This is a genomic window from Streptomyces sp. NBC_00986, from assembly GCF_045162565.1.
GTDB lineage: Bacteria > Actinomycetota > Actinomycetes > Streptomycetales > Streptomycetaceae > Streptomyces.
Genome location: NZ_CP108733.1, coordinates 2,754,789 through 2,812,033, shown reverse-complemented (window position 1 = coordinate 2,812,033; position 57,245 = coordinate 2,754,789). Strand labels below are relative to the sequence as shown.

General features: G+C 70.8%; 50 protein-coding genes (2 of these 50 cut by a window edge). 28 read left to right on the top strand and 22 right to left on the bottom strand.

Annotated elements, in window-relative coordinates; translation table 11 throughout:
* Positions 1-1,107, bottom strand: partial view of a CocE/NonD family hydrolase gene (locus tag OG504_RS12255; RefSeq protein WP_405989844.1) — the 5' portion only. It extends 462 nt beyond the left edge of the window; the window shows 1,107 of its 1,569 coding nt (coding positions 1-1,107); its start codon is at positions 1,105-1,107; its stop codon lies beyond the left edge, outside the window.
* Between the two features lie 116 nt (positions 1,108-1,223).
* Positions 1,224-1,979, bottom strand: a complete 756-nt coding sequence (locus OG504_RS12250) for a hypothetical protein (RefSeq protein ID WP_199810893.1) — start codon at positions 1,977-1,979, stop codon at positions 1,224-1,226.
* A 142-nt stretch (positions 1,980-2,121) separates the two neighbouring features.
* Here OG504_RS12250 and ggt point away from each other — a divergent pair, with 142 nt between their 5' ends.
* Positions 2,122-3,921, top strand: coding sequence for a gamma-glutamyltransferase (ggt, locus tag OG504_RS12245; protein WP_405989843.1), 1,800 nt, complete (start codon positions 2,122-2,124; stop codon positions 3,919-3,921).
* On the opposite strand, the gene OG504_RS12240 is transcribed toward ggt, so the two are convergent.
* On the bottom strand, positions 3,905-6,472 hold the full coding sequence (locus tag OG504_RS12240) for an ATP-dependent Clp protease ATP-binding subunit (RefSeq protein WP_405989842.1): 2,568 nt from the start codon (positions 6,470-6,472) through the stop codon (positions 3,905-3,907). The genes ggt and OG504_RS12240 overlap by 17 nt on opposite strands.
* 151 nt (positions 6,473-6,623) lie before the next feature.
* Complete coding sequence (gene map / locus OG504_RS12235; RefSeq protein WP_405989841.1) at positions 6,624-7,394, bottom strand: type I methionyl aminopeptidase; 771 nt, start codon at positions 7,392-7,394, stop codon at positions 6,624-6,626.
* Positions 7,395-7,426: 32 nt separating this feature from the next.
* Here map and OG504_RS12230 point away from each other — a divergent pair, with 32 nt between their 5' ends.
* The 9 genes from OG504_RS12230 to OG504_RS12190 all read left to right on the top strand — a co-directional run bounded on the left by OG504_RS12230 (position 7,427) and on the right by OG504_RS12190 (position 18,917).
* Positions 7,427-7,678, top strand: a complete 252-nt coding sequence (locus OG504_RS12230) for a helix-turn-helix domain-containing protein (RefSeq protein ID WP_393758158.1) — start codon at positions 7,427-7,429, stop codon at positions 7,676-7,678.
* 338 nt (positions 7,679-8,016) lie between these two features.
* A complete protein-coding gene (locus tag OG504_RS12225; RefSeq protein ID WP_405989840.1) occupies positions 8,017-9,633 on the top strand; it encodes a hypothetical protein in 1,617 nt (538 codons plus the stop codon).
* 303 nt (positions 9,634-9,936) lie between these two features.
* Positions 9,937-10,779 (top strand): nitrilase-related carbon-nitrogen hydrolase, encoded by an 843-nt coding sequence (locus OG504_RS12220; protein WP_405989839.1) that lies wholly within the window; start codon positions 9,937-9,939, stop codon positions 10,777-10,779.
* A complete protein-coding gene (locus tag OG504_RS12215; RefSeq protein WP_366493781.1) occupies positions 10,776-12,062 on the top strand; it encodes an aspartate aminotransferase family protein in 1,287 nt (428 codons plus the stop codon). The genes OG504_RS12220 and OG504_RS12215 overlap by 4 nt, the downstream gene beginning before the upstream one ends.
* Before the next feature lie 28 nt (positions 12,063-12,090).
* On the top strand, positions 12,091-13,671 hold the full coding sequence (locus OG504_RS12210; RefSeq protein ID WP_405989838.1) for a PucR family transcriptional regulator: 1,581 nt from the start codon (positions 12,091-12,093) through the stop codon (positions 13,669-13,671).
* A 155-nt stretch (positions 13,672-13,826) separates the two neighbouring features.
* Complete coding sequence (locus OG504_RS12205; RefSeq protein WP_019071248.1) at positions 13,827-14,669, top strand: nitrilase-related carbon-nitrogen hydrolase; 843 nt, start codon at positions 13,827-13,829, stop codon at positions 14,667-14,669.
* A gap of 125 nt (positions 14,670-14,794) precedes the next feature.
* Positions 14,795-16,198: a dihydropyrimidinase gene (gene hydA, locus OG504_RS12200; RefSeq protein ID WP_405989837.1), complete on the top strand. Its 1,404-nt coding sequence runs from the start codon at positions 14,795-14,797 to the stop codon at positions 16,196-16,198.
* A gap of 11 nt (positions 16,199-16,209) precedes the next feature.
* Positions 16,210-17,229, top strand: a complete 1,020-nt coding sequence (locus tag OG504_RS12195; RefSeq protein WP_405989836.1) for a TIGR03842 family LLM class F420-dependent oxidoreductase — start codon at positions 16,210-16,212, stop codon at positions 17,227-17,229.
* A gap of 131 nt (positions 17,230-17,360) precedes the next feature.
* Positions 17,361-18,917: an NCS1 family nucleobase:cation symporter-1 gene (locus tag OG504_RS12190; protein ID WP_405989835.1), complete on the top strand. Its 1,557-nt coding sequence runs from the start codon at positions 17,361-17,363 to the stop codon at positions 18,915-18,917.
* A gap of 27 nt (positions 18,918-18,944) precedes the next feature.
* Here the strand turns inward: OG504_RS12190 and OG504_RS12185 are convergent, their stop codons facing one another.
* A complete protein-coding gene (locus OG504_RS12185; protein ID WP_405989834.1) occupies positions 18,945-19,616 on the bottom strand; it encodes a hypothetical protein in 672 nt (223 codons plus the stop codon).
* 165 nt (positions 19,617-19,781) lie between these two features.
* A complete protein-coding gene (locus tag OG504_RS12180; RefSeq protein WP_405989833.1) occupies positions 19,782-20,777 on the bottom strand; it encodes a carboxymuconolactone decarboxylase family protein in 996 nt (331 codons plus the stop codon).
* Positions 20,778-20,942: 165 nt separating this feature from the next.
* Here OG504_RS12180 and OG504_RS12175 point away from each other — a divergent pair, with 165 nt between their 5' ends.
* The 8 genes from OG504_RS12175 (at position 20,943) to OG504_RS12140 (ending at position 30,519) form a co-directional block, all read left to right on the top strand.
* Positions 20,943-22,058: a sensor histidine kinase gene (locus OG504_RS12175; RefSeq protein WP_405989832.1), complete on the top strand. Its 1,116-nt coding sequence runs from the start codon at positions 20,943-20,945 to the stop codon at positions 22,056-22,058.
* Positions 22,055-22,762 carry a response regulator gene (locus OG504_RS12170; protein WP_405989831.1) on the top strand — a complete coding sequence of 236 codons (708 nt, stop codon included), beginning with the start codon at positions 22,055-22,057 and terminating at the stop codon, positions 22,760-22,762. Before OG504_RS12175 ends, OG504_RS12170 begins: the two co-directional genes overlap by 4 nt.
* A complete protein-coding gene (locus OG504_RS12165) occupies positions 22,759-23,586 on the top strand; it encodes a class I SAM-dependent methyltransferase (protein ID WP_405989830.1) in 828 nt (275 codons plus the stop codon). Before OG504_RS12170 ends, OG504_RS12165 begins: the two co-directional genes overlap by 4 nt.
* Before the next feature lie 113 nt (positions 23,587-23,699).
* Positions 23,700-25,697: a LamG-like jellyroll fold domain-containing protein gene (locus OG504_RS12160; RefSeq protein ID WP_405989829.1), complete on the top strand. Its 1,998-nt coding sequence runs from the start codon at positions 23,700-23,702 to the stop codon at positions 25,695-25,697.
* Between the two features lie 35 nt (positions 25,698-25,732).
* Positions 25,733-27,532, top strand: a complete 1,800-nt coding sequence (locus OG504_RS12155; protein WP_405989828.1) for a gamma-glutamyltransferase family protein — start codon at positions 25,733-25,735, stop codon at positions 27,530-27,532.
* Between the two features lie 116 nt (positions 27,533-27,648).
* The gene (locus OG504_RS12150) at positions 27,649-28,491 is read left to right on the top strand and encodes an inositol monophosphatase family protein (protein WP_405989827.1); all 843 of its coding nucleotides are present in this window, start codon (positions 27,649-27,651) and stop codon (positions 28,489-28,491) included.
* Positions 28,492-28,600: 109 nt separating this feature from the next.
* Positions 28,601-30,010 (top strand): phytoene desaturase family protein, encoded by a 1,410-nt coding sequence (locus OG504_RS12145; RefSeq protein ID WP_405989826.1) that lies wholly within the window; start codon positions 28,601-28,603, stop codon positions 30,008-30,010.
* The gene (locus OG504_RS12140) at positions 30,007-30,519 is read left to right on the top strand and encodes an O-acetyl-ADP-ribose deacetylase (protein ID WP_405989825.1); all 513 of its coding nucleotides are present in this window, start codon (positions 30,007-30,009) and stop codon (positions 30,517-30,519) included. The genes OG504_RS12145 and OG504_RS12140 overlap by 4 nt, the downstream gene beginning before the upstream one ends.
* A gap of 60 nt (positions 30,520-30,579) precedes the next feature.
* Here OG504_RS12140 and OG504_RS12135 read toward each other — a convergent pair whose 3' ends face one another.
* The 5 genes from OG504_RS12135 to OG504_RS12115 form a co-directional block, all read right to left on the bottom strand.
* Entirely contained in the window at positions 30,580-31,614 is a 1,035-nt protein-coding gene (locus OG504_RS12135) for an FAD-binding oxidoreductase (RefSeq protein ID WP_405989824.1), read from the bottom strand.
* Positions 31,611-32,864, bottom strand: a complete 1,254-nt coding sequence (locus OG504_RS12130; RefSeq protein ID WP_405989823.1) for an aromatic ring-hydroxylating dioxygenase subunit alpha — start codon at positions 32,862-32,864, stop codon at positions 31,611-31,613. Before OG504_RS12130 ends, OG504_RS12135 begins: the two co-directional genes overlap by 4 nt.
* Before the next feature lie 49 nt (positions 32,865-32,913).
* The gene (locus OG504_RS12125) at positions 32,914-34,986 is read right to left on the bottom strand and encodes an FAD-dependent oxidoreductase (RefSeq protein WP_405989822.1); all 2,073 of its coding nucleotides are present in this window, start codon (positions 34,984-34,986) and stop codon (positions 32,914-32,916) included.
* A 133-nt stretch (positions 34,987-35,119) separates the two neighbouring features.
* A complete protein-coding gene (locus tag OG504_RS12120) occupies positions 35,120-35,905 on the bottom strand; it encodes an IclR family transcriptional regulator (RefSeq protein WP_405989821.1) in 786 nt (261 codons plus the stop codon).
* A gap of 66 nt (positions 35,906-35,971) precedes the next feature.
* Positions 35,972-37,765 (bottom strand): protein kinase domain-containing protein, encoded by a 1,794-nt coding sequence (locus tag OG504_RS12115; protein WP_405996311.1) that lies wholly within the window; start codon positions 37,763-37,765, stop codon positions 35,972-35,974.
* Positions 37,766-38,011: 246 nt separating this feature from the next.
* On the opposite strand from OG504_RS12115, the gene OG504_RS12110 reads away from it, so the two are divergent.
* Positions 38,012-39,157 (top strand): FHA domain-containing protein, encoded by a 1,146-nt coding sequence (locus OG504_RS12110; protein WP_405989820.1) that lies wholly within the window; start codon positions 38,012-38,014, stop codon positions 39,155-39,157.
* A 54-nt stretch (positions 39,158-39,211) separates the two neighbouring features.
* Here OG504_RS12110 and OG504_RS12105 read toward each other — a convergent pair whose 3' ends face one another.
* Positions 39,212-41,071 (bottom strand): M1 family aminopeptidase, encoded by a 1,860-nt coding sequence (locus tag OG504_RS12105; RefSeq protein ID WP_405989819.1) that lies wholly within the window; start codon positions 41,069-41,071, stop codon positions 39,212-39,214.
* A gap of 292 nt (positions 41,072-41,363) precedes the next feature.
* Between OG504_RS12105 and OG504_RS12100 the strand changes: the two genes are divergently transcribed.
* From OG504_RS12100 to ppk2, 3 genes are read left to right on the top strand one after another with little or no spacing between them, the layout of a single operon-like run.
* On the top strand, positions 41,364-42,518 hold the full coding sequence (locus tag OG504_RS12100) for an anion permease (RefSeq protein WP_405989818.1): 1,155 nt from the start codon (positions 41,364-41,366) through the stop codon (positions 42,516-42,518).
* 17 nt (positions 42,519-42,535) lie between these two features.
* A complete protein-coding gene (locus OG504_RS12095) occupies positions 42,536-42,769 on the top strand; it encodes a hypothetical protein (protein ID WP_405989817.1) in 234 nt (77 codons plus the stop codon).
* 60 nt (positions 42,770-42,829) lie between these two features.
* Complete coding sequence (gene ppk2, locus OG504_RS12090) at positions 42,830-43,720, top strand: polyphosphate kinase 2 (protein ID WP_405989816.1); 891 nt, start codon at positions 42,830-42,832, stop codon at positions 43,718-43,720.
* 45 nt (positions 43,721-43,765) lie between these two features.
* Here the strand turns inward: ppk2 and OG504_RS12085 are convergent, their stop codons facing one another.
* Positions 43,766-44,152: a luciferase family protein gene (locus OG504_RS12085; RefSeq protein ID WP_043678676.1), complete on the bottom strand. Its 387-nt coding sequence runs from the start codon at positions 44,150-44,152 to the stop codon at positions 43,766-43,768.
* Positions 44,153-44,264: 112 nt separating this feature from the next.
* Positions 44,265-45,566, bottom strand: a complete 1,302-nt coding sequence (locus OG504_RS12080) for an aminotransferase class I/II-fold pyridoxal phosphate-dependent enzyme (protein ID WP_405989815.1) — start codon at positions 45,564-45,566, stop codon at positions 44,265-44,267.
* A 164-nt stretch (positions 45,567-45,730) separates the two neighbouring features.
* Between OG504_RS12080 and OG504_RS12075 the strand changes: the two genes are divergently transcribed.
* Both OG504_RS12075 and OG504_RS12070 read left to right on the top strand, forming a co-directional pair.
* Positions 45,731-47,209, top strand: a complete 1,479-nt coding sequence (locus OG504_RS12075; RefSeq protein WP_405989814.1) for an AlkA N-terminal domain-containing protein — start codon at positions 45,731-45,733, stop codon at positions 47,207-47,209.
* Between the two features lie 17 nt (positions 47,210-47,226).
* The gene (locus OG504_RS12070; RefSeq protein WP_405989813.1) at positions 47,227-47,712 is read left to right on the top strand and encodes a methylated-DNA--[protein]-cysteine S-methyltransferase; all 486 of its coding nucleotides are present in this window, start codon (positions 47,227-47,229) and stop codon (positions 47,710-47,712) included.
* Between the two features lie 31 nt (positions 47,713-47,743).
* On the opposite strand, the gene OG504_RS12065 is transcribed toward OG504_RS12070, so the two are convergent.
* Together OG504_RS12065 and OG504_RS12060 are read right to left on the bottom strand one after the other, a co-directional pair.
* Complete coding sequence (locus OG504_RS12065; RefSeq protein WP_405989812.1) at positions 47,744-48,376, bottom strand: response regulator; 633 nt, start codon at positions 48,374-48,376, stop codon at positions 47,744-47,746.
* Complete coding sequence (locus OG504_RS12060; RefSeq protein ID WP_405996310.1) at positions 48,373-49,542, bottom strand: sensor histidine kinase; 1,170 nt, start codon at positions 49,540-49,542, stop codon at positions 48,373-48,375. Before OG504_RS12060 ends, OG504_RS12065 begins: the two co-directional genes overlap by 4 nt.
* A gap of 258 nt (positions 49,543-49,800) precedes the next feature.
* Here OG504_RS12060 and OG504_RS12055 point away from each other — a divergent pair, with 258 nt between their 5' ends.
* On the top strand, positions 49,801-50,571 hold the full coding sequence (locus tag OG504_RS12055; protein ID WP_405989811.1) for a class I SAM-dependent DNA methyltransferase: 771 nt from the start codon (positions 49,801-49,803) through the stop codon (positions 50,569-50,571).
* On the opposite strand, the gene OG504_RS12050 is transcribed toward OG504_RS12055, so the two are convergent.
* A complete protein-coding gene (locus tag OG504_RS12050) occupies positions 50,561-51,286 on the bottom strand; it encodes an SIR2 family NAD-dependent protein deacylase (RefSeq protein WP_405989810.1) in 726 nt (241 codons plus the stop codon). The genes OG504_RS12055 and OG504_RS12050 overlap by 11 nt on opposite strands.
* 52 nt (positions 51,287-51,338) lie before the next feature.
* On the bottom strand, positions 51,339-51,650 hold the full coding sequence (locus tag OG504_RS12045) for a hypothetical protein (protein WP_405989809.1): 312 nt from the start codon (positions 51,648-51,650) through the stop codon (positions 51,339-51,341).
* Between the two features lie 66 nt (positions 51,651-51,716).
* Between OG504_RS12045 and OG504_RS12040 the strand changes: the two genes are divergently transcribed.
* Positions 51,717-51,917 carry a DUF2191 domain-containing protein gene (locus tag OG504_RS12040; protein ID WP_405989808.1) on the top strand — a complete coding sequence of 67 codons (201 nt, stop codon included), beginning with the start codon at positions 51,717-51,719 and terminating at the stop codon, positions 51,915-51,917.
* 643 nt (positions 51,918-52,560) lie between these two features.
* On the opposite strand, the gene OG504_RS12035 is transcribed toward OG504_RS12040, so the two are convergent.
* From OG504_RS12035 to OG504_RS12025, 3 genes are read right to left on the bottom strand one after another with little or no spacing between them, the layout of a single operon-like run.
* Complete coding sequence (locus OG504_RS12035) at positions 52,561-53,058, bottom strand: NUDIX domain-containing protein (protein ID WP_405989807.1); 498 nt, start codon at positions 53,056-53,058, stop codon at positions 52,561-52,563.
* Positions 53,059-53,394 (bottom strand): hypothetical protein, encoded by a 336-nt coding sequence (locus OG504_RS12030; protein ID WP_405989806.1) that lies wholly within the window; start codon positions 53,392-53,394, stop codon positions 53,059-53,061.
* Positions 53,330-53,884, bottom strand: coding sequence for a TetR/AcrR family transcriptional regulator (locus tag OG504_RS12025; protein WP_390161040.1), 555 nt, complete (start codon positions 53,882-53,884; stop codon positions 53,330-53,332). The genes OG504_RS12030 and OG504_RS12025 overlap by 65 nt, the downstream gene beginning before the upstream one ends.
* A gap of 134 nt (positions 53,885-54,018) precedes the next feature.
* Between OG504_RS12025 and OG504_RS12020 the strand changes: the two genes are divergently transcribed.
* Complete coding sequence (locus tag OG504_RS12020; RefSeq protein WP_405989805.1) at positions 54,019-55,038, top strand: NAD-dependent epimerase/dehydratase family protein; 1,020 nt, start codon at positions 54,019-54,021, stop codon at positions 55,036-55,038.
* Here OG504_RS12020 and OG504_RS12015 read toward each other — a convergent pair.
* Positions 55,035-56,111, bottom strand: a complete 1,077-nt coding sequence (locus OG504_RS12015) for an ADP-ribosylglycohydrolase family protein (RefSeq protein ID WP_405989804.1) — start codon at positions 56,109-56,111, stop codon at positions 55,035-55,037. The two genes, OG504_RS12020 and OG504_RS12015, sit on opposite strands and share 4 nt — an antisense overlap.
* A gap of 198 nt (positions 56,112-56,309) precedes the next feature.
* Here OG504_RS12015 and OG504_RS12010 point away from each other — a divergent pair, with 198 nt between their 5' ends.
* On the top strand, positions 56,310-57,245 hold the 5' portion of the coding sequence (locus OG504_RS12010) for a glycerate kinase (RefSeq protein ID WP_405996309.1). It continues 183 nt past the right edge of the window; only the first 936 of its 1,119 coding nucleotides appear in the window; it begins with the start codon at positions 56,310-56,312; its stop codon lies off the right edge, out of view.

The following is a 57,245-nucleotide window of genomic DNA, read 5'->3' as shown; positions in this document are numbered from 1 at the left end:
GCCGTCCGCGCCCGAGTCGACGTTCGCGCGGATGGTGGTCGTGCCCGCGAGGTCGATCTTCTTCCGGGTCGCGCCGACGGACTTCCAGTCCGGATAGCCCTCGTAGCCGCCTGACGTACGGGACTTGAGCTCCACCGGCTGCTCGTGGTTGATGCCGTTGTCCATGCCCTTGAGGTAGTGGTCGAACCAGCGCTCGGTGTCCGTCCACACGTCGTCGGGCAGCCCGAACAGGCCGGTCAGCTCGGCGGTGGCGTGGTCGCCGGGGCGGAGTTCGAGCCGCTTGGGGCCGCTCAACTTCCCGTAGAAGTCGGCGATTTGGTTGGGCGGGAAGATCGTGTCGCCCCAGGCGTTGGCGAGCATGATCGCCGCGCCGTTCTTGTTGATCTGATCGACATAGGTCGAAGCCGAACGCACCTTCCCCCAGTCGATCAACTCCTGTTCCTTGGACAGGTCGGAGGCGAAGAAGTCCTTGAAGACCTGGCTCGTCTCCGCGCTCGGGCGGCCGGTGACGAGCCCGACGCCGTCCAGCAGGGCGGTCGCCTGGGAGTGTTCGGTACGGCCCGAGTAGATCGAGTCGATCAGGTCCGCCCAGCCGCTCAGCGAGGCAACTGCCTTGATCCGCTTGTCGTGTGCGGCCGCGAGGAGACTGATTCCGGCGCCGTACGACACGCCCGCCATGCCGATGTGCCCCGCGTCGGACGGGGTGTTGGCGAGCGCCCAGTCGATCACCTTGGACGCGTCGGCCACGTCCTTCGGGCCCGCCACCTCTATCCCGCCGCCGGACTGCCAGAAGCCGCGGACGTTGTAACTCACCACGACATAACCGGAGTTCGCGAGCCTCTCGGCCTGGGCCAGGTACTGGACCTGGGGGAACCCCCAGCTCGTGGGCAGCACGAGGAGCGGGTAGTCGTGCGAGCCGTCGGCGCCTGCGGGCGTGACGATGTTCGCCGCGAGCTTCGTACCGCCGTCGCCGGTGATGTCGACGAACCGGACGCCGTTCGTGGCGGCCTGCGCGGTGGGGGCGAGCCCGAAGGCGCCTCCGGCGATCAGGGTCGCGGAGACGGCGCCCACCGCGGTCGTACGCAGGGCCTGGCGATGGGTTCGCACGGGTCACTCCTCACACGTGTCACTGCAAAGTGACCCGACGGTAACCGCGCCTCCCTACCTTGGGTAACCCGTCAGTAAGTTACGTACCAGTAAAGATTGTCGACGTGTGTGCGATCTCAGGAGGCGCGGTGTGTGCTGCGTGGGGCCGGTGCAGGCAGCGGGGTCTCTGCGGCCCGCGTGACGTCCGCGACCAGCTCCACCACATCGGGGCCGTACGCCTGCGAGTTGACCACCTTCAGCAGCAGGACGAACGTGTTGCCGCCGTGTTTGCGGGCCAACTTCTCATGGTTGCGGGCGAGATAGCGGGACGCCGCCTGGTTGGTGATCGCGCGCTGGCCGCAGAAGAGGAACACCGGCCGCGCGCCGCCCAGTTGACCGGCGGTGAGGCGGGCGAGGAGAACGTACTCGCCCTTGCCGGGCTCAAGTCGGTAGCGTTCGCTGCCTATTTGGAACGCGCCCCGGTCCGGCCCCGGTTCGGGGTCGACGTTGACGCGGATGCCCGGGAGCAGGGACGCCAGATGCGCGGCCATGCGGCGGTTGGAGGACGGGCCGCCCACACAGAACTCGGTGCGTTCGCCGAAGCCCTGCTGGGCGGCGTCGTGTGCGACGACCTGGGCGTGCGCGTTGCAGTCCTTGATCAGGGCGGCGAGTTCGAGCAACGCGAACACGTCGTGCCGCATCACCGAGAGTTCGGCGCCGCCCGCCTCGCGGTTCACCACGAGCAGCGACTCGGAGTTGTCGGGCAGCCCGAAGAACGCCTGCTTGCGCCGGAGTTTGCGCTTCCACAGATAGGTGCGGGCGAGCCAGCCGAGCGCGGCGCTGATGCCCGCGGCGGCCAGGCCCAGAACGATGTTGCGCACGTCGTCATTCATGGGCGCGCATGTTAGCGGCCCAGCACGGCTGGTACGTACCGGTGTTCGACGTGTGGCACTCGTGTGACAGTGGCGCGAGGTGGTCTGTTGGGGTCATGGCAATGTGGCTACGCTGCGCGGACGGTCCTGACTGGAGGTACGGATGCGTCGCCCTGTGGCACGGAAACTGTCGGTCCTGGCGGTCTCGGCCGCCGTCGTGTCGGTCGGGGCCGCGGCCCCACCGGCCGCAACGAGCAGCACACCGACAAAGGTTCCGGTGGCCGTCGGCTACGGCGGCGCGGTCGCGAGCGTCGACGCGGACGCCACCGCCGCCGGCATCGAGGTCCTGAAGAAGGGCGGCAACGCGGTCGACGCGGCCGTCGCCACCGCCGCCGCGCTCGGCGTCACCGAGCCCTACTCCTCCGGCATCGGCGGAGGCGGCTACTTCGTCTACTACGACGCCAAGTCCCGTACCGTGCACACCATCGACGGCCGCGAGACCGCGCCGCTGACCGCCGACTCCAACCTGTTCGTGGAGAACGGCAAGGCCCTCTCCTTCGCCGACGCCGTCACCAGCGGCCTCAGCGTCGGCACCCCGGGCTCGCCCGCCACCTGGCAGACGGCGCTCGACCAGTGGGGCAGCGAGAAGCTCGGTACGGTGCTGAAGCCCGCCGAGCGGATCGCGAGTAACGGCTTCACGGTCGACGACACCTTCCGCAGCCAGACGGCGTCCAACGAGACCCGCTTCCGCTACTTCCCCGACACCGCGAAGCTGTTCCTGCCGGCCGGACAGCTCCCGGTCGTCGGCTCCACCTTCAAGAACCCCGAACTCGCCAAGACCTACAAGGAGTTGGGCAAGAAGGGGGTCGGCGCGATCTACCACGGCGACCTCGGCAAGGACATCCTCGCCACGGTCAACAAGCCGAAGGTGGACCCGAGTTCGGGCTACAACGCCCGCCCGGGCAGGCTGACCGCCAAGGACCTCGCCGTGTACCGCGCGAAGCTCCAGGCGCCCACGAAGACCTCGTACCGCGGACTCGGTGTCTACTCGATCGCGCCGTCCTCCTCCGGCGGCACGACCGTCGGCGAGGCCCTCAACATCCTTGAGAAGACGGACCTTTCAAAGGCCAGCGAGGTCCAGTACCTGCACCACTACATCGAGGCCAGCCGGATCGCGTTCGCGGACCGGGGGCGCTGGGTCGGCGACCCCGCCTTCGAGGACGTACCGACGAGGGAACTCCTCTCGCAGAAGTTCGCCGACTCGCGCGCCTGCCTCATCAAGGACGACGCGGTGCTCACCAGCCCGCTGGCACCGGCCGACCCGCGCAACCCGACGGCCTGCACCGCCACCGGGACGGCAGCCCCGACGACGTACGAGGGCGAGAACACCACGCACCTCACGGTCGCCGACAAGTGGGGCAACGTCGTCTCCTACACGCTCACCATCGAGCAGACCGGCGGCAGCGCGATGACCGTGCCCGGCCGGGGTTTCCTGCTGAACAACGAGCTGACCGACTTCTCCTTCACCCCGGCCAACCCTGCCGTCCACGACCCGAACCTGCCCGGCCCGGGCAAGCGGCCGCGCTCGTCGATCTCGCCGACGATCGTCCTCGACCAGCACAACAAGCCTGTGGTGGCGCTCGGTTCACCCGGTGGCGCGACCATCATCACGACCGTGCTCCAGACCCTCACCGAGTTCCTCGACCGGGGGCTCCCGCTTGTCGACGCGATCGCCGCGCCCCGCGCCAGCCAGCGCAACGCGGCCACCACGGAGCTCGAACCCGCGCTCTACAACAGCGACTTGAAGACCCAGCTCCAAGCCATCGGCCATTCGTTCACTCTCAACCCGGAGATCGGCGCGGCGACCGGTGTGCAACGGCTGCCGAACGGCGAGTGGTTGGCCGCCGCCGAGAAGGTACGGCGAGGTGGCGGTTCGGCGGCGGTGGTCAATCCGGCGCCGTAGACGGTGAGTCGGAGGCGGGCGGCGGCGAATCGGTCCTGAACGCGAGCCGTCCGTCCTCCACGTCCACCGTCACCTGGCCGCCCTCCGCGATGCGGCCGTCGAGGAGCAGCCGCGAGAGCTGGTTGTCGACCTCGCGTTGGATGGTGCGGCGCAACGGGCGGGCGCCGTACTCGGGTTGATAGCCCTGGCGGGAGAGCCGGTCGACGGCCTCGTCCGTGAACTCGACCGTGATGCCCTGCGCGTGCAGGAGACGGCGGGTGTGTTCCAGCAACAGCCCGGTGATCAGCCTGAGTTGCTCGGCGGTGAGCTGGCGGAAGACGACGATCTCGTCGATGCGGTTGAGGAACTCGGGGCGGAAGTGCTCGCGCAGCGGGCGCAGGATCTGCTCGCGCCGGGCCTCCTCGTCCGCGTCGGCGCCGCCCGGGCCGAAGCCGATACCGGCACCGCGCCGGGTGATCGCCTCGGAGCCGAGGTTGCTCGTCATCACGATCACCGTGTTGGTGAAGTCGACCGTGCGGCCCTGCGCATCGGTCAGCCGGCCGTCGTCCAGGACCTGAAGCAGGATGTTGAACACGTCCGGGTGCGCCTTCTCGACCTCGTCGAGGAGCAGCAGCGAGTACGGGTGGCGGCGTACCGCCTCGGTGAGTTGGCCCGCCTCCTCGTGGCCGACGTAGCCGGGCGGGGCGCCGACCAGCCGGCTGACCGTGTGCCGTTCCTGGTACTCGCTCATGTCCAGGCGGACCATCCGGTCCTCGCTGCCGAACAGGGCCTCGGCGAGCGCGCGGGCAAGTTCCGTCTTGCCGACGCCGGTTGGGCCCAGGAACAGGAAGCTGCCGATCGGCCGGTCCGGGCTCGCCAGCCCGGCACGGGATCGCAGCACCGCGTCCGAAACGACCCGCACGGCCTCCTCCTGGCCGACGACCCGCCGGTGCAGATGCTCCTCCAGGCCGAGCAGCCGGTCCTTCTCCTCCGCCGTGAGACTGCTCACCGGGATACCGGTCTGCCGCGACACCACCTCGGCGATCGCCTCGCCGGTGACCTCCAGGTTCTGTCCTTCGTCACCCTGGTCCTCACCACCGGCCTCGGCCAGCCGCACCTTCAACTCGGCGACACGGTCCCGCAGTTGCGTCGCCTTCTCGTAGTCCTCGTCGGCCGCCGCCTGGTCCTTGTCCCGGGCGAGCTGTTCCATCTCGCGCTCCAGCGCCCGTACGTCCGTGCCCTTCGTGCGCGCCCGCAGCCGTACCCGCGCGCCGGCCTGGTCGATCAGGTCGATCGCCTTGTCGGGGAGCCTGCGGTCGGTGAGATAGCGGTCGGAGAGTTCTACGGCGGCCACCAACGCCTCGTCGGTGTACCGGACTTGGTGGTGGGCCTCGTAGCGGTCGCGCAGCCCGCGCAGGATCTCGATCGCGTCCGTGACGGTCGGCTCGGGCACCAGGATCGGCTGGAACCTGCGGGCCAGCGCCGCGTCCTTCTCGATCCGGCGGTACTCCTCCAGCGTCGTAGCGCCCACGATGTGCAACTCGCCGCGCGCCAGGGCCGGTTTGAGGATGTTGCCGGCGTCCATCGAACCGCCCTCGCCGCCACCGCCCGCGCCGACCACGGTGTGCAACTCGTCGATGAACACGATCAGTTCGTCCGAGTGGGCGCGGATCTCGCCGACGATGTTCGTCAGCCGCTCCTCGAAGTCGCCCCGGAAACGGGTGCCCGCGACGACGCCGGTGAGATCGAGGGCGACCACGCGGCGCCCGACCAGTACGTCCGGTACATCGCCGTCGGTGATGCGCTGCGCGAGGCCCTCCACGATCGCGGTCTTGCCGACGCCCGCGTCGCCGATCAGCACCGGGTTGTTCTTGCCGCGCCGGGACAGCACCTCGATGGTCTGCTCGATCTCCTCGTCGCGGCCGATCACCGGGTCGATACGGCCGTGGCGGGCCAGGTCCGTGAGGTCGCGGCTGTACTTGTCGAGGGTGGGGGTGCCGGTGGGGCGGGGCTGGTCGGTGCGGGTCTGGGGGCCGTCGGGTGCGTCGGGCGGGAGGCCCGTGGGGGCGTAGCGGGCCGCGTTCAGGATGTGGCCGGCGGCGGAGTCCGGGTTCGCGGCGAGCGCGCCCAGGACGTGTTCGGGGCCGATGTATCCGGTACCGCCCGCTCTTGCCAGGTCGTGGGCGTCGAGGAGAGCGCGTTTTACGGCGGGGGTGAGGGAGAGGGCGGTGCCCTCCGGGGGCTGGGCGGGGCCCGAGCGCTCGTCGATCTCCGCGGCGAGGGAATCCGGGTCTGCGCCGGCGCGGGTGAGGAGGCCGCGGGTGGGCTCCGCGGAGAGGGCGGCGCGGAGCAGGTGCTGGGTGTCGAGGTCGCGGCTGCCGTGTTCTGCGGCGTACTGGGCGGCGCCTCGGACGAGGTCCCTGGCCGGTTGGCTGAGTAGGCGGCCGATGTCTATGTGCCGTGGATCTGGTGTGGCTGCTCCCCGGGCGGCCCCGCCTGTGGCTCCGCCGAAGAACCGGGCCAGGAACTCGCCGAGGGGGTCGTCTTCCGGGTCTGTGTAGCCGCTGGTCATCAATCCACCATGGCACGGGCCACTGCGTGGGGCATGTGCAGGTTTGGGGGGATTACGGCTAGTTTTCGCGTGTCGGCTCGTCGTGACTGGTCGCGCCCACGCGGCGGAGCCGCACATCGACACAGCCCCGCGCCCCTTAAGGGCGCTCCTCCTACCGGCGCTCGGTAAGCACCCTGGGTCCCGCCTCCGTGATCGCCACCGTGTGTTCCACGTGGGCCGCTCTTGAGCCGTCGTTCGTCTTGAGGGTCCAGCCGTCCTTTGCCGCGTGGTAGTCGTCGCGGCCGCTTGCGATCAGCATGGGCTCGATCGCGATGACCATGCCGTGGCGGAGCGGGAGGCCGCGGCCGGGGCGGCCCTCGTTCGGGACGCCCGGGTCCTCGTGCATCTGGCGGCCGATGCCGTGGCCGCCGAAGTCCTCCATGATGCCGTAGCCCGCCGTGCGGCACACCGTGCCGATCGCGTGCGCGATGTCGCCGATGCGGTTGCCCACGACGGCCGCGTCGATGCCCGCCGCCAGGGCGCGCTCGGCGGTGTCGATCAGGCGGACGTCGGCGGGGCGCGGCTCGCCGACGATGAAGCTGATCGCCGAGTCGCCGGCCCAGCCGCCCAGCTTGGCGCCGAAGTCGATCGACACCAGGTCGGCGTCGCGCAGGCGGTAGCCGTCCGGGATGCCGTGCACGATCGCGTCGTTCACGGAGGCGCAGATGACCGCGGGGAATGCGGTGGGCGCGAAGGCGGGGCGGTAGCCGAGGAAGGGTGAACTCGCACCGGCCGCGCGCAGCACGTCATGCGCCAGCTCGTCCAGTTCCAGCAGGGATACGCCCACGTCGGCGGCCTCCCGCACGGCCGTGAGGGCGCGGGCCACGACCTGGCCCGCCTCGTACATCGCATCGATAGACGTGTCCGTCTTCAGTTCCACCATGCCAATTACTATACCGGTATTAGAATGACGGCATGGTACGCACCCCTCTCACCCCCGAAGAGCGCGAACGCGGCGAACGGCTCGGTCGGCTGCTCCGCGAGGCCCGCGGTGGCCGCAGCATGACGGACGTGGCGGCGAACGCGGGCATCTCGGCGGAGACCCTCCGCAAGATCGAGACGGGCCGGGCTCCCACGCCGGCCTTCTTCACCGTGTCCGCCCTCGCCGAGGCGCTCGGGCTGTCGATGGACGAACTCGTGGTCAGGTGCGCGCCGTTGGCGGCCTGAAGCGGAGAGTGTGACCGCGCCTCGGCGGGGGACGCGTGCCGGAATGGCCGGCGCGTGCCGCCCTGTGGCGCTCGCGCCCGGACCCGTCGGTGCCTGTCGGGTGGCCCGCCGCCGGATCGGCCGTGGTGGGGCTGCTCGTCGCCCTGCCCCGGAGCTCGCCCGTCCTCCCCTTTCCCGCCCGGGAGTTGCCAGATCACCCATCAACCAGGCGGGCGCACGGTCGGGAGGCGTAGGCTCCGAGACCTCTGCGCCCGGCTCGAAAAGCTTCCGTAGCCGCGTCGTAACACAAATGGTGTTTTCTACGGATCGGAGCATTCCGGTCTGGCGGGAGTTGGGGCATGGCTGTGGATCAACTCCCCGGACAGGTGCGGGAGTTCGCGAACTATCTCGACGGACTGCTGGCGCGCCTGGATCAGGGCGGCGGCTGGTGCGGAGTGTTCTGGCAGCGTGATCCCGACGGCATGCAGGCTTGTCTGAGCGGGCGTGAAGTACCGCCCTGGGACGTCGTGGAGGCGCTTCTTCAGGACCTCGCGGCGGAGTACGGCCACGGTGTCGCGAGCCAGGAGACGAACCGGGCCCGCACGCTGCACGCCGCCGCGCTCGCCGCGTTCGACGCCCGGCCCGGCAGCCGGGACGCGCTCAGCGACCGGCTCGACGTGATGCTCCGTGAGCAGAAGTACGCGGCCGAAACGCAGGCGAAGCTGGGGCGGTTGCTCAACACCGCCACCACTCAGGACGCGGCCGACGCCCTCCGCCTCGACCTCGCCTGGGCCCGTGACGACCACGACCGCGCCACCGCCCGCTGCGCCGAACTCCGCGCCCGCATCGAGCAGTTGGACAACCGCGTCCACTTCCAGGGTGGTCAGCAGACCGTCCACCGCGACCGGCACGGCAACGTGTTCCGCGTCGACGAGACGTTCCAGGACCAGAACAGCGCCACGTACGACCGGGACCAGGCCCCGCACCGACTGCCCCGCCAGCGTGACGCCGAGCAGGTGCCGGTCACCGGTCCGCAGGGCGGATACGGCAGCTCCCACGGTGCCGACGGCCGGACCCCGGACGCCCGCCGCGGCTACGAGGAGTTCGAGCGCGCGAACCCCGGCTACGGCGATCCGGACCCCACGTGGGACGACCTCGCGACCCCCGACGCGACCACCCCCGCGACCGAGACCCCCGATCAGGCCGACGCCGAGGCTGAAGCCGCCGCCCCCGCCCCCAAGCAGCGCAAGCGCCGCCGTGGCAGCGCCCGCTTCGCAGGCCTGGCCGAGGACGACGCCACCACCACCCCGGCGCCGGGCCCCGCAGCCGTCGTACCGGAACTTCCCGTCCCCGCGCCCGCCGCGCGCCGGACCCCGCGCGGAGCCCGTTTCGCCGGGGCCGCCCGGCCGGTCGAGCGGGCGCAGCCGAAGCGGGAGCCGTTGGACGCGGAGGCGCGGCAGGCGACCGTGGAGGCCGTGCAGCGGCTCGTGGGGCTGCGGCGCGAGGGCCGTAGCGGCGAGGCGCACGCGCTGCTCGTGGAGGCCGCGTACTGGCCCGCCGCGCGCTTCCCGCTGCTCGCGGCCGAACTGCAGCGCGCCGGGCTCGGCGCGGACTGGGCGACGCTGCTGTGGGAGGCCGCCTCGCTGCCCGCAGATCGGCTGGTCGGCGCGGCGGACGCGCTGGTCGCGGCGGGTCGTACGGCGGACGGTGAGCAGATCCTGCGGCAGGGCGTGGCCCGTCCCGCCGGGGAGATAGGCGAGGCCGTGCTCGCGCTGGTCGCGGAGGGGCGCCGCCGTGAGATCCACGCGCTTCTCGACGCCTACGTCAGGGTCCGCACCCCCGAGGAGGCGGCCCGCAGTGTCGCCGCCGACCCGCAGCAGCTCGTACCGCTCCTGGTGGATGCCGCGAAGGGGGTCTCGGACGAGTGCCACTGGGATCTGGTGCATGCCTTGCGGGTGGCGGGCTTCAGCGCGTGAGCGCTCCGCTGGGTCAGCGGTTGGGTACGTGGTTTTTCGGCCGCGCGTCGGTGGGGGCTGGGCGCGCCCACGCGGCGGAGCCGCATATCGATACAGCCCCGCGCCCCCTACGGGGCGCTCCCTTACGGGGCGCCGGACCCGGCTACCCGGCGCAGCGGCTCACCCACCGGAGGGTGAAACAGGATCGACTCCGCGGGTTAACGACGATGGTCTTGGCAAGGCTCCTCCGGAGGCTTACGTTCATCCCTCTACGGCCTTGTCTACGGGCGTAGAGGCTCTGGCGTCCCGTCGAAGGAGCAGCTCATGGCCAACGTCGTACGCGCCGCTCTGGTCCAGGCCACCTGGACCGGCGACACCGAGTCCATGGTGGCGAAACACGAGGAACACGCCCGCGAGGCGGCCCGCCAGGGCGCCAAGATCATCGGGTTCCAGGAGGTGTTCAACGCCCCCTATTTCTGTCAGGTCCAGGAACCCGAGCACTACAGCTGGGCCGAGCCGGTGCCCGACGGGCCGACCGTGCGTCGTATGCAACAGCTCGCGCGCGAGACCGGCATGGTGATCGTCGTCCCGGTCTTCGAGATCGAGCAGGACGGCTTCTACTACAACACCGCGGCCGTGATCGACGCCGACGGCACGTTCCTCGGCAAGTACCGCAAGCACCACATCCCGCAGGTCAAGGGCTTCTGGGAGAAGTACTACTTCAGGCCGGGCAACGCGGGCTGGCCGGTCTTCGACACCGCCGTCGGCAAGGTCGGTGTCTACATCTGCTACGACCGCCACTTCCCCGAGGGCTGGCGTCAACTCGGGCTCAACGGCGCCCAGTTGGTCTACAACCCGTCGGCCACCTCGCGCGGCCTCTCCGCCTACCTCTGGCAGCTGGAGCAGCCGGCCGCCGCTGTCGCCAACGAATACTTCATCGCCGCGATCAACCGTGTGGGACAGGAGGAGTACGGGGACAACGACTTTTACGGGACGTCGTACTTCGTCAACCCGCGGGGCCAGTTCGTCGGCGACGTCGCCGGCGACAAGGACGAGGAACTCCTCGTGCGCGACCTGGACTTCGGGTTGATCGAGGAAGTTCGCCAGCAGTGGGCGTTCTACCGCGACCGGCGTCCCGACGCCTACGAAGGGTTGGTGCAGCCGTGACCAAGGACCTGCTGGGACGCCACCGGGACGTACTCCCCGACTGGCTCGCCCTGTACTACCAGGACCCGTTGGAGATCACGCACGGAGAGGGCCGGCACGTCTGGGACGCCGAGGGCAACAAGTACCTCGACTTCTTCGGCGGCATCCTCACCACGATGACCGCGCACGCGCTCCCCGAGGTCACCAAGGCGGTGAGCGAGCAGGCCGGGCGGATCATCCACTCGTCCACGCTCTACCTCAACCGGCCGATGGTCGAACTCGCCGAGCGTGTCGCCCAGTTGTCCGGCATCCCGGACGCCCGCGTCTTCTTCACCACCTCGGGCACCGAGGCCAACGACACCGCCCTGATGCTGGCGACGTCGTACCGGAAGAGCAATCAGATCCTGGCCATGCGCAACAGCTACCACGGCCGTTCCTTCAGCTCGGTCGGCATCACCGGCAACCGCGGCTGGTCCCCGACCTCGCTGTCCCCGCTCCAGACGCTGTACGTCCACGGCGGTGTTCGCACCCGCGGTCCCTACGCCGACCTGAACGACGCCGAGTTCATCGCGGCCTGCGTCGAGGACCTGAAGGACCTGCTCGGTCATGTCCGGCCGCCCGCCGCGCTGATCGCCGAACCGGTGCAGGGCGTCGGCGGGTTCACCTCTCCGCCAGACGGTCTGTACGCCGCCTTCCGCGAAGTCCTTGCCGAGCGGGGCGTGTTGTGGATCGCCGACGAGGTGCAGACCGGCTGGGGGCGCACCGGCGACCACTTCTGGGGCTGGCAGGCGCACGCGGAGAACGGTCCGCCGGACATCCTCACCTTCGCCAAGGGCATCGGCAACGGCATGTCCATCGGCGGTGTCGTCGCCCGCGCCGACATCATGAACTGCCTTGACTCCAACAGCATTTCGACCTTCGGTGGCACCCAGATCACCATGGCGGCCGGCCTCGCCAACCTCACCTATCTGCTGGAGCACGACCTCCAGGGCAACGCCCGCCGCGTCGGCGGCCTCCTCATCGAGCGGCTGCGGGCCGTCGTCGCACAGCATCCCGGCGTACGTGAAGTACGCGGGCGCGGGCTGATGATCGGCATCGAGCTGGTCAGGCCCGGCACGGACGAGGCCGACCCGGACGCGGCGTCCGCCGTGCTCGAAGCGGCCCGTGAGGGCGGCCTGTTGATCGGCAAGGGCGGCGGACACAACACCAGCGCCCTGCGCATCGCCCCGCCGCTGTCCCTGACCGTCGCGGAGGCCGAGGAGGGCGCCGCGATCCTCGAACAGGCTCTGAGGAGCACGCAGTAGGGCACACGCTGAACAAGGGAAGACCGTCATGAGCACCACCTTGGGAACCCTCGGAACCCTGGACCCCCTGGAGCCCGCCCTGTCGGTGCGCCAGGTCCTCGGCCTGGAACGGGTCCTCGCCGGGGAACCCGAGGTGGTGGCCGGCGCGAGCCAACTCGACCGGCCCGTGCGGTGGGTGCACGTCGCCGAGGCCGCCGACGTCGGCGTGATGCTGACCGGCGGCGAGATGGTCCTCACCACCGGCGTGCTCCTCGCCGGTGACGAGGCGGCGCAGGCCGAGTACATCCAGTCCCTGCACCGCGCGGAGGCCTCGGCCGTCGTACTCGGCCTGGGACGCGCCTTTCCCGCCCCGCCGGACGTGATGCGCCGCGCGGCCGAGCGGTGCGGGCTGCCCATGGTGGTGCTCCACCGGCCCTTCCCCTTCGCGGAGTTGACGGAAGAGGTCCAATCCCGGCTCGTACGGCGGAAGTTCGCCGCCGTGAGTCTCTCCGAGGCCGTACGGACCGCGCTCACCGGACTCATCACCGGCGGCGCCCCGCTGCAGAGCCTGCTCGACGAGGTCGCCGCGCACAGCGCCTGTCCCGTCGTCGTCACCAACCTCGCCCACCGCGTCCTCGCCACGGCGGGGGAGCGGTCGGCCGTGGACGACGTGCTGCGGGACTGGGAGCGGATCTCCCGGCAGGCCGGCGGCAGCGAGGGCGACGGCTGGATCCGCGCCGAGCTGGGCGGGCGAGGGGAACGCTGGGGCCAGATCATGCTGTGCGGCTACCGCGGCGACACCGCCACCGGCCGCCTCCTCGCCGACCGTGCCGCCGAGGCCCTCGTCCTGCACCGCATGCTCGGCGGCTCCGCCCACACCTGGGAGGAGCAGTCCGCGCAGAGCCTGCTGACCGACCTGGCGAGCGGTGTCGTACCGGCCCGCCAACTCCTGCCCCGCGCCCGCGCGGCCGGACTCCCGGTCAACCGGCGCACCTTCGTCCCGATGGTCGTACGCGACGGCGACACGGCCCAACTCGACCGGGTGCTACGGCTGTTGGGGCTTCCCGGACTGGTCGCGGAACTCGCCGACGGTGTCACCGCCGTGCTGCTCAGCCTCCCCCGCGACCAGGACGCGGACGCCCTCGCCGCGCACTTCGCGAGCCGACTGCGCACCGAGTCGAAGGCGTTGAAGGCGGTGGTGGCAGCCGCCGGGCAGCGCACCGTCTGGGACGACGTGCCCGCCGGTCTGCGCGAGGCACAGCACGTCGCCGACGCCGTGGCCGACTCCAGCGACGCCCTCGAACTCCCCGCCGTCGTACGCCTCAAGGACGTTCATCTGCGGGGCCTGATCCGGCTGTTGAGGGACGACCCGCAGGTGCAGTCGTTCGCAGAGCGGGAGTTGGACGGGCTGTTGTGCGCGGCCGACGAGGACCTCCTCGCCGTACTGCGCACGTATCTGGCCACCGGCCGCAACAAGTCGCGCACCGCGCAGCTCCACCATGTGTCGCGGCCCGCGCTGTACCGCCGGCTGGAGGCGATAGAGGGGCGGCTCGGGGTCGACCTCGACGACTTCGAGCAGGCCGCATCGGTGCACATCGCGCTCCTCGCGCACGACGCGCAACAGGGGTGAAACATGGGACTACCTGGGAAAACGGCGGTGAAACATGCGCCCACGCGAGGGTGACACCGTGGAACGCCGCGCGCCCGCAGACGTGACACCGTGCACCTCAAACCCGACTTCAGGGCTTCCTAAGCTCCTCGCACACCTAGCGACCGGAGGTCCCGATGAGCACAGTGATTCGTGCCGCTCTCTTCCAGACAGCCTGGACGGGCGACAAGGAGTCCATGATCCAGGTACACGAGCAGGCGGTCCGCGACGCGGCCGCGCAGGGTGCTCAAGTCCTGTGCTTCCAGGAGCTGTTCTACGGACCGTACTTCTGCCAGGTCCAGGACAAGGCGTTCTACGAGTACGCCGAGGCGATCCCGGACGGCCCGATCGTCAAGCGCTTCCAGGCGCTCGCCAAGGAGCACGGCATCGTCCTGGTCCTGCCGATGTACGAGGAGGAGCAGCCCGGCGTCCTCTACAACACGGCCGCCGTGATCGACGCGGACGGCTCCTACCTGGGCAAGTACCGCAAGCACCACATCCCCCAAGTCCCCGGATTCTGGGAGAAGTTCTACTTCCGCCCGGGCAACAGCGGCTGGCCCATCTTCGACACCAAGGTCGGCAAGATCGGCGTCTACATCTGCTACGACCGGCACTTCCCGGAGGGCTGGCGTGCGCTGGGCCTCGCGGGTGCGGAGATCGTCTTCAACCCGTCGGCGACCTCGCGCGGCCTGTCCGCCTACCTCTGGCAGCTGGAGCAGCCCGCTGCGGCCGCCGCCAACGAGTACTTCGTCGGCGCCATCAACCGTGTGGGCGTAGAGGAGCTGGGCGACAACGACTTCTACGGCACGACCTACTTCGTCGACCCGGAAGCCCAGTTCGTCGGCGAGGTGGCCAGCGACAAGGAGCCCGAACTGGTCGTCCGCGACCTCGACTTGGCGAAGTTGCGAGAGGTCCGAGACCGCTGGCAGTTCTACCGCGACCGCCGCCCGGACGCGTACGGCCCCCTGACCGCCCCGTAAAACACGCATGGCACCCGCGCCCCTGTCTTTTAGGGGCGCGGGGCAGCGTCCATTAGCGGCTTCGCCGCGGGGCGCGCCCAGCCCCCACCGACCCGCACCCGACCACAACCCAGCGGAGTCAATCGATGAGCACCCGTACCGTAATCCGCGGCGGCCTAGTCATCACCGCGTCCGACGAACTCCACGCCGACGTCCTGATCGAGGACGGCCGCATCGCCGCCCTCGCCACCTCCGGCACCGCCGTCGCCGAGGGCTGGACCGCCGAGAGGGCCATCGACGCCACCGGGAAGTACGTCATCCCCGGCGGAGTCGACGCCCACACCCACATGGAGATGCCGTTCGGCGGCACCAAGGCGGCCGACACCTTCGAGACCGGCACCCGGGCCGCCGCCTGGGGCGGTACGACGACCATCGTCGACTTCGCGATCCAGAGCGTCGGCGGAGCCCTCCGCGAGGGCCTCGACGCCTGGCACGCCAAGGCCGAGGGCAACTGCGCCGTCGACTACGGCTTCCACATGATCGTCTCCGACGTCAACGAGGACACCCTCAAGGAGATGGACCTGCTGGTGCAGGAGGGCGTCACCTCCTTCAAGCAGTTCATGGCCTACCCGGGCGTCTTCTACAGCGACGACGGCCAGATCCTCCGCGCCATGCAACGCGCCGCCGACAACGGCGGGTTGATCATGATGCACGCCGAGAACGGCATCGCGATCGACGTCCTCGTCGAGCAGGCGCTGGCCCGCGGCGAGCGGGACCCCCGCTACCACGGCGAGGTCCGCAAGGCCCTCCTCGAAGCCGAGGCCACCCACCGCGCGATCAAGCTCGCGCAGGTCGCCGGCGCGCCCCTCTACGTCGTGCACGTCTCCGCGATGGAGGCCGTCGCCGAGCTGGCCAAGGCACGCGACGAGGGTCTCCCCGTCTTCGGCGAGACCTGTCCGCAGTACCTGTTCCTGTCGACGGACAACCTCGCCGAGCCCGACTTCGAGGGCGCGAAGTACGTGTGCAGCACGCCCCTTCGGCCGAAGGAACACCAGGCCAAGCTCTGGCAGGGCCTGCGCACCAACGACCTCCAGGTCGTCTCCACCGACCACTGCCCCTTCTGCTTCGTGGGCCAGAAGGAGCTGGGACGCGGGGACTTCTCGAAGATCCCCAACGGCATGCCCGGCGTGGAGAACCGCATGGACCTGCTTCACCAGGGCGTCGTCGACGGCCACATCAGCCGCCGCCGCTGGATCGAGATCGCCTGCGCCTCCCCGGCGCGGATGTTCGGCCTCTACCCGAAGAAGGGCACCATCGCCCCGGGCGCCGACGCCGACGTCGTCATCTACGACCCGCACGCCGAGCAGACAGTCTCCGCCGAGACCCACCACATGAACGTCGACTACTCGGCGTACGAGGGCAAGCGCCTCACCGGCCGCGTCGAGACCGTCCTCTCGCGCGGCGAACTCGTCATCACCGAGCGGGAGTACACCGGGCACGCGGGCCACGGCGTCTACACCCCGCGCTCCACCAGTCAGTACCTCAACTAGGAGTGGCGCACATGGACTTCGGACTCGTCCTGCAGACCGACCCGCCGGCCTCGCGGGTCATCAGCCTGATGAAGCGCGCCGAGCGCAACGGCTTCACCTACGGCTGGACCTTCGACTCCGCCGTGCTCTGGCAGGAGCCGTTCGTGATCTACAGTCAGATCCTGGCCAACACCACGAAGTTGACGGTCGGCCCGATGGTCACCAACCCGGGCACCCGCACCTGGGAGGTCACCGCCTCCACCTTCGCCACCCTGAACGACATGTTCGGCAACCGCACGGTCTGCGGTATCGGCCGCGGTGACTCCGCGATGCGGGTGGCGGGCCGAACTCCCAACACCCTGGCCCGGATCAGCGAGGCCATGAAGGTCATCAGGGCGCTCGGCTCCGGCCAGGAGGCGGACCTCGGCGGCACGGTCATCAAGTTCCCCTGGGCCAAGGAGGACGCCCAACTCCCGGTCTGGATGGCCGCGTACGGCCCCAAGGCGCTGAAGATGACCGGCGAGGAGGCCGACGGCTTCATCCTCCAGCTCTCGGACCTCTACCTCACCGAGTACATGGTCAAGGCCGTGAAGGACGCGGCCGTAGCGGCCGGGCGTGACCCGTCCGAGGTCAAGATCTGTGTCGCCGCCCCGGCCTACGTCACCGAGGACGACTCGCCCGAGGCGCTCGCCCACGCGCGCGACCAGTGCCGCTGGTTCGGCGGCATGGTCGGCAACCACGTCGCGGACCTCGTCTCCAAGTACGGCGCGCACTCCGCCGCCGTACCCGAGGAGCTCACGGATTACATCAAGGCCCGTGAGGGGTACGACTATTCGCACCACGGTCGCTCCGACAACCCCGACACGGCCTTCGTGCCCGACGAGATCGTCGACCGGTTCTGCATCATCGGATCCGCCGAGAAGCAGATCGAAAAGCTCAACGCCTTGAAGGAGTTGGGCGTCGACCAGTTCGCCGTCTACGACATGCACGACGCGCAGGAAGCGACGATCGACGCGTACGGGTCGAAGATCATTCCGGCCGTCAACGCCTGACGCACACCCGTACCACCGCTCAACTCCCCGTCCCCCCACTCCAGTTCTCCCCCTCCCCACCGTCCTGGGGAGGGGGGCCGGAGCCCCCGCACGGCCTTTCCGGATCCGCCCCTCGTTTGATTGGCCTGCCCATGACCGACACCGCTCCCACGGCCATACCGCCGACCGCTCAAGTCACCCTCGCCGACGGGCGGGTGGAGCTCGCCCCGGGGTCTCCGCTGCCCAGCGGGCCGTACGCCAACGACGATCTGCTGCCGGTTCCCGTCGAGAAGCGCACCTGGACCACGTACAACTTCTCCGCGCTCTGGGTCGGCATGGCCCACAACACGGCTTCCTGGACGCTCGCTTCGGGTCTCATCGCCGTCGGCATGGACTGGAAGCAGGCGGTGTTCACCATCGCCCTGGCCAACCTGATCGTGCTCGTGCCCATGCTGCTCACCGGGCACGCGGGACCGAAGTACGGCATCCCCTTCCCGGTCTTCGCGCGTGCCTCGTTCGGCGTGCGCGGCGCCAACCTCCCTGCCGTAGTAAGGGCGTTGGTGGCCTGCGGCTGGTTCGGCATCCAGACCTGGATCGGCGGTGAGGCGATCTACTTCCTCGCCGGCAAACTGATCGGGGACAGTTGGGCCAACGCCTCGCACATCGGCGGGTACGCCTGGACGATGTGGTTGTCGTTCGCACTGTTCTGGGTGCTTCAAGTGGCCATCATCTACCGGGGTATGGAGACGATCCGTCGCTTCGAGAACTGGGCGGCGCCCTTCGTGCTCGTCGGCGCGTTCGTGATGCTGTGGTGGATGAGCGACAAGGCCGGCGGCTTCGGCCCGCTCTTCGACCAGCCGTCCAAGCTCGGTTGGGGCGGCAGCTTCTGGAAGCTGTTCTGGCCCTCGCTGATGGGCATGATCGGCTTCTGGTCCACGCTGTCCCTGAACATCCCGGACTTCACCCGCTACGGCAAGAGCCAGAAGGCCCAGACCTGGGGACAGGCGCTCGGTCTGCCGACCACGATGACCTTGTTCGCGTTCCTGTCGGTGATGGTCACCTCCGGTTCGCAGGCGGTCTACGGCACGGCGATCTGGGACCCGGTGCAGCTGGCGGCGAAGACGGACAACGTCGTAGGCCTGCTCTACGCGTTGGTGACCGTACTGGTCGCGACCCTGTCCGTGAACATCGCGGCCAACCTGGTCTCGCCCGCCTTCGACTTCTCCAACATCGCGCCCCGGAAGATCAGTTTCCGCACCGGCGCCCTAGTGACCAGCGTCCTCGCGGTGCTGATCTTCCCGTGGAAGCTGTACTCCGACCCGCAGGGCTACATCTTCACCTGGCTCGGCCTGGTCGGCGGTCTGCTCGGCACGGTCGCCGGCATCCTCATCGCCGACTACTGGATCCTGCGCCGCGGCAAGCTCGACCTCGCCGACCTGTACCGCAAGGGCGGCCGCTACTGGTACGACGGCGGCTGGAACTGGCGGGCGGTCGTCGCCTTCGTGGTGGGTGGCGTCCTCGCCGTCGGCGGCGCCGACTTCCACCCGCTGATCGACGGCCGGCCCATCCCGGCCCTGTCGTCGCTCGCCGACTACGGCTGGGCCGTGGGCCTGGGCACGTCGATGGTGCTCTACGTAGTGCTCACCTTGCTGACCGGGAAGCAGACGGCACCGGTGGCGGAAGCGGTACCGGAGACCGTCGAGGCGTAGCATCCGCGCACCTGGGGGCGGTCGGGGCTAGCTGGCCCTGCCGCCCTCCAGTGCGGTCACCGCCTCCTTGGCGGCCTTGATCGCACCCTTGTTGATGACGTCCGTACTCGGCGCCTTCTTGTTCTCGAAGTCGCTGCCGTTGTACGTGATGGTCACCAACGCGTTGCCTGCGCGGACGACGACCGTGCCCTCACGCGTCTGCTGCTTGTCCTCCGTGGTGAGGTTCACGATGGAGTAGGCCTGGTCGCCGAGTCCGGGGACCGCGCCGCCGCCGCTCTTCTCCGTAGTCGTCTCGGTGTACGACTTCTGTGCCGCCGCGTCCGATTCCGTGATCTCGTACGACACGTCGAGCCAGCGGTAGTCGTACCCCTTGAGCGCGTTCCACGAGCAGGTGCGGCGCACCTTCGTGTCCGTCGACGGGATCTCCTTGCCGGCCGTCTTCGCGCCCGGCACCAGCGACTTGATCGTGGCCACCGCCACACTTCCGCACGGAGCGGGGGAGGTGGAGTACGCCTTGACCACGGGCGCCGTCGACGGAGCGGAGGCCCCGGACGAGGCATCGGCCTCGGGCGTCGACTTGTGGTCGGCGGTCGTCGTCGCGGCGAACGGCCCGGACGTCAGAGCCCAGCCCATCGCGGCGAGCACGACGACCGGCGACAGACGCGCGGTGAGAGCGAGCGGCAGAGGAAGAGAACGCAAGTCGCACTTCTCGTGGGGGATCAGGTGCGGAGCGAGTCCGCACTGCGGACGGGGACGGCCAGTGTCACATGACTCCCTGTGAGGCGGAAGTGTGAACTCGCTCCGTGCCTGTGCGGTGACACAGCCTCACTGTCGACGGGTTGTGTGTCCCCTTATGTCCGCGCCTCAGGCGTGAGTGGCGGCCACGCGCATCGTCGTCTCGATCCGTTCGACGGCGGCGAACGCCCCGTACGCGACGAGCCGCACCAGGCTCGCGTCCCCGCGCCCCGGCCCGCGCCAGGCGGCCACGTCCTCGTCCGTGATCCGGTACGGCGCGAGCGCGGCCAGCACCGCGAGCCGCGCCGCCGGCCGCTCCCGCCGATTCGGGAAGCCGCGCAGCACGACCGGCGGATGCGACCCGTCCCAGGCCCACAGCGTCTCCCGCACGAGCGTCCGGTCGTCGGCGTCGAGCAGGTCGGCGCCCGCGAGCGCGGCCGTACGGAGGGCGTCGTAGGCCGGGCCCACGGGGGTTCCGGCCGCCCAGTCCGGGCCGGGTCCCGGGGCGTCGAGCAGGGGCAGCGCCGCTCCCGGTACGGCGGTCCGGCGCACGGTGCGGGCGACGGTCCGCCCCGCGAGGCTCCGTACCGCCCGGAACCGCTGGGCGTTGCCCGGTAGAAGCTGTTCGGTCAGCAGGGCCGACACGATGCGGTTGATGAAGTGGAAGGCGAGGGCGGTGCCCAGGTAGGCGGGCGCCTGTTCACGCGGGAACGGGTACGGCGTCAGGGCCGCGCCCGGGACCCGCGTCCGGCGGCCCCAGTCGAGCACGCGCGCGTGCTCCTCGTTCTCCGGGGTGCCGCCCCGGGCCAGGTGCTCGGCGAGGGCGTGGTCGCCGGTGGCGTGCAGCAGGACGGTGTGCGCGTCCGCGCAGAACGGGCACTTGTTGGCGAGCGAGACACCGAGCGCGGCCAGCTCCTTGCCGGTGCGGCTGCCGGCGCCCGCGATCAGCGACTCGCGCATCAACGCCCAGGCGGGCGCGAGGAGTTCGGGTGCGGAGGACAGGACCACGAAGGTCGGGGGCCGTTCGATGCCGAAGTCGACGGCGATCTGCTCGAGGACCTCGGAGGTGCGGCCGGTGGCCGACTTGGGCGACGGGGGCCGGGTGTGCCGGAAGGGTGTGGGCATGGCAGCAGCGTGCGCGGCCCGGGTGGTCCGGGTCGTCGTACGGGCGAAGGCAGTTGGGGCTACGACGGGGAGGTCCGGGGCGGCGCGGAGTACTGCAGGGGGAGTAGTGCGGGAGTTGTCCACAGGGCTGACGCCCGTGTCGGCGCGGCGGTCTAGTGTGCGGACATGAGCGGGTTCCCGGTCGATGTGACCCCACGCAGGCGTTTCGCCGACGCGTCCCTAGCGGTCGTGATCGGTGCCCTTGTCGTGGTCGTCGCGGCCTTCGACGCGGACACGACCGCCCTCGACTACGTGCTGATGGCCCTCGCCTCGGCGGCCCTGGCGTTCTATCAGACGGCTCCGCGAGCGGTCCTCGCCGTGACCGCGGCGGCGGAGGTGGCCTACGTCCTGCACGCCCACCCGGGGCCGGTCGCCGGTCTGCCCGTCTTCGCCGCCATGCACACGGCGGCCCGCGCGGGACACCGCGGTACGGCGGCCGCGGGCGGCGGGGTGTTCCTGGTGGCGTACTTCGCGACCGGGCCGACGACCCAGCAGGTGGTCGAGCGGACCGCGCTGCTGGCCGGCTGGTTCCTGTGCGCGGTGGTCACCGGCCTCGCCGACCGCAACTGGCGGGCGTATCTGCGCCAGACCGAGCAGCGGGCCCTGGAGGCCGAACGCACCCGCGAGGAGGCCGCGTTGCGGCGCGCGGGTGAGGAACGCCTGCGGATAGCGCGGGAGTTGCACGACTCCCTCACCCACAGCATCTCGATCGTCAAGCTCCAGGCGGGAGTTGCCGTCCATCTCGCCCGCAAGCGCGGCGAGGAGGTGCCGCCCGCGCTGCTCGCCATCCAGGAGGCGGGCGGCGAGGCGATGCGTGAACTGCGGGCCACCCTGGAGATCCTGCGCACCACCGAGGAGCCCACCGGCACCCCCGCGCTGCTCGTGGAGCGGGCCTGCGCGGCGGGCCTCGCCGTCGAACTCGCGGTCACCGGAGACGAACGCCCCCTCGCCGCGACGGTCGACCGCGCGGTGTACCGCATCGTCCAGGAGGCCCTCACCAACGCGGCCCGGCACGCGGGACCGGCGAAGATCAACGTCCAACTCGACTACGGGGACGTCGACTTGACGATACGGGTGGAGGACGACGGAGCGGCCGACCCCGACTGTCCGCCGAAGCCCGGCATCGGCCTCACGGGCATGCGCGAGCGCGTCACCGCGTTGGGCGGCACGTTGCACACCGCCCCGCGCGCGGAGGGCGGCTTCTCGGTCCGGGCCGAACTGCCGCTGGGGGAGACGGGATGATCCGGGTCGCGGTCGTCGACGACCAGGCGCTGATGCGCGCGGGCTTCCGCGCCCTCCTCGACGCCGAGGACGGCATCGAGGTCGTCGGCGAGGCGGCCGACGGCGAGCAGGGCGTGGCCCTCGTCCGCGCGCAGCTCCCCGACATCGCGCTGATCGACGTACAGATGCCGGTGATGACGGGCATCGAGGCCACCCGCCGCATCGCCGCCGACCCGTCCCTCACCTCGGTCCGGGTCGTCATCCTCACCAACTACGGCCTGGACGAGTACGTCTTCGAGGCGCTGCGCGCGGGTGCCAGCGGTTTCCTCCTCAAGGACACCGACCCGGCGGACCTGCTCCAGGCGATCGAGATCGTCGCGGGCGGCGAGGCTCTCCTGTCCCCGGCCGTCACCCGCACCCTCATCGGCGAGTTCGTCTCCCGTCCCCCGGACCGCTCCACCGTGCACGGTCTGGAACACCTCACCCGCCGCGAACGCGAGGTCACCGCGCTGGCCGCCCGCGGTCTCACCAACGAGGAGATCGCCGCCCACATGGTGATCAGCCCGTTCACGGCGAAGACCCACATCAGCCGGGCGATGACCAAACTCGCGGCCCGGGACCGGGCCCAACTCGTGGTGTTCGCCTACGAGTCGGGCCTCGTGACGGCACGCGCACCGGAATCCCGTTGCGAGCCGGACACGCCGGATCGCACCCTGGGGCGATGACCGAGACCACACGCGCGCAAGACCCCGCCGTCCGTGTTCGCGAGGAGATCCTCGCCTACTACGCCCAGGGCAAGGAGGACGGCCGCCTCAGACAGGGCTCCGACCGACTGGAGTTCTGGCGCACCCAGGACGTGTTGCGGCGCCTGCTGCCGACGGCTCCCGCGAAGGTGCTGGACGTCGGCGGAGGTAGTGGCATCCACGCCGAGTGGCTCGCGCGGGACGGGTACGAGGTCGAACTCGTCGACCCTGTACCGCTGCACGTGGAGCAGGCGGGCCGGCTGCCGGGGGTCACCGCCCGCGCCGGGGACGCCAGGGCACTGTCCGCCCAAGACGCCGCATACGACGTGGTGTTGCTGCTCGGGCCGCTGTACCACCTGCCCGAACGGGCGGACCGCGTAAGGGCGTTGAGCGAGGCGTGTCGGGTGGTGCGGCCGGGCGGTCTGGTGGTCGCGGTGACCATCAACCGGTTCGCGGGACTGCACGACATACTCAGGCAGGAGCTGTACTTCACCGAACCGCACCGCACGCGGATCGACCGCGAGATGGAGGAGGGCCGCCACGACTCCGAGGACGGCGGCCACTTCACGACCGCCTACTTCGCCCAACCCCACGAAGCCCCCAAGGAGTTCACGGAGACCGGTCTGACCGTCGAGGGCCAGTACGGCCTCGAAGGCGTCGCCTGGCTGATGGGCGGCATCGAGGACTGGCTGGACGACCCGGACCGCCGCGAGGCCGTCCTGACGGCCACCCGCCACATCGAGTCCGAGCCCACCCTGCTCGGCACCAGCGGCCATCTGCTGACGGCGGGCAGGCGCCGGGACTAGTGGGGCGTGTGGTGTTGGGGGAGCGTTCGGCAGCCGGTACCCGGCGCGCAAGCCCGCCGTACCGGAGTCGTCCGTAGCGTGACGCCGTTCTTCTACTCGGCATTGGAGCGGACATGGACAGCTCTCCCACGGGTGACAGAGGCCTCGACGACCACGAGCGGCACGCGGCGGGCTGTGAGTGCCCCCGCACCGCGGACCTCGACGGCGACGGCGTCGCCGCGTCGAGCCGCCGTACGTTCCTGCACCGGGCCGGTGCGCTCGGCGCGGGAACGGCCGCCGCTGGGCTGCTGGGCGCGGCTCCCGCGTACGCGGAAAGGGGCGAGGGTGATCCGTACGGGCAGACAACGATGTCACCGGCGCCGCGCGGGAGTTGGGACCCCGATCCGGACAACCCCCGGTTCACCGTCGTCGTGATGCCCGACACGCAGTACATGTTCGACCAGGACCGCATCCACCCGGTGCCGATGGAGGCGTCGTTCCGCTACGTCCTCGATCCGGCGGGGCGCGCGGGCGGCAACGACGAGAACATCGTCTTCCTCGCGCACCTCGGCGACGTGACGCAGAACGGGCTCGCCGGGGAGTACGCGGCGGTCACCAAGGTGTTCGACATGCTGGACCGCGCGGGCGCCTCGTACGGCGTGCTGGCCGGCAACCACGACGTCTCCGCCGACGACCAGCGGGGCCGTACCCCCTACTTGGACACCTTCAGCCCGGCGCGGGCCAGGAAGACGCCCGGCTACCACTCCTCCAGCCCCGACGGCTACAACACCGCGCACATCTTCCGTGCGGGCGGCCGGAGTTGGATGCTGTTGTCGCTCGACTGGCGTCTGTCGGCGAAGGGTTTCGCGTGGGCCAACGCCGTCATCGCCGAGAATCCGACGCTGCCGGTCATCGTCACCACGCACGAGATCGTCGGCTCGGACGAGGACGGCGTCGCCGAACTGTCCGACTACGGACAGCAGTTGTGGGACGGCCTGATCAAGGACAACGACCAGATCTTCCTCACCCTCAACGGCCACTACTGGCCGCCCGGCAGCACGGTGCTGAAGAACAGCGCGGGGAACGACGTCCACCTGCACATCACCAACTACCAGGACCGCTACTACGGCGGCGCGGGCATGATCCGCTCCTACCGCTTCGACCTCGACCGGGGCATGATCGACGTCGCGACCTTCTCGCCGTGGATCCGGGAACTGGCTGAGCAGGGCGAGTTGAACGCCCTCGCGGCGAAGGAGCTCGAACTCACGTCGAAGGTCGACTACTTCTCGATGGAGATCGACTTCGAGAAGCGCTTCGCCGGATTCGCGCCGGTCCCGCCGCGCAAGTCCCGCCCCGCGCGCCGGATGCTGCTGCCGGGCACGCTGGCGTACTGGCGGTTCGACGAGGCCGGTACGGCGGGCAGCGATGTCGCCTCCGGCACGGTCGTCAAGGACCGGGCGGGCCACGGCAACGACCTCGTCCTGAAGACCGTCCCCGGCACCCCGGCGCACGCGCTCACCTGGACCGGCGACCACCACCCGGACCAACCCGCCCACGCGGGGCTGGTGTTCGCGGGTCAGGGCAACCCGGTCAGCGGCGCGTACCTCCAGACCGTCGACCGGGCACCGCTCAACCGCGAGACCTTCGACCGCGGTTTCACCTTCGAGGTCTTCTTCAAGGTCCCGGCCGACTGGGACGGCGGCCGCAACGGCTGGTCCTCGATGCTCAGCCGTGCGGGCACGGCAGCACAGGCCGGCAAGAACGGCCCCTCCGCCACCGCCGACGAACCCGTCCTGACCATCAGCCTGTCCAGCTCCATCGAACTCCAGTGGAACGCCTACCCGCTCAACCAGAACGGCGCCACGACCGCCTGGAGCCACCTCCTCCAGCAGGAGGAGTGGTGGCACGTCGCCGTCGCCAACGACGGCCGCATCAGCAAGCTCTACGTCAACGGCTGCGAGGAGGGCCGCAACCCGACCAGCACGGCGGTCGGCCTGACCACCCTCAACATGCCGTTCCTGCTGGGCGGTTACCAGTGGGCGGGCGCGGTCAGCCAGGTCTTCCACGGGACCATCGGCGACGTCCGGATCAGCAACCGGGCGCTGAAGCCGAGCCAGTTCATGAACGCCTAGGTTCCCTGGATTCCGCCGTTCTGTAGATTTTCCTTATGTTCACCACCCGACCCACGCTCCAGGGCACCTTCGGCATGGTGTCCGCCACCCACTGGCTGGCCTCGCAGTCGGCGATGGCCGTTCTGGAGGACGGCGGCAATGCGTACGACGCCGCCGTCGCCGGGGCGTTCGTGCTGCACGTCGTGGAACCGCACCTCAACGGACCCGCCGGTGAGGTGCCCGTCCTCCTCGCCCCGGCGGGCGGGGAGGTGCGGGTGCTGTGCGGCCAGGGCGTCGCTCCCGCAGGGGCGACGATCGAGCACTACAGGGGACTCGGTCTGGATCTCGTACCCGGTACGGGACCCCTTGCGGCGGCCGTCCCCGGCGCCTTCGACGCCTGGATGCTCCTCCTCAGGGACTACGGCACGAAGTCCCTGGCCGACGTCCTGAAGTACGCCATCGGGTACGCCGAGGACGGCCACGCGTGCGTGGAGAACGTCGGGGCGACCGTCGAGGCCGTGCGGGAGCTGTTCGAGACGGAGTGGATCTCGTCGGCGGACGTGTACCTGCCGGGCGGGAAGGCACCCAGGCCCGGCGAGCTGTTCCGTAACCCCGCCCTCGCCGCCACCTGGAGGCGGCTCCTCGCCGAGGTCGCCGGTGCGGGGGACCGGGAGGCCCAGATCGAGGCGGCGAGGGAAGTGTGGCGGTCCGGATTCATCGCCGAGGCCCTCGTACGGCAGTCCGGGCGGCCCACGATGGACACCAGCGGGAAGCGCCACACCGGCACCCTCACGACCGCCGACCTGGCGTCCTGGTCCGCGTCCTACGAGGCCCCGGCGACGTACGACTGGAACGGCTGGACGCTCTGCAAGGCCGGCCCCTGGAGCCAGGGCCCGGCCTTCCTCCAGCAACTCGCCCTGCTCCCGGCCGAGTTGCCTGCCTACGAGTCCGCCGAGTACGTCCATCTGCTGATCGAGGGCTGCAAGCTCGCGATGGCCGACCGGGAGGCCTGGTACGGGGACGCGGGCGAGGACGCCGTACCTCTGGGTGAGCTGCTGTCGGCGGAGTACAACGCGGCGCGGCGGGAGCTGATCGGCGAGAAGGCGTCGTACGAGCTGCGGCCCGGCAGTCCCGGAGGGCGCGCTCCGCGTCTGTGCGGGCACGCGCGCGTGGTGGCGCCCAAGGAGTCCGGCTTCGACCCGTTGGGGGCGGGGGAGCCGACCGTCGCGCGGGTGAGTGCCGACGGCGGTACCCGTGGCGACACCTGCCACCTCGACGTCGTCGACCGCTGGGGCAACATGATCGCGGCCACGCCCAGCGGAGGCTGGCTGCAGTCCAACCCGGTGGTGCCCGAGCTGGGCTTCCCGCTCGGCACCCGGCTCCAGATGGCCTGGCTGGAGCCCGGCCTGCCCAACTCCCTTGCCCCGGGCCGCCGTCCGCGCACCACGCTCACCCCGTCGATCGCCCTGCGCGACGGCGTGCCGGTCCTGGCGTTCGGCACGCCCGGCGGGGACCAGCAGGACCAGTGGCAGCTGCACTTCTTCCTGGCGGTCGCCACGCGCGCGAAGGCACGCGGCGGCCTCGACCTCCAGGGTGCGATCGACGCCCCGAACTGGCACAACGACAGCTTCCCCGGCTCCTTCTACCCGCGCGGCATGCAGCCCGGGAGCGTCACCGTCGAGGCCCGCATGGACGAGGCGGTGGTGGAGGAGCTGCGGCGACGCGGACATGACGTGACCGTCGGCGACGCCTGGTCCGAGGGACGGTTGTGCGCGGTCGCCCGGGACCCGGAGGCCGGGATCCTGTCGGCGGCGGCGAATCCGCGGGGCATGCAGGGGTACGCCGTGGGGCGCTGAGCTGCCGTGGGAGGAAGCGGCTCCCAGTGATCTCCGGAGCCGGGTGTTCATGGTGATTCCACCCGGTGTGCACCGGGCGGGTGAGGATTGTCAGTGACGCGTGCTCTCATGGAGGCATGATCGAAGACACCGAAACCATCGACGAGTTTCTCGTACAGCACACGGCCGACGTCGAAGAAGCCATCCGCAAGGCGGCGGCGACCGAGATCATGCCCCGCTTCCGGCAGCTCGCGGCGCACGAGGTCGACCAGAAGAGCGGCCCGCACGACCTGGTCACGGACGCCGACCGCAACGCCGAGCGGTATCTGACGAAGGTGCTCGGCTCCCTCCTGCCCGGCTCCGTCGTCGTCGGCGAGGAAGCGGTGCACGCCGACCCGGAGACGTACGAGGCGATACAGGGCGACGCCCCGGTCTGGATCGTCGACCCGGTCGACGGGACACGGCAGTTCGTGCGCGGCGAGACCGGCTTCTGCACCCTGGTCGCGCTCGCCCGGCACGGGGAGCTGCTCGCCTCCTGGACCTACGCGGCCGCCCGCGACCAGATGGCCACGGCCGTCAAGGGCGGCGGCGCCTTCCTCGACGGCGTACGGCTGCGCTCCGGTGCCCCGGACCCCGCCCGGGACCTGGAGGTGGCCACCTCCCACCCGGACTACACGACGGACGCCCAGAAGCGTGCCCTGCTCGGACTGTGGGCGGACGGTGTGCGCACGCGCCCGTGCGGCTCGGCCGGCCTTGAGTACCTCGCCATCGCCCGGGGCGAGTTGGACGCCACCGCGTTCTCCTGGGAGGCGGCCTGGGACCACGCGGCCGGCCTGCTCCTCGTCGAGGAGGCGGGTGGCGCCCACCTCACGCTCACGGGAGAGCCGTTCCGCATCACCGGTGGCAACGCGCTGCCCTTCACGGCGGCCCGGGACGCGGCGACCGCGCAGCGCGTGATGGAGCTGCTGAGGGCGTCGTAGGGTCACGGGTTTCGCACACTGGACGGGCTGGCCCCGGGGTTGTCGGTCCCGCGGCATATCCTGACCCTGAGTTGCCATCGGCTGACGAAGGGGTCCCAAGGTGCCGTCGATGCTCGATGCGGTCGTGGTGGGTGCGGGGCCGAACGGACTGACGGCCGCCGTGGAGCTGGCCCGGCGCGGCTTCTCCGTGGCCGTGTTCGAGGCACGGGACACCGTGGGCGGGGGCGCCCGCACCGAGGAGCTCACCCTCCCCGGCTTCCGGCACGACCCCTGCTCGGCGGCGCACCCACTCGGTATCAACTCCCCGGCGTTCCGCGCCCTGCCGCTGGAGCGCTACGGCCTGGAGTGGCTGCACCCCGAGCTGCCCATGGCGCATCCCTTCACCGACGGCAGCGCGGCCGTGCTGTCGCGGTCGGTCGCGGAGACGGCCGCGTCGTTCGGACCGCGTGACGCGGGCGCGTACCGCAGGCTGGTCGAGCCCTTCCTCCCCAAGTGGGACACCCTGGTCCGCGACTTCATGTCCCTGCCGCGCACCGCGCTGCCGCGCGACCCGGTCACCCTCGCCCGCTTCGGACTGACCGGCCTGCCCCCGTCGACCTGGCTGACCAGCCGCTTCCGCGACGAGCGCGCCAAGACCCTGTTCGCCGGACTCGTCGGCCACGTCATGGCCCCGCTCAGCGGCTTCGCCACCGGCGCGATCGGCCTGGTCTTCGCCCTGGCGGCACACGCGCGTGGCTGGCCGGTGGCCCGCGGCGGCTCCCAGTCCATCTCGGACGCCCTCGCCGCCTACCTCAAGGACCTCGGCGGCGAGATCCACACCGACTACGAGGTCAAGCGCCTCGACGACCTCCCGCCGGCCCGCGCCTACGTCTTCGACACCTCGCCCACCGCCCTGGCGAAGATCGCGGGCTTCGGTGACTACTACGCCAACTACCGTTACGGCGCAGGCGTGTTCAAGGTCGACTATGCCCTGGACGGCCCGGTCCCCTGGACCGCCAAGGAAGCCCGCACCGCCGGCACGGTACAGATCGGCGCCGACAGCACGGAGATCGGCACCGCCCTGCGCGCCGCGTCCCGCGAGAACCGCGCCCCCGACAAGCCGTTCATGATCACCGTGCAGCCCAGCATCGTCGACCCCACCCGCGCCCCGGCCGGCAAGCAGGTCTTCTGGGCCTACGGCCATGTCCCCAGCGGCTGGACCGGCGACCTCACGGACGCCCTGGAACGCCAGCTGGAGCGCTTCGCCCCGGGGTTCCGCGACCGTGTCCTCGCCCGGGCGACCGCGGGCCCACCCGAACTCGCCGCCCGCAACGCCAACTACGTGGGAGGCGACATCGGCACCGGCGCGGTCTCCGGACTCCAGATCCTCCTGCGCCCGAAGCTTTCCCTCTCTCCCTACGGCACCCCGCACCCCGCCGTCTTCATCTGCTCCTCGGCGACCCCGCCAGGACCCGGAGTGCACGGCATGTCGGGACACAACGCGGCGAAGGCCGTCTGGCGCAGACTGAGGCAGTCATGACCACCACCATCACCCTCGTCCAGGGCGACATCACCCGCCAGAGCGCCGACGCGATCGTCAACGCGGCCAACTCCTCACTCCTGGGCGGCGGAGGAGTCGACGGCGCGATCCACCGCCGGGGCGGCCCGGCGATCCTGGCGGACTGCCGAAAACTCCGTGCCTCGCACTACGGCAAGGGGCTCGCGACGGGCAAAGCGGTCGCGACGACAGCGGGTGAGCTGGACGCGCGGTGGGTGATCCACACGGTGGGGCCGGTGTACTCCCGCGAGGAGGACCGCTCGGACCAACTCACCTCCTGCTACCGCGAGTCCCTGCGCGTCGCCGACGAACTCGGCGCCCGTACGGTCGCGTTCCCCGCCGTGTCCGCCGGGATCTTCGGCTGGCCGATGGACGACGCGGCGCGGATCGCCGTAGAGACGGTGCGGGCGGCGGAGACGTCGGTCGAGGAGGTCACGTTCGTGCTCTTCGACGAGGCGGCGTACGAGGCGTTCGGCCGGCAGGTGCGCTGACCGGCGGTCGTGGCCCGTCGGCCCAACTGGCCTGAGGAACCTGGGTAGTTGTGATGGTCCTCACGCGTCGATCACGACGTCCTCCAGCGGTTTCGAGCAGCACAGCAGGATCTTGTTCTGGGTGATCTCGCGTGGCCGTATGCCCCCGTTGTGCTGCATGTCGACGGAGCCGGAGAGCAGGGTCGCCTTGCATGTGCCGCACATGCCCTGGGCGCACGAGGCGGGCAGGCTGAGGCCGGCCCGGGACGCGGCGGCGAGGAGCGAGGTGTCGGGATCGCAGCCGAGGGTGCGCCCGCTGCGGGTGAACTCGACCTTGAAACCGGCATCCGTGGCGGTGGTCGGCGAGGCCTCGGCCTGCGTGGCCGGTGTCTCGAAGGTGAAGCTCTCCTCGTGATAGCGGTCCATGTCGAGGCCGGCGTCCGCCAGCATGTGCCGTACGGCGGCCATGTAGGGGGCGGGACCGCAGGTGAAGACCTCCCGTTCCCGGAAGTCCGGCGCGACCTGCCGCAGTGTCTCGATCGTGAGGCGGCCGCGGTAGCCGCCCCAGGGGGCGTACGGGCGGTCCTCCTCGCAGATGTGGACCACGCGGATGTTGGGCGCGGTCGCGGCGATGAGGTCGAGTTCATGACGGAAGACGATGTCCGCCGGGGTGCGCGCGCTGTGCACGAACACCACGTCGGCGGGGTCGGCCAGGTCGTACAGCGTCCTGGTCATCGACATCGACGGCGTCACTCCGACGCCCCCGGACAGGAACAGGTACTTGGGCGCCGGATGCCGGGCCGTGCTGAACTCGCCGAGCGGTCCGTGCGCCCGCACGGTGTCGCCGGGGCGCAGCCGGTCGTGCAGCCAGTTCGACACCAGCCCGCCCGGGATGCGCTTCACCGTGATCGAGAGCAGGAACGGGCGAGTCGGCGACGAGGAGATCGTGTAGCAGCGCTGGACCGGTCGGCCGTCGATGTCGAGGGTCAGCGTCAGGAACTGGCCCGGGTCGTGCCGGAACAGCCGGGGTTCGGCGTACTCGAACACGAACGTGGTGACGTCGTGCGTGAGCGGGTGCACCTGACGGCACACCAGGAGTTCCTCGGTCTCGGTCATCGCCGCCGCTCCAGGTGTGCCGCGAGCCGGGTCACGTACCAGTTGACGAACGCCTCGACCTGCTCCTCCGTCGGGCCGTACGGCCCCGGCAGGTAGGCAGGGCTGCTGATGCCCTGGTGGGCGCGGGCCACGAGTACCGCGTCCTGGTCGTTCGTCGCCTTCCACACCTTCGTCATCGTGTCGAGGTCGTAGTCGATCCCCTCCACGGCGTCGGCGTGCACGAGCCAGGTGGTGCGGACGAGGGTGCGGTCCGGACCGAGCGGGATCGTGGAGAACGTGATCGCGTGGTCGGCCATGAAGTGGAACCAGGAGTTGGGCTGGAGGTGCATGGACAGCCGGCCCAGGCGGGCCGTGGGGAAGTCCGCGAGCAGGCGGTTGCACGCGGCCGTGCCGTCCGGGGTGTAGGACTCCCCGGCCAGGTCGAGGGGTTCGCGCTGGATACGGAAACCGGTGGGGCGGGTGTCCAGCTCCTCGATCTCGGCGTACGGCAGGCCCAGCGACTCGTAGGTTTTCCGGGCCTCGGCGTCGGCCAGCAGGAAGCGCTCGTAGGCCGGGCGCAGCGCGGGCGGGATGTCCTGCTCCTGGTAGCCGTAGATGGGGAAGTAGCAGGCCTGGAGCTCGGGATGGCCCACGCAGTGGTAGCACTCCCGGTTGTTCTCCATGGTCAGCTTCCAGTTGCCGTTCTCGACCAGGTCGATCTGCGTGGCGACCTTCGCCCGGGCCAGGTTGTGGGGTGCGAGGTACGGCTCGATGCGGGCGGCGACCTCGTCGAAGTCGGCGGGCGGTTCGTCGGCCAGGCAGATGAAGACCAGCCCGGCCACCGTGCGTGCGTGCACGGTGCGCAGTCCGAAGCACGTCGGGTCGAAGCCGGGCGCCTGGGACTCGGCGTGCAGCAGTTTGCCGTCCACGCCGTACGTCCAACGGTGGTACCCGCAGACGATGTTGCCCACCGAGCCCCGCTCCTCGTTCAGGATGCGTGCGCCGCGGTGGCGGCAGACGTTGTGGAAGGCCCGTACGTCCTCGTCGTCGTCGCGCACGACGATGATGGAGTACGACCCGATGTCGACCGTCACGTAGTCGCCGGGCTCGGGGAGCTCCGCCTCGGCGGCCACGAACAGCCAACTCCGGGCGAAGACTGCCTCGATGTCGAGGTCGAAGAACTCCTCGCTCACGTAGAACGGGGCTTCGAGGCTCTGACCGGCGGGGCGTCGGGCAACGAGGTCGCCGAGGTCGGGGGTCGCTTGCTTCATCTCATCTCTCCGGTACGACTGGGGAGTTGACGTGCGGACGGGGTGGCGCTCAGACCGGCAGGCACAGCCGCAGCCCGTCGTAGACCGCGGCGTGGACGGTGCGGGCGGCCACGGCGTCGCCGATGCGGAACAGCTGGTAGTCGCCCGCCTCGTTGCGGACCACCGACTGCTCCTCGTACGCCAGCAGGGCGCGGTGGTCGACCTCGCCGAGGTTGGTCGAGCCGGGGAGGAGGTCGACGTACAACTCGTCGTTCGGCAGGGTCCCGTGCTCCACGATCACGTGGTCCACGGTCCGCTCGGTCTCCGTCTCGGTGTACTCGCTGTACAGGGTCGCGGTGAGCCGCCCGTCCCCGGTCCTGTGTACGGAGCGCAGTCGCCGGGCGAGCGTGGTGGTGACGTCGTGTTTCGCGAACGCCCGTAGGTAGGCAGGGGAGTTCATGCTGCCGACGTCGGGGGCGAGGGTGCGCTCCGGGGTGACGTACTCGATCCGGACGCCGGGCGACGCGGTGAGGACTTCTACGGCGTCCATCGCCGGGTAGCCGCCGTGGTCGTCGTAGACCAGGATCTCGCCGCGCGGTCGGCGCAGTGAGCCCGTCATCACGTCCCAGGTGTCGGAGACCAGGTCCTGGCCGGCGGTGAGGAAGCTGCGGTTGGGGAGGCCGCCGGTGGCGACGATCACCAGGTCGGGGCGTTCGGCGAGGACATCGGCTGCCTCGGCGTATGTGCCCAGGCGCAGGTCGACGCCGAGGTGTTTGCACTCGGCGAGGCGCCAGTCGACGATCTGGACCAGGTCGGCCCGGCGCGGGTTCGACGCGGCGAGCCTGATCTGCCCGCCGGGCCGGTCGCCCGCCTCGAACAGGACGACGTCATGGCCGCGTTCGCCGAGCACGCGCGCCGCTTCCAGGCCGGCCGGGCCACCGCCGACCACAACTGCCCTCCTGCGGCGGCCGATTGTGGCGGAGACGATGTGCGGTACCTGGAGCTCGCGGCCGACCGCGGGGTTGTGGATGCACTTGGTGTCGCCGGAGTCGTAGATCGCGTCGAGGCAGTAACTCGCCCCGACGCAGGGCCGGATGCGGTCCTCCTGGCCGGCCGTCACCTTGGCGACCAGGTGCGGATCGGCGATCTGCGCACGGGTCATGCCGACCAGGTCGAGAAGTCCCTCGCGCAGGGCGTGCCGGGCGGTGGCGACGTCGGCGATGCGGGCCGCGTGCATCACCGGGACGGAGAGGCGCCGCTTGATCTCGCCGGTGAAGTCCAGGTACGGCCCGAGCGGGGTGCCGATGGACGGGATGGCCTTCGCCAGGGACGCGTCGCTCTCGATGGAGCCGTGGATGACGCTGAGGAAGTCGATGCCGTCGGCGGCGTACCGCTCGGCGGCGGTGAGCGCCTCGTCGGAAGTGAGGCCGCCGGGGCGCGCCTCGTCGAGCGACATCCGGATGCCGACGACGAAGTCCGGGCCGACGGCCTCGCGGACGGCGCGGATCACCCGGCGCGGGAACGCCATGCGGTTCTCCAGGCCGCCGCCCCACTCGTCGTCGCGGTGGTTGGTCGCGGGGGACAGGAAACTGTCCAACAGGTGGCCGTACGCCTCCAGTTCGATGCCGTCGAGGCCGCCCTCCTTGCAACGGACCGCCGCGGCCGCGTAGTCGGCGACGATCCGGTCCAGGTCCCAGGACTCGGCGGCCTTCGGGAAGGCGCGGTGCGCGGGTTCGCGCAGCGCCGAGGCGGACACCACCGGGAGCCAGTCGCCGGTGAAGTTGCTGGTACGGCGCCCGAGATGGGTGACCTGGCACATCACCGCGGCCCCGGCCTCGTGCACGTCGTCGGCGAGCCGGCGCAGCCACGGCACGATGTCGTCGCGGTACAGGAGCAGGTTGCCGAACGCCGGCGGGCTGTCGGGCGAGACCACCGCAGAGCCGCCGATCATCGTGAGGCCGACCCCGCCCCGCGCCTTCTCCACGTGGTAGGCCCGGTAGCGGTCCTTGGGCAGGCCGTCCTCGCCGAACGCCGGTTCGTGGGAGGTGCTGACCACCCGGTTGCGCAGGGTGAGGTGCTTGAGCCGGAAGGGCTGGAGCAGGGGGTCCAGGACGCGTGAGGGCACAGCGGCGGGTGAGGGCACAGCAGCTCCTCGGGAGAGCTCCGAGCGGGTGGTTTCGCTATGCGAAACAGCTCCGCGATACGAAACAAATGGTGGAGCTGGAAATCCCCACCCGTCAAGAGCCCGCCGTGTTAACTCGCCGTGCGCGCAGCGCTCATCCGCGTTTCACGTACCCCCGGCGCCAGGAGATCTTCGCGGCGGCCGCCAGCACCTGTTCCGCCAGACCGGGAACGGTGTCCTCGTTGATGCGGAAGGTCGGCCCGGACAGGGTCACGGCCGCGATGACCTCGCCGTCCAGGGCGCGGACCGGGGCCGCGATCACGGCCAGCCCGATCTCGTGCTCCTCGCTGGTGGTGGCGTAGCCCCGCTCACGGATCGTCTCAAGAGCGGCCGCGAGGGGCGCCGGATCGACGATGGTGTACGGGGTGTACTTCTCCACCCCGCGCGCGAGGATCTCCGCGACCCGGTCGGGGGACATGTGGGCCATGAAGAGCTTGCCCGCCCCGGTGGCGTGCATCGGGGTGCGTCTGCCGACCCAGTCGATGCTCGTGATCGCCGCCGCGCCGATCGCCTGGTCGATGCTGATCACGTCGTGCCCGTCGTGGATCGCCACGTTCACGGTGTCCCCGACGGCCGCGGCCAGTTCCTGGCAGACGGGACGGCTCAGCAGGGACAGATCGCTCACCGTGCTTGCCCCGGCGGCGAGTTCGACCATCGTGTACCCGATGCGGTAACGCCCGCGCTCGGTGTCCTGCTCGACCAGGCCCCGTGACTCCAATGTCGCCAGCAGCCGGAACACGGTCGACTTGTGGACCCCCAGCTCCTCGGCGATCTCCGTCACGCCGCTGGGCCCCCGCTTGGCCAGCACCTGCAGGATCGACACCGCCCGGTCGACGGACTGCACCGAGTGATCGCGCGGGCGGCTTCCGTTGCTGGTCATGGCGGAAGGGTAATGGAGGGGAAGGCGCCGCCCGCGAGCCCGGTGAACCGCTGCCGGACCCGACTCTCAGGCGGTCTTCCAGAGGGTCAGCTCGGTGACGTAGTCGCGGGCCTCGACGCCGGACGCGTCCTTCTGGACGACGACATCCTTGATCTCGAGCATCGCCAGGTTCTTCTCGTCGGTGACGGTGCACAGCAGCGTGCCCTTGGTCAGCTCCTTGCCCTGGTCGGCATCGGCGAGCTGGGAGGGCAGCGCGTTCGCCGCCGCGCCCTCGGCGCACTGCTCGGGGGTGGGACCCGCGCTCTTTCCCGTGGTCGTCACGAGGTTCAGAGGGTGGGTGGTGCCCCACTCCGCGTACTGCAACTCGGCTCCGGTCGTCGAGCTGGAGGCGTGGGTGTCGATCCGCGGCGAGTCCAGGTCGACGTTGGTGTACGAGCTGCGGCCCGTCGTGAACTGGGCGCGCAGGGTGAGCGGCTTGTCCTTGAAGACCGCGGTGTAGCCACTCGTAGTGGGTGACGCGGTGGTGCCGGTGGGCGCCGAAGAGGCTGTCCGCCCGGTGCCGCCCTTCGCGCCGGTGTCCTTGTCGTCGTCACGGGTGAAGACCCAGGCGGCCGCCGCTACGACCACCACGGCCAGCGCGGCGGCGCCGACCACCAGCGGGGTCCGGCTGCGGGCCGGTGCCGGTGCCGGTGCCGTGACCGAGGGCGGGGAGGTGGGCGGTGCCCCGGGCGGGAACGCGGGCGCGGGGCCGGAGGTCGACTGCCGCGCCGGGGCGTGCTGGGTCGGCTCGCCTGGCCGCGGCGCTTGTGTGGGCGCGTGGTTACCGGGCGTCGACGCGTGGGTGGGCGTATACCCGCCGGGCGTGGGGGCGTTGGGCACCCCGGCACGATGAGGCCCGCCACCAGGAGGCACGGTGGTCGCCCCCGCGTCGGGAGGCGCGGTCGCCGTACTCACGGGCTCGCCCGCACTCGCCACGGGCTCGCCCGCCCCCGACCTCGCAGCAGCCCCCTCCACTCCCACCGCTCGCTCCAACTCCCCTTGCTCGCGCGCGTATTGCTCCTGTAGGGCGATGTCCTCGGCGACCGGCTCCGGCAGCCAGCCGGTGAAGTCCCGCAGCGGACGCTCGGCCAACTCCTCGCACAGAGCCGCCAGTTCGGAAGGTGAGGGCCTGGCGGCCGGATCGGCTGCCAGGGTGCGTTCCAGGACCGAGCGCAGCGGTTCGGGATACGACGTCAGGTCCGGCGGGCGGAACTCCGTGTTCGCGATCTTCGTGGCCAGCGTGATGGCCCCGGAGTCGCCGTACGGGTGGCGGCCGGTCGCGGCCACGGCGGCGATCAGGCCGAGGGAGAAGACATCGGCGGCCGGGGTCTGTTCCTGGCCGTTCGCGTGCTCCGGCGACATGAACTGCGGGGTGCCGATGAGCCCGCCGCTGCGGGTGAGCTGGGTGGCGTCGGCGGCCCGCGCGATGCCGAAGTCGATGATCCAGGGACCGTCGGAACCGATGAGGATGTTGCTCGGCTTCATGTCCCGGTGGATCACGCCGGCCTTGTGCACGGCGTGGAGTGCCTCCGCCGCGCAGCCGGTCAACTGGAGCACCGTGGGCAGCGGGAGCGTCCCGTGCAGGGCGAGGACCCGGTCCAGGGCGAGGCCGGGGACGTAGACGGTGGCGAGCCAGGGCTGTGGCCCGGTGGTGTCGTGGTCGACGACCGGGACGATGTGGTAGCCCTGCACGCGGCGGGCGGAGGTCGCCTCCTGCTCGAAGCGGCGGCGGAACTCCTCGTCCCGGGCGTACTCCCGGCGGATCACCTTCAGGGCGACCGGCTGGTTGCCGCGCGTGCGGGAGAGGTAGACGGAACCCATGCCACCCTCGCCGATGCGGGCGAGCAGCCGGTAACCGGCCACGTCTCGCGGGTCGTCGGGGCCCAGCGGTCTCAACTGGTCAGCGTTTCCAGCGTTGTTCAAGATGTTCGGCCCCCCTCGCCAGGCGTGTGATCGTACCGGCGCAAGCCGGTCATCGGGAAGTGTCCGAGGGGATCACGGAAAATAGGCGAACATCGAGGAGAATCACGGCAGTTGACAGGTCCCCTCCGACGGCGAGGCGTGTGCATGGAACATCATCTGGCCCCTTCGGCGGAGGGCGCCGACTACCTGCTGGAACTCTCCAACGTCGTACGCCAGACCTCCATCGGCCCCAGGGGACCGCGCTCGCTGCGCCGACTCGGGCTCGTGCTGCGGGCGTTGACGGAACTCACCGGGGACCCCGACGTCTCCGTGTACCTGGTCGCCGACACCAGTCTGCTGGGCGGGCACCGGGAGTTCGGCGATCCGGCCGAGGTGCGCAGGCTGCGCCGTTGGGTCGCCGACGGGCTGGTCGAGGAGGTGGACGACGCCGACGAGCGGATCCTGGACCTGGCCCGGATGACCGGTACCCGGGTCGTCACGGGCGACCAGTACGTCGACCATCGCGTCGAACACCCGTGGATCCAGGGGAACACCTGGCAGTTCCTCAGACCGGAATCCCGCCACGACGGCTCGGTCGCCGTCGTCCCCATGGACATGGGCGTGCGCACGGAGGCCGAGATCTCCTACCGCATGGAACTCGCGGCCCTCAAGAAGCAGGGCCTGCTCGGTCCGGCCCGCACCCCGCTGACCCAGGTCATCATGCGCAACTGGCGCTGCCCGGAGCCCCGTTGCACGCTCTACGACGTCCACAGGGGCGACCGCGTCCTGCTGCCCCGGATGCGACGCGGCGTCCCCACCTGCGAGCTGCACGGCAGCCCGCTGACCGACGAGGGCCCGAGGCCTGCCGCGGCCCAGCTCAAGGTTGTCATCGACCGTACCTGCGTGGGCCGTTACACCCTCGACGAGGGTTCCGAGGCGCACGTCGGGCGGCTGCCGGGACCGGTGGGCATCGCCCTGCACAGTCTGCTGTCGCCGGAGGTCGCCGCGCAGGTCAGCCGTCGGCACGTGGCGGTCTCCGCGCGCGGCGGGACGGTCCTGGTCCGTGACGTCAGCACCTACGGGACACGGATGCGAGGGGCGGGCCGTAAGGGCGTGCCCGGCCCTTGGGAGACCCTGACACCGGGCACCGACCGGTCCTTCCGCCCCGGCGACGAGGTCGAACTCGCCCCCGGTGTCGTCCTCACCCGCAGCGGCCGGCGCTTCCCCGCCGAACTCGCCGACGCCTGGCGCACCGAGGCCGGCGGGATCGCCGTACCGCCGACCGCGGCGGCGCCTACGCGACGGGTCTGACCACAAGGGGAGCCGGCGGTGCGATCCCCGACCGCACCGCCGACTCCCCGTCCGTCAGCCGACGATGCGGTGCGTCGTCCAGAACGAGGTCAGGTCCGTGGTCGTCGCGGCCTGTGCGGCCGCCTTGAACTCGGCCGTGGTCGAGACGCCGTACCAGTGTGAAGTGGCGTAGTCCTTCAGGAGTTTGGCCATCACCGTGTCGCCGAGGGTGCGGCGCAGGTCGTGCAGGGCGCACTTGCCGTAGCCGTAGACGACGGTGGAGTAGCGGGACGAGTGGGCGTCCCAGTAGGCCATCGAGTTGGTGATGTTCTCCGCGGAGGAGGCCCAGGAGACGCTGTTCCAGCAGTTGGTGCCGGTCAGGCCCTGGGCGAGGTCGGTGGCGTAGTCGGTGAACGCCTCGTCCAGCCACGGGCTGTTGTACTCGTCGTCGCCGACGATGCCGTAGAACCACTGGTGGCCGATCTCGTGGGTGAGGGCCGTGGTGCTGACGAGGTCGAGGACGAAGCCGGGGTACTCCATGCCGCCGAACCAGAAGTTGTTGTCGATGACGGCGTCCAACTCGCCGTACGGGTAGGCGCCGAAGCGGCCCGCGTGGGCGTCGACTGCGGACTTGGCGGTGGTCAGCATCGACTGGGCGTTGGACGAGCTGATGCCCGACACCGAGTAGATGTTGATGGGGGTGCCCGCCGTCGACGTACCCGAGATCTTGGTGAACGGGCCCGCCGCCCACGCGAAGTCACGGACCTTGGACGCGGTGGCCGTGGTCACCGTGCGGCCGCTGGTGCCGGGGGTGTCGACCGAGGCGCCGGTGGCCGGGACCAGCAGGGTGGTCGGGTGGTCCAGGGTGACCTTGAAGTCGGCGGCCAGGGAGTAGAAGGACTCGCCGTTGTTCGTGTACGGGTCCAGGTGCCAGCCCGAGCCGTCCTTGATCGCGAGGACCGGCAGCGCGTTGCCGATCATGCTGAACGCGCCGTCGTAGCCGAACCGGTCCGCGCCGCTCGGGACGGTGATCCCCAAGTCGAAGCCGATCGTGGTCGATTGACCCTGCGCGAGGGGAGTGGGGAGCGCTATTTGCAGGGCCGTGCAGGCGACCGAGAGAGCGCCCGCGGTGCCGCCGGTGACGTTGGTGACCGTGATCGGCGGCGCGGAGCAGGTGCCGTGGTAGTTGTCCCACAGCCGCAGGTACACCTCGGTGAGCGGGGTGGCCGACGCGTTGGTGAAGGTCGTGCTCTCGTGGCCGGTCCAGACCGTGCCGGCGGTGTTGCTGCTCAGGCTGACGGTGTACGCCGGGGCGGCCGGCGTGCGCGTCGAGTCGGCCGGCGGGGCGGTGTCGCCCGAGGTGTTCAGCGCGATGTCGTCCAGGACGAAGCTCGTCTGCAGGCTGGAGTCCTCGGTGCCGCTGAAGGCGAGGCTCACGGTCTGGCCCGCGAACGACGACACGTCGAACGACTTCTGGACGTAGCCGGTGGCCTTGTTCAGGTTCGAGTACGTCGCCAGCGTCGTGCTGCCGATCTTCGCCGTCAGCTTGTCGTACGCGGTCGACGAGGTCGTCTCGGCGGTGTCGATGTGCAGCCAGAAGGTGAGCGTGGCGCTGCTGCACCCGGACGGGATCGTGACGCTCTGGCTTAGGCTGTCGGTGTGTGTGCCGCCGGTGCCGTTCAGCCAGGCGAAGCTGGTGCCGCCGTGGGCGCTCTGCCCGGTGCGGCTGGTGATGACGGTCGTCGAGGACTGGGTCCAGGACGAAGTGCCGCTCTCGAAGCCGCCGTTGGCGACCACCTGCGCCGGGGTGCAGGCGGCGGCCACGGGAGCCGCGGACGGTGCCGCGGCGGCCGGGGTGACGGGGAGCGAGAGCGCGGCCACCGCCGCGACGGCGAAGATGCCGGCGGCGAGAGCCTTGTGGGGGGTCGATCTCACACGGAACTCCTTATACGGCGGCCGGGATTCCGGCCTGCTCGGTGGCCGCCGGGCCGGACTGGGTGTTCCGGTGGGCGGCCGTGGGAACGCGCGTAGCGCTTGCGTGATCGCGGGGGAAGCTTCGCAGATTTGACCGGGCCATGCCATAAGGAGAGGGAAGTGTGTGCGCGAAGTGGAGGATGGGGTGAGCCGGGGGCGGAGAGAGGTGTGTGCACACCCGCGTTGCACGGGCCATGCCTCGATTTGGCCTCCGGTTGGCCGAATGTACGCCTTCGATTGCTTCCATCGAACGATGGACCACATCACGTTCCTCGTGGCGGTCGTCATCGTCACGGCCTTGGCCTTCGACTTCACCAACGGATTCCACGACACCGCCAACGCGATGGCGACGTCCATCGCCACCGGGGCACTGAAGCCCAAAACGGCGGTCCTGATCAGTGGGGCTCTCAACCTCGTCGGCGCCTTCCTGTCCACGGAAGTCGCCAAAACGATCTCCGGCGGCATCGTCGACGACACCCTGGTCACCCCAGGGATGATCTTCGCGGGGCTCGTCGGGGCGATCCTCTGGAATCTCCTGACCTGGTTGCTGGGGCTGCCGTCCAGTTCCTCGCACGCCCTGTTCGGTGGCCTGATCGGCGCCGTCTGGGTCGGCGCGGGCTCCAACGGTGTCCACTTCGACAAGGTCGTGGAGAAGATCCTGATCCCCGCGGTGGCCTCCCCGCTCGTGGCCGGAATCGCCGCTCTCCTCGCCACCTACCTCGCCTACAAGATCACCGCCCGGGCCCGCAAGGACTCGGTCAGCAAGGGCTTCCGGCTCGGCCAGATCGCCTCGGCCTCGCTGGTCTCCCTCGCGCACGGCACGAACGACGCCCAGAAGACGATGGGCGTCATCACCCTGACCCTGATCTCCGTGGGCTCGCTCGGCCACGACGCCGGTCCGCCGGTGTGGGTCATCACCGCGGCGGGACTCGCCATCGGCCTGGGCACCTACATCGGCGGCTGGCGCATCATCCGCACGATGGGCAAGGGCCTCACCGACATCCAGTCCCCGCAGGGCTTCGCCGCCGAGGCCGCCTCCACGACCGTCATCCTCACCTCCGCCCACCTGGGCTTCGCGCTGTCCACCACCCAGGTCTGCTCCGGCGGCATCCTCGGCGCCGGTCTGGGCAGGCGCCTGGCCGAGGTGCGCTGGGGCACGGCCGGCCGCATGGTCATCGGCTGGCTGGTCACCCTGCCGGCCGCCGCGCTGGTCGGCGGTCTGTCCGCGAGCGTCGTCAAGCACGGCGGCAACCTCGGTACGGCCCTGATCGCCCTGATCGCCGCCGCCGTGGCCGCGTTCATCGTGATCGCCTCGCGTCGCAACCCCGTGCACGCGGACAACGTGAACGAGACCCACGAGGTCACCATCCGCAGCGAGGCGTCCTCGGACGTCCGTACGGCCGCCTGAACCAAGGGAGTTGAGCTATGAGTCTGGACTGGAGCGCCCTCGGCGAGGTCTTCGCGGTGAGCGTCGGAGTCACCGTCGGTGTGGTCGTCATCTTCGCGTTCGGCATCCTGGGCCTCGCCCAGGTCGAGGCCGCGCGTGAACAGGACGGCGGCACGCACGCCCTCGGTCTGACGCAGGCGGGGTTGTGCTTTCTCGCGTGTGCGGCTGTCGTGGCATACGGCATCTATCTGATCGTGCCGCAGTTCCACTGAGTACGGCGGATCACCACCGATCACCTCTGAGCCACTGAACCCCCTTGAGAGGAGGCCGGGATGACTGAACTGCTGAGCGGGCTGCGGGTCGACTACACCGACGCCGACGACCCGGTGCTGGTGCGGCCCGACGGCAGCACGGTGGACACCTGGCGGGAGAACTACCCGTACGAACAGCGCATGGAGCGCAAGGAGTACGACTGGCACAAGCGGCTCCAGCAGATAGAACTGCTGAAGCTGCAACGCTGGGTCAAGGAGACCGGCCGTCGTCTCGTCATCGTCTGCGAGGGACGCGACGCGGCCGGCAAGGGCGGCACGATCAAACGGTTCACCGAGCACCTGAACCCGCGCGGCGCCCGCGTGGTCGCGCTGGAGAAGCCGAGCGAGCGCGAGAGCGGGCAGTGGTACTTCCAGCGTTACGTCCAGCACCTGCCGACCGCGGGCGAGATCGTGCTGTTCGACCGGTCCTGGTACAACCGGGCGGGCGTGGAGCGCGTGATGGGGTTCTGCACGGACGACGAGTACCGCCGTTTCATGCGCCAGGCCCCGCTGTTCGAGCGGATGCTGGCGGACGACGGCATCGACCTGATCAAGTTCTGGTTCTCCGTCTCACAGGGTGAACAGCGCACCCGTTTCACGATCCGCCAGGTGGATCCCGTACGGCAGTGGAAGCTCAGCGCGATGGACCTGGAGTCCCTGGACCGCTGGGACGACTACACGGCCGCCAAGGTCGCCATGTTCCGGGAGACCGACACGGAACACGCGCCCTGGACCGTGGTGAAGAGCAACGACAAGAAGCGGGCCCGGGTCGAGGCCATGCGCAGCGTGCTGGCACGCTTCGACTACGCCGACAAGGACGACGAGGTGGTCGGCAGCCCCGACCCCCGCATCGTCGGCGCGGCGGCGAACCTGCTGGAGGAGGGCGAGGACGACACGGCGGCGGTGTTCTGAGGACCGGGTCCGGTGTTCTAGGGACCGGGTCGCTCGGGGCCGGTCCTAGTCGCCGTCACGCGGCACGAGCGTCACCCGGTGGAAGTTGCAGCCGGTCATGGGCGGGCTCCCGGAAGGGGGCCCGCCCGCGTGTGCCTTGAGGGCGACGCTGACCAGGCTCAACAGCAGATCGACGTCCGTCTCGCAGTCCAGGTGGACCGTCACCCAGCGGGAGCCCGGGATGATCCGGATCGCGGTCGACTCGCTGAGGTCGTGATGGAACCGGAGGATGGCCCCGACCGTGAGATGCAGGTCCACATCGTGGTCCGAGTGGAAATGCACGATCTCGCTGTGGGCGGACCGCAGCGCCCGCCCCGTGCCGCAACTGGCCGGGACCGCGCTGAGATCGCGCCAGCCTTCCAGTCGCTGCATGGCTCGCTCGGCCAGGGTCATGTTCCTATCGTGGACCGCGCACCGCTTCGCAACCAGAGGTTGAGCGATTTGTAACCGGGGCGTGAGGTACCGCACACCTGAGGAGCGTCGGGTGTGCGGTGCGCGAACCGGGTCAACTCCCCTCGGACACAAGCTTTTCGTATCCCTTTTCGTACCCCACCAGCCGTACGCAGGTGGCCACCCCCTCGATGATCTCCTCGATCTCGGAGAGGTCCGGGAAGGAGGGGGCGATACGGATCGTCCGGTCCCTGGGGTCGTCGCGGTACGGATGCGTGGCACCCGCCGGAGTCAGGGCCAGACCGGCGTCGGCCGCGCGCCGCACCACTTCGCGGGCGCACCCGTCCGGCACGTCGAGGGTGATGAAGTAGCCGCCCCTGGGCGTCGACCAGGATGCGAGACCGGTGTCGCCCAGCCGCTCCGCGAGGATGCGCAGCACGGTGTCGAACTTCGGCCGCAACAGCTCACGGTGCTTGCGCATGTGCTCGCGCACCCCGTCGGCGTCGCGCAGGAACATCGCGTGCCGCAGCTGGTTGACCTTGTCCGGGCCGATGGACCGCTTGGCGCTGTAGCCGCGCAGCCAGGCCACGTTGGCCGGGGACGAGCCGAAGAACGCCACGCCCGCACCGCCCAGCGTGATCTTCGAGGTGGACCCGAAGACGAAGACCCGGTCGGGATGCCCGCTCGTGGCACAGGTGGCGAGCATGTCGGCGATCTCCACCTCCTCGTCGGTGAGGTGGTGCACGGCGTAGGCGTTGTCCCAGAAGACCCGGAAGTCGGGCGCGGCCGTCGGCATGACGGCGAGCCGCCGTACGGTCTCGTCGCTGTAGCAGGTGCCGTCCGGATTGCTGTACTTGGGCACGCACCAGATGCCCTTGACGGCAGGGTCCTCGGCGACCAGCCGTTCCACCGTGTCCATGTCGGGACCCTCGGCGGTCATCGGCACGGGGATCATCTCGATGCCGAACCGCTCGCACAGCGCGAAGTGCCGGTCGTAGCCGGGCACCGGGCACAGGAACGCGACCCGCTCCTCGTCCGCCCAGCGGCGCGCGGCCCCGGGCAGCGTGCCGAGCAGCGCGTGCACGAGGCAGTCGTGCATCAGCTCCAGACTGGAGTTCCCTACGGCGAGCAGCTGCTCGGCCGGGACCTGGAGGAACCCGGAGAAGATCTCCCGGAGCTCCGACAGCCCGTCCGCGCCACCGTAGTTGCGGCAGTCCGTGCCGTCGGCGGAGGTGTAGCGGTCGCCGGGCAGCGAGAGCAGTGCGGCGGACAGGTCGAGCTGCCGGGCGGAGGGCTTGCCGCGGGTCAGGTCGAGCTTGAGCCCCTTCGCGAGAAGGGCTTCGTAGTCGCTCCGGGCCGCGTCGAGCAGGGCCGGGAGGGAGTCTGCGGGGTACGCAGACGGGGGAGGAGGCGTCACGGAAGCCGACGCTACAAAGCCCGAGGTCACACCACAAACGCATAACCCGCCCGCACCGCTGACACCCGCGCCGGGAGTACGGTGATCCGTGCCTGGCCAGGCCACGCAAGGTTGATGTCGGATTCCCGCCAGCCCCCGTCCGCCCTGTATCGGATGCTGGACACATGCAGAACGGGATGCACACCGACACGGAGCGCTGTGTACGCGCGGTCCAGTCCAAGGACGCGCGCTTCGACGGCTGGTTCTTCACGGCCGTCCTGACCACCCGCATCTACTGCCGGCCCAGCTGCCCGGTCGTCCCGCCCAAGCCGGAGAACATGACGTTCTACCCGAGCGCGGCGGCCTGCCAGCAGGCGGGTTTCCGGGCCTGCAAGCGCTGCCGCCCGGACACCAGCCCCGGCTCCCCGGAGTGGAACCAGCGGGCCGACCTGGTGGCCCGCGCGATGCGCCTGATCGCCGACGGAACCGTGGACCGCGAGGGCGTCCCCGGCCTCGCCGCCCGCCTCGGCTACAGCACCCGGCAGATCGAACGCCAGCTCCTCGCCGAACTCGGTGCGGGACCCCTCGCGCTGGCCCGCGCCCAACGCGCCCAGACGGCAAGGCTGTTGATCGAGACGACGGCCCTCCCGATGGCGGAGATCGCCTTCGCCGCCGGCTTCTCCTCGATCCGCACCTTCAACGACACCGTGCGCGACGTCTTCGCCCTCTCGCCGAGCGAGCTGCGCAACAGGCGCCCGAAGACGACCGTGTTGACCCCCGGCACCCTCACCCTCCGCCTGCCGTTCCGCGCCCCCCTCAACCCCGACAACCTCTTCGGCCACCTCGCCGCGACCGCCGTGCCGGGCGTGGAGGAGTGGCGCACCGGCGCGTACCGCCGCACCCTCCGCCTCCCCTACGGCCACGGCATCGTGTCCCTGACGCCCCGGTCCGACCACATCGCCTGCCGCCTCACCCTCAGCGACCTGCGCGACCTGCCGGTGGCGATCAGCCGCTGCCGCCGCATGCTCGACCTGGACGCCGATCCGGTCGCGGTGGACGACCAGTTGAGAACCGACCCGGTGCTGGCACCGCTGGTGGACAAGGCGCCGGGCCGGCGCGTCCCGCGCACGGTCGACGAGGCGGAGTTCGCCGTACGGGCCGTCCTCGGCCAGCAGGTCTCCACGGCGGCGGCCCGCACCCACGCGGCCCGCCTGGTCACCGCGCACGGCGAACCGCTCGACGACCCCGAGGGCGGCCTGACCCACCTCTTCCCGTCGGCGGAGTCACTGGCGGCGGTGGACCCGGAATCACTGGCGATGCCGCAGACCCGCCGCACGACATTCACCACCCTGGTCTCCCAACTCGCCGACAGCACGCTCCATTTGGGGGTGGAGAGCGACTGGACGGAAACCCGTGCCCGACTCCTCTCCCTCCCCGGCTTCGGCCCCTGGACGGCCGACGTCATCGCCATGCGCGCCCTCGGCGACCCCGACGCCTTCCTCCCCACCGACCTCGGAATCCGGCGCGCCGCCCAGGAGTTGGGCCTCCCGTCCACCCCGGCCGCCCTCACCGCACGCGCGGCGGCCTGGCGGCCCTGGCGGGCGTACGCGGTCCAGTACCTGTGGGCGACGGACAGCCACCCGATCAACTTCCTTCCCGTATAAGGAGATTGCGGACGAACATGAAGCACCACACGGTGATCGACAGCCCGTACGGCCCGCTGACCCTCGTCGCCGACGAGGACGGCGCCCTCTGCGGCCTCTACATGGTCGACCAACGCCACCGCCCCCCGGAGGAGAACTTCGGCACCCCCGACGACACCCCCTTCGCCGAGACGACGGCCCAACTACAGGCCTACTTCACAGGCGAATTGAAGGAGTTCACCCTCCGACTCCGCCTGCACGGAACCCCGTTCCAGCAGACGGTCTGGGACCAGCTCCGCCGCATCCCCTACGGCGAGACCCGCTCCTACGGCGACCTCGCCGACGCCCTCGGCAACCCGGGCGCCTCCCGCGCGGTGGGCCTCGCCAACGGCAAGAACCCGATCGGGATCATCGTCCCCTGCCACCGGGTCGTGGGCGCGAACGGCAGTCTCACGGGGTACGGCGGCGGCCTCGAACGCAAGCAGCGGTTGCTGGACTTCGAGAGCGGGGCGGCGCTTTTCTAGCGCCTTCGGCGATTCTGGCGCTGGCCGGGTGTCATGACAGCAGTCGGCGCTCCTTGGCGACAGCCACCGCCCCGGACCGCGTCTCCACCCCCAACTTGCCGTAGATGCGCCCGAGATGGGTCTTGACCGTCGCTTCGCTGATGAAGAGGGCCCGGGCGATCTCCCGGTTGCCCAGGCCGCGGGCCAGCTGGCCGAGGATCTCGTGCTCGCGCTCGGACAGGGCGGGGTGCGGGTTGCGCATCCGCGCCATGAGCCGGTCGGCGACCGGGGCCGAGAGCGCCGTACGACCGGATGCGGCGCTGTGGATCGCGGTGAACAGTTCCTCGGGGCGTTCGGCCTTGAGGAGATAGCCCGTGGCGCCCGCCTCGACGGCGCGGGTGATGTCGGCGTCGGTGTCGAACATGGTGAGGACGAGGACGCGGGGGCCTCCGCCGGCGGTAAGTCTCCTGGTGGCCGTCACGCCGTCCATGCCGTCGCCGAGCTGGAGATCCATCAGCACCACGTCGGGCCGGAGTTGGGCGGCCAGGGCGAGGGCCTCCTCGCCGCTGCCCGCCTCACCGACCACCTCGATGCCGTCGGCGCTGGACAGCAGCGCACGCAGTCCGGCCCGTACGACGGCGTGGTCGTCGCACAGCAGCAGACGTACGGGTACGGGTGTGCTCACGGGACGAGTTCCTCACGGACGACAGGTACGGCGACCGACACCACCGTGCCCTCGCCGGGAGCCGACTCCACGCCCAGCGTGCCACCCGACTGCCGGGCCCGGATCCGCATGGCGGGCAGCCCGTGGCCGCGCACCCGGCCGGGTGCGGACACCGGGGGAGAACTGGCGTCGAAACCACGGCCGTTGTCGGCGACGTCCAGGGAGATCTGGTCGTCGAGGCAGGTCAGGGTCAGCGCGGCCCGGGTCGCGGCCGCGTGCTCGCGTACGTTGGCCAACGCGCCCTGGGCGATGCGCAACAGCGTCGCAGCGGCCCGTACGGGCAGCGGGCCCGGATCGCCGTCGAGCCGGAACTCCACCGTCAGGCCCGGACCGCTCTCCCGCTCGGCGAGCGCGCGCAGTGCCGCGGGCAGGGAGTGCTCGACGAGGTCGGCCGGTGCCAGGTCGTGGACGAACCGGCGTGCTTCGGCGAGGCCGCGGGAGGTGATCTCGGCGGCCTCGAGAATGTGCCCGTGGGCCGCTTCCGGGTCCGTCCGCCACAGTCGCTCGGCGGCCTGCAACAGCATCTGCTGACTGGACAGGCCCTGCGCGACGGTGTCGTGGATCTCCGTGGCCAGCCGCTGCCGCTCCGCCAGGACACCGGCCCGCCGTTCGGTGGCCGCGAGGTCGCGGCGGGTGCGGACCAGGTCGTCGATCAGGACGCGCTGCCGGGCCGCCTGCCGCTGCAACTGCACCAGTACGGCGGTGGCGACCGCCGCGAGGGCCGGCGGGGCGACGACCATGTTGGGGTTGAGCGTGCCGTCGGCGACCCGTATCTCGGAGGCCACGACCAGCGAGGTGAGCACGGCGGCCAGCGGCACCGCGAACCGCGGAGGCAGCGCGTACAGGCCGGCGAACAGCAGGGGCATCGCGCACCAGGTGGCACTCGGTGCGAGGGCGAGCAGCACGGTCCAGACGGCGGACACCGAGCCCAGCCAGGCCAGATGACGCGCGCTGGGCGCGGAACCCGGGCGGGGTGCCGGAGCCAGGAACTGCCCGAGGACGTACAGCAGACAGAAGACCGCGTACAGCGCGAGCACCCAGCTGGTGCGGGTCCCGCCCTGGTCGCGGGTCAGGAACCGCACGAACGACGAGCCGAGCAGCAGAAAGAACGCGGCGTGCACGAGCACGGGCAACAGGCGCTCCTCCGGACCGATGCGCCCCGTCCTCTGTTGCTCCGCGTGCCCCGTCCTCGGTTGTCCCGTGTGTCCCATCCTCCGTGTCTAACGCGACGAACGGGACGGCGCATCAACCGATCGGCTGACATCCGGATCACCCGAACCGCCGCCGGATCACCGCCCGTTGACCGAGCCGGACACCCGGCCCCCGCACCGAGGCTGGCATCAACACCCGCCACTCACCTCGGAATTCGGAAAGGCGACGACCCCGTGCCCACCAAGGACCTCACCGCCAACCGCGCCGCCCTCGGCCACCGCATCGCCTACGCCCTGCGCCACCCCGACCGCGTGCCCCGCCACCTGGCCCGTGCTACGCGGGACGCCTGGCTGCGTCACCGTCACCCGGACCACGTCTCCTACTACCGCGCCGTGATGCGCTCCGACACCCGGGCCGATCCGGACGCGGCGGTCGGCAGCGCGAGCCGTGAACGCTGGCTTGCGCTGGGCGCGTTGCAGTTCGACTACCTCCTCGGCCACGGTCTGCGCCCCGGGCACCGCATGCTGGAGATCGGCTGCGGAAACCTGCGCGGCGGCTGGCGCTTCATCCGTCACCTCGACCCCGGGCACTACTACGGCATCGACATCTCGCCCGACATCCTGGCGGCGGCGCAGGGCACGGTCGTGGAAATGGGCCTCCAGAAACAGCTCCCCACCCTCACCCCCGTACACGACCTGACCCTCCGCTTCCTGCCCGACGCGCACTTCGACGTCGTCCACGCGCACAGCGTGTTCTCGCACTCCCCGCTCCCGGTCATCGAGGAGTGCCTGGCCAACGTCGGCCGTGTCCTGGCACCGGGCGGCTGGTTCGACTTCACCTTCGACCGCACGGAGGGCGAGGAACACCACGTCCTGCGCGAGGACTTCTACTACCGCACCGAGACGTTGGTCGCGCTGGCGGCCCAACACGGCCTGAACGCCCGCTTCATGGACGACTGGGAACAACTCCCGCACGGCCAGTCGAAGCTCCGCGTCACCCGCTGAGTCCGTGCAGCAGCCGGGGCAGCGCCGTCCCGATGGGCTCCCGTACGACCTCGTCGGCGAGTTCGTCGTACGGCGTCGCCTCGGCGTTGACGATGACCAGCCGTGCCCCGTGATCGGCGGCGACACCGGCGAGCCCGGCGGCGGGCTGGACCTGGAGGCTGCTGCCGACGGCGATGAACACCTGGCAGGCCTTGGTGATGGCGACGGCCTCGCCGAGCACGACGGGGTCGAGCCGCTCGCCGAAGTAGACGGTCGCGGACTTCAGGATCCCGCCGCACTCCAGGCAGGCGGGATCGTCCTCCCCGGCCTCGACCCGGGCGATCGCGTCCTGTATCGGCCCGCGCGCCTCGCACTGCGTGCACACGAACTCCCGCGCGGTGCCGTGCAGTTCGAGCACCTTGCGGGCGGGCAGCCCGGCGAGCTGATGCAGCCCGTCGATGTTCTGCGTGATGACCCGCACGGGCACGCCGGACTTCTCCAGTTCTACGACGGCCCGGTGCGCGGCGTTGGGCTCGGCCTGGAGGGCGCGGTTCTCGCGCCGCATCTGCCAGGACCGGCGCCGGATCTCCGGGTCGCCCATGTAGTACTCGTAGGTGACGAGCTTCTCGGCCTCGGGGTCCTTCCGCCAGAGGCCGTTGGGGCCGCGGTAGTCGGGGATGCCGGAGTCGGTGGAGATACCTGCGCCACTGAGAAGGGCGACGAGAGGCTTGCTCATGGTGCCGAGGGTAGGTCGGTGGGGGCGGAGGCGGCGAGTGGATATCGCCGGGTCAACCGACCGTCACGTACCGGATCACCGCGAGCACGCCGGACACGAAGGCGGGCCCCACCCACCACCACCCCATGACCCGCCGTACGGACGGCAGCAGCCACACCCCCACCACCGCACCGGCGGCCCCGATGGCGAGCACGCACGCGAGAACGATGCCGGCGTAGGCGTCGTCGTCCCAGGAGCCGGACGGACGGATGGTCAGTGCCGCCCAGCAGCACCACACTGCGACAAGGGTGAGTAGCACCAGAGGAACGGCGAGGACCATGCGCAGGCAGCCGCGGTCGTCGTCCACGGGGGAAGAACTTGTCATCGGTGGGGAGTTGCTCCTTGATCTGTCCGGATGTTCTGGCCCGGTACCGGGTGCTACCGTCCGCGCATGGCCAAGGTGACCGTCTCGCTCGACGCAGCGCTCGTCGTGGAAGTCATGGTGCTCGCGGGCGTGGGCAACCCGCAGGACGCCGTCGAACTCGTCGTCCGCGACTACATCGAGCGTGGCCACCGCACGGAGGCCAGGGCAGAGACCCGCGACGACGCGCTGCGCGAGGTGGACGTGAAACCCCGGGAGGTCGAGGGCTGAGCCCTGCCGGACTGGGAGGCTGATGCGGGCCAACTCGCCTGGCTGCCACCGGTGTTGCCGATCTCGCCTGCCCCGCGGCCCAGCCGCCCTGTGTCGTCCACTGCGCCCGCCCTACGCCTTTTGCTCGGCGTGAGCCGACGCGCACCGGGCGGCCCACGCCGGTCAACCTGCCCGGCCGTGCCGGGAGTTGTCGACGTCGCCGCTCTCCGGGCCCTCCGCCCGGCGTCAGCTGCTGTGCCCGGCCGCCCAGTCTTCCGGCCCGGTGTCAGTCACCCTTCCCGGTATCGTCCAGCGCGCCCGCCCTACGCCTCCTGCCCGGCGTGAGCCGTGGCGGCCTGGGCGGCCGATGTCGGTCAACTTGCCTGGCCGCCGACGGCGTTGTCCACGCCGCCCGCCCCGGCTCAGCCGCCGGACGTCATGCACTGCGCCCGCCCCGAGGTCTTCCGCCCGGCGTGAGCCACCCTGCTCAGGCGTTCGGCTTGCTGCCCGGTGTCTGCCGGCCGCTCAGCGTCACCGCCACGCCCACCCCGGCTCTCCTCCCGGTGTCAGCCGACGTGCCCCTCGGCCGCTCCGCCCGGCGTGATCCCCCCGGGGGCCCTCCGCCCCGTGTCAACCGATCCGCGCTCGCCGCCCCGCCGCCCCGTCAGCCGACCCGCCGCCCGTTCTCCAACTCCGCGGTCCCCGCCCCCTCCTCCAGCACATCCAGCGCGACCAGGACCCGAAGCCCCAACGACCCCGGCAGGTACTCCGTGACTTCCTCGCGTGGGACGAGGCGCCACGACAGCAGCTCCTCCTCCTGGAGTTGGATCGACTTGAGGTCCTTGGCCGTGAGGACTCCGCCGTCGTACAGGTAGGCCACCAACGGCGGGTAGTCCGGGCCGTGGTAGACCCAGTCGACGGCGAGCAGCTGGCCGAGTTCGACGTCGAGGCCGATCTCCTCCAAGGTCTCGCGGCGCGCGCCCTGGCGCGGGGTCTCGCCGTCGTCCGACTCGATCGTGCCGCCCGGAAGGGCCCAGCCCTCACGGTAGTTGGGCTCGACGAGGAGGACCTGGCCCTCGGTGTCACGGAAGAGGGCGGCGGCCCCGGCGAGGATGCGGGGGAGACCCGCGAGGTACGTGGCGAAGTCTTGCGTAGTGGTCATTCAGGAAGGGTAACCAGCCCGCGCAGCCGCCTCTCCGACTCGCTGCCCGGCACCGGGAAGTGACAGACCAGGCTCGACCAGGGCGCCTCCTGCACCCGCGAGCCGTACGAACGACACCTCGATGTCACCCGCATTGGGGTGCCGGTAACGACGTACGGACGAGCGGAACTCCACCACCTCGCGTGCCTCCCACAGGCGCGCGAAGTGCGGGCTGGTGGCGATCAGTTCGGCGATCCGCGCTTCCTGCCCTTGGCGTTCGACGGCACGCCCCTTAGGGAGTCGCCCGCAGCCCGTCCACGATGAGGTCCAGGATCCGCCCCGCCCGCGCCTCCCCACCCCGTGCCGGATCGAGCCGCCACAGCACGCTCAACTGAAGCAGTACGTCCTCCGGATCGAGCCCGGACTTGAGCGACCCGTCGGCCGCTCCCGCCTTCAGGAGTACGGCGATTGCGGCCACGAAGGGCGCGAAGTACTCGTCGTCGGCACCCCCGTCCGTCGCCGCGTGGATGACCTCGGCGACGCCGTACTTGAGCCTCCCGTAGTGGGCGACCTCGTCCAACCAGAGGCGTAGCGCGACGAGTGGGGGATGGTCCGCGAGGAGCGCCGGCGCGCGGTCGATCAGGTGCTGTATGTCGTGGCGGTACAGCTCCAGGATCAGCGCCTCCCGGGTGGGGAAGTGGCGGTACAGCGTTCCGATGCCGACGCCCGCCTCCTTGGCGATCGCGGTGAGGGACGCGCTGCTCGACGCGGCGATCGCCTCGCGGGCGACGGTCAGGATGCGTTCCCGGTTGTCGAGGGCGTCGCGGCGGGTCGGTTTCGGGTTCACGGGTGCGGGCCGTCCGTCGGGTGTCGGATTGCTAAGCGGAGGGTCCTCCGGTACGTTGGGGCATGTACCGGAGGGGCCTCCGTTTCGCTCTCCATTCTGGCACACCCCCACCCGACACCGCAGGGAGCACCGTCATGCCCGAACTCGTCCTCGTCACCGGAGGCAGCGGCTACATCGCAGGCTGGTGCATCGCCGAACTGCTCCGCCGCGGCTACGACGTCCGTACGACCGTCCGTGCCCCGGGCAAGGAACGCGCGGTCACCGACGCCGTCGCGACCGTCGCCGACCCCGCCGGCCGGCTGAGCTTCGCCGTCGCCGACCTCACCGCCGACGAGGGCTGGGACGCCGCCCTCAAGGGCGTCGACTTCGTCCTGCACGTCGCCTCCCCGCTCGGCGCCGCCTCCGACGACCCCGAGGCCCTGATCGCCGCGGCCCGTGGCGGAGCGTTGCGCGTTCTGCGCGCGGCCACCGAGGCAGGCGTACGACGCGTGGTGATGACCTCGGCCGCGAACGCCGCGAGCCCCTCGTCGTACGCCTCCGAAGGCGTCACCGACGAGGAGCTGTGGACCGATCCAGAGGACCCCACCCTGATCCCGTACCGCCGCTCCAAGACCCTTGCCGAGCGCGCCGCCTGGGACTTCATGCGCGACTACGACGGCCCGACCGAGCTGACCACCGTCCTCCCCGGCGCCGTCTTTGGACCGGTCCTCACCACCGCGAACATGGGCTCCGTGGGCATCATCGCGCGCATGGTGAGCGGCAAGATGCCCGGCGTTCCGCGCATCGGCCTCGAAGTCGTGGACGTCCGCGACCTGGTCGACGTCCACATCCGGGCGATGGAATCACCGGCCGCAGCGGGCCAACGCTTCCTGGCCACCGGGGAGTTCGTGTGGATGGAGGACATCGCCCGCACTCTGCGCGACGGCCTCGGCGAGCACGGCCGTACCGTCTCCACGCGCCGCCTCCCGGACTTCGCCGTCCGCCTCGCCGCCCGCTTCCGGGACCCGTCCCTGCGCGAGATCACCCCCGCGCTCGGCCGACGCAACCGGCACAGCACCGAGAAGGCCCGCCGCGTCCTCGGCTGGGAACCGCGCCCGGCGAGGGAAGCCGTACTCGACTGTGCCCGGAGCCTCATCGCGCAGGGTGCCGTCTAGGAGTCGGCGGCCTCCGCCAACTGCACCGTCCGCGCGGCCAGTTCGCTGATCCGCACCCCGTCGAAGCCGAACACCGCACTGCGCACGGTGTCCTCCAGCGGGTCCTTCCACTGCCCCGGGATCGCGTCCGCGCCGGTCAGCACCCCGGCGACCGAACCGGCCGTCGCGCCGTTCGAGTCGGTGTCCAGGCCGCCGCGCACGGTCAGCGTGATGGTGCGGGTGAAGTCGCCGTCGCCGTACAGGAGTCCGGCGGTGAGGACGGCCGCGTTCGGGATCGTGTGGATCCAGCCGAGCCCCGCGGTCTCCTCGGACACCGTGCTGAGCGTGTCCTCCCAGGTCATCCGCGTCTCGTGCAGCGTCAGCACCCGCCGCACGGTCCGCGCGAGACGGCAGCCCGGCGGGATCACGGTCAGCGCCGTGTCCAGCGCGTGCCGTACGGTCGGCGCGGTGAACGCCGCCGAGATGAGAGCGGCGGCCCACATGGCGCCGTAGACACCGTTCCCGGAGTGGGACAACACCGCGTCCCTGCGCGCCAGTTGGGCCGCGCGACGCGGGTCGCCCGGGCTGGTCCAGCCGTAGACGTCGGCGCGGATCAGGGCACCGATCCACTCCTGGTACGGGTTGTCGTGCGTCGCCGTCAGTGGCGGCTTGAGGCCGTTCGCGAGGTTGCGGTAGGCGGCGCGCTCGGCGGTGAACGTCTGCAGATACGGCAGTCTCCGCAGCCACAGTTCGCCGACCTGCTCGGTGCTGAAGCCGAAGCCGTGGGTCTCCAGGAGGTCGAGCCCGAGGATGGCGTAGTCGACGTCGTCGTCACGGCAGCTGCCGTGGATCCGGCCGCGTACGCACCGCTGCCACTCGGGGCGCAGCTCGAAGCCGTCGTACTCGCTCGGCGGCTCGGGGAGGTAGTCGGTCAGGGGCAGGGCGGCGGCCCGCCGGAGATAGCGGTCGATGCGGTCGCGCGTCCACAGGTCGCCCTGCTCGACCGGCTTGCCGAGCATGTTGCCCGCGATCCGGCCCAGCCAGCCCCCGAGGATGCGGTCCGCGAACGCCGGCTCAGTGCCCACAAGGGTCATACCTCCGGTGTACCCGATTCCGGGCCGGGCAGCGGCACAGGGTCTGCTCAGCGCGGTCCCAGCGTTCGGTCGGGGCATGACGGCGGGGGCGTCCGCCGGTTAAGGTCGCAGCGGCGCGACTGGCCCCTGAACGCGCGGGGGCCCGTAGAGCAAGGGGATCGCAAGGTGGCGAACGCTGCACAGAGGGGCACCCACAGGGTGCTCATCGCCGCGGACAAGTTCAAGGGGTCGCTGACGGCCGTGCAGGTCGCCGAGCGGGTGACGGCCGGGCTGCGCCGGGTCGTACCCGAACTGGACGTGACCGCGATGCCGGTCGCCGACGGCGGCGACGGCACGGTGGACGCGGCCGTCGCGGCGGGCTTCGAGCGACGGGAGATACGGGTCGCAGGACCCCTCGGCGACGAGGTCACCGCCGCCTTCGCGGTACGCGGCGACACGGCCGTCGTGGAGATGGCCGAGGCGAGCGGGCTGCAACGCCTGCCCAAGGGCGTCTTCGCCCCGCTGACCTCCTCGACGTACGGCTCCGGCGAACTGCTGCGGGCCGCGCTCGACGCGGGCGCCCGCACGATCGTGTTCGGCGTCGGCGGCAGCGCCACGACCGACGGCGGCGCGGGCATGCTCTCCGCCCTCGGGGCCCGCTTCCTGGACGCGGAGGGCGAACCCGTCCCCCCGGGCGGCGGCGGCCTCACCGACCTCGCCTCGGCCGACCTCACCGGCCTCGACCCACGACTCACCACCGTCGACCTGATCCTCGCGAGCGACGTCGACAACCCGCTCACCGGCCCCAAGGGCGCCCCCGCGGTCTACGGCCCCCAGAAGGGCGCCGCGCCGGACGACGTGGACGCCCTCGACGCGGCCCTCGGCCACTACGCCAAGGTCCTGGAAGAGTCGATCGGCACCAGGGCCGCCGAGTACGCCGCGGCACCCGGCGCGGGTGCCGCCGGCGGCATCGGCTACGGCGCCCTCCTCCTCGGCGCCCGCTTCCGCCCCGGCATCGAGGTCATGCTCGACGTCCTCGGCTTCGCCTCCGCCCTGGAGGGCGCCACCCTCGTCATCACCGGCGAGGGCTCCCTCGACGAACAGACCCTCCACGGCAAGGCCCCGGCAGGCGTCGCCGCGGCGGCCCGCGCCGAG

Coding starts and splice junctions, on each gene's coding strand:
- OG504_RS12250 (WP_199810893.1), bottom strand. CDS start 1,979: ATGAATGACGACGTGCGCAACATCGTTCTGGGCCTGGCCGCCGCGGGC.
- ggt (WP_405989843.1), top strand. CDS start 2,122: ATGCGTCGCCCTGTGGCACGGAAACTGTCGGTCCTGGCGGTCTCGGCC.
- OG504_RS12240 (WP_405989842.1), bottom strand. CDS start 6,472: ATGACCAGCGGCTACACAGACCCGGAAGACGACCCCCTCGGCGAGTTC.
- map (WP_405989841.1), bottom strand. CDS start 7,394: ATGGTGGAACTGAAGACGGACACGTCTATCGATGCGATGTACGAGGCG.
- OG504_RS12230 (WP_393758158.1), top strand. CDS start 7,427: ATGGTACGCACCCCTCTCACCCCCGAAGAGCGCGAACGCGGCGAACGG.
- OG504_RS12225 (WP_405989840.1), top strand. CDS start 8,017: ATGGCTGTGGATCAACTCCCCGGACAGGTGCGGGAGTTCGCGAACTAT.
- OG504_RS12220 (WP_405989839.1), top strand. CDS start 9,937: ATGGCCAACGTCGTACGCGCCGCTCTGGTCCAGGCCACCTGGACCGGC.
- OG504_RS12210 (WP_405989838.1), top strand. CDS start 12,091: ATGAGCACCACCTTGGGAACCCTCGGAACCCTGGACCCCCTGGAGCCC.
- OG504_RS12205 (WP_019071248.1), top strand. CDS start 13,827: ATGAGCACAGTGATTCGTGCCGCTCTCTTCCAGACAGCCTGGACGGGC.
- hydA (WP_405989837.1), top strand. CDS start 14,795: ATGAGCACCCGTACCGTAATCCGCGGCGGCCTAGTCATCACCGCGTCC.
- OG504_RS12195 (WP_405989836.1), top strand. CDS start 16,210: ATGGACTTCGGACTCGTCCTGCAGACCGACCCGCCGGCCTCGCGGGTC.
- OG504_RS12190 (WP_405989835.1), top strand. CDS start 17,361: ATGACCGACACCGCTCCCACGGCCATACCGCCGACCGCTCAAGTCACC.
- OG504_RS12180 (WP_405989833.1), bottom strand. CDS start 20,777: ATGCCCACACCCTTCCGGCACACCCGGCCCCCGTCGCCCAAGTCGGCC.
- OG504_RS12175 (WP_405989832.1), top strand. CDS start 20,943: ATGAGCGGGTTCCCGGTCGATGTGACCCCACGCAGGCGTTTCGCCGAC.
- OG504_RS12170 (WP_405989831.1), top strand. CDS start 22,055: ATGATCCGGGTCGCGGTCGTCGACGACCAGGCGCTGATGCGCGCGGGC.
- OG504_RS12165 (WP_405989830.1), top strand. CDS start 22,759: ATGACCGAGACCACACGCGCGCAAGACCCCGCCGTCCGTGTTCGCGAG.
- OG504_RS12160 (WP_405989829.1), top strand. CDS start 23,700: ATGGACAGCTCTCCCACGGGTGACAGAGGCCTCGACGACCACGAGCGG.
- OG504_RS12155 (WP_405989828.1), top strand. CDS start 25,733: ATGTTCACCACCCGACCCACGCTCCAGGGCACCTTCGGCATGGTGTCC.
- OG504_RS12150 (WP_405989827.1), top strand. CDS start 27,649: ATGATCGAAGACACCGAAACCATCGACGAGTTTCTCGTACAGCACACG.
- OG504_RS12145 (WP_405989826.1), top strand. CDS start 28,601: ATGCTCGATGCGGTCGTGGTGGGTGCGGGGCCGAACGGACTGACGGCC.
- OG504_RS12140 (WP_405989825.1), top strand. CDS start 30,007: ATGACCACCACCATCACCCTCGTCCAGGGCGACATCACCCGCCAGAGC.
- OG504_RS12135 (WP_405989824.1), bottom strand. CDS start 31,614: ATGACCGAGACCGAGGAACTCCTGGTGTGCCGTCAGGTGCACCCGCTC.
- OG504_RS12130 (WP_405989823.1), bottom strand. CDS start 32,864: ATGAAGCAAGCGACCCCCGACCTCGGCGACCTCGTTGCCCGACGCCCC.
- OG504_RS12120 (WP_405989821.1), bottom strand. CDS start 35,905: ATGACCAGCAACGGAAGCCGCCCGCGCGATCACTCGGTGCAGTCCGTC.
- OG504_RS12115 (WP_405996311.1), bottom strand. CDS start 37,765: ATGGGTTCCGTCTACCTCTCCCGCACGCGCGGCAACCAGCCGGTCGCC.
- OG504_RS12110 (WP_405989820.1), top strand. CDS start 38,012: ATGGAACATCATCTGGCCCCTTCGGCGGAGGGCGCCGACTACCTGCTG.
- OG504_RS12100 (WP_405989818.1), top strand. CDS start 41,364: ATGGACCACATCACGTTCCTCGTGGCGGTCGTCATCGTCACGGCCTTG.
- OG504_RS12095 (WP_405989817.1), top strand. CDS start 42,536: ATGAGTCTGGACTGGAGCGCCCTCGGCGAGGTCTTCGCGGTGAGCGTC.
- ppk2 (WP_405989816.1), top strand. CDS start 42,830: ATGACTGAACTGCTGAGCGGGCTGCGGGTCGACTACACCGACGCCGAC.
- OG504_RS12085 (WP_043678676.1), bottom strand. CDS start 44,152: ATGACCCTGGCCGAGCGAGCCATGCAGCGACTGGAAGGCTGGCGCGAT.
- OG504_RS12075 (WP_405989814.1), top strand. CDS start 45,731: ATGCAGAACGGGATGCACACCGACACGGAGCGCTGTGTACGCGCGGTC.
- OG504_RS12070 (WP_405989813.1), top strand. CDS start 47,227: ATGAAGCACCACACGGTGATCGACAGCCCGTACGGCCCGCTGACCCTC.
- OG504_RS12050 (WP_405989810.1), bottom strand. CDS start 51,286: ATGAGCAAGCCTCTCGTCGCCCTTCTCAGTGGCGCAGGTATCTCCACC.
- OG504_RS12045 (WP_405989809.1), bottom strand. CDS start 51,650: ATGACAAGTTCTTCCCCCGTGGACGACGACCGCGGCTGCCTGCGCATG.
- OG504_RS12040 (WP_405989808.1), top strand. CDS start 51,717: ATGGCCAAGGTGACCGTCTCGCTCGACGCAGCGCTCGTCGTGGAAGTC.
- OG504_RS12035 (WP_405989807.1), bottom strand. CDS start 53,058: ATGACCACTACGCAAGACTTCGCCACGTACCTCGCGGGTCTCCCCCGC.
- OG504_RS12020 (WP_405989805.1), top strand. CDS start 54,019: ATGCCCGAACTCGTCCTCGTCACCGGAGGCAGCGGCTACATCGCAGGC.
- OG504_RS12015 (WP_405989804.1), bottom strand. CDS start 56,111: ATGACCCTTGTGGGCACTGAGCCGGCGTTCGCGGACCGCATCCTCGGG.